A 57,297-nucleotide genomic window follows, 5' to 3' on the forward strand; every position below is an offset into this window, starting at 1 on the left:
GGCCAGAGATTAAAGATGGAGACAGGTTCAAACACACACCTGTATCTCGTTAGTGGTGCTGAAAGTCAGGAGAAATTTTGGCGCGGCTTTGACGGGGTGATTGCCCGACTGACTAATAATCCCAATCCCGGCGTGTCGTGGAAAAGGGCGCATGCACCGCTGCCTCACCCTCTAAGTATGATACCGGGACAAATTATGGCCCTCCGATACCTTGCTGCTGAGTCTTCCGACTAACCCGCAGCCTTCCTCTTCTGCATGAATTCCTTGAAGGGCAGGTCCTTGACCAACAGGTCGCGGATCAGGGCCTTCTGGCATTCGTGTGCCAGCTCCGTTGGTGACAGGTTCTTGTCCTTCAGGGCCACAAGCTGTTTGAAGACATAGCGGTGATGGTCCCGGTGTTCACCCGCGGCTCTGTAGCCATGCATCTCCATGATCCGCTCTTCTTTTTCAAAGTGATTCATCAGTTCGGCGAGGAACCAGTCAAGGATATGGCTGTCGTCCATCAGGGATTTGCCATCGGTTGCGATGAATTCATTGAGTGTTTTGAACAGATGTCGGTGGTCATCATCGATTTCGGCAATACCCGTTTCCCATGCATGGGGGAAGCTGCCTTCGTAGGACATACGTGTGTCTCCCGGCTAAAAAACCATTATATGGTGTATTTAATTCCCTTAAAAGGGAAATAAAATTAACTTTTGGTTAATAGTTTCAGTTGACACCTTCCCCGGCTCACCAATAAGTTGATCATCTTTTTAGGGGAGGAAACTAAAAAATGCCAAACACTCAAACCACAATCGAGACTGATGAACTGCCCGGCGGCGAGGCTGTCACACTATGGGATGACGCCAGCACCTGGAACGATGGCAATCTCTGGCGCGACGGCTTCACAGGGGTAACGCCTGAAAGCTTCAATCTGGATGACTATGCCGGGTTTACCTTCAGGGACAAGCCGATCCTGGACCTGGACGGTGTCATCAACCAGATCGATTCGGGCAACAGCCAGCAGGTCAATGGTGGCACCATCACCTACACGTTCCTGGACGGCAATAACCTGACGGGCCTCTATAACAACCCACAGTATGGCTTCACGGCAGGCGAGGGGCTGACGCCCTTCACGGACGACCAGCGCGATGCCGCCCGCGACAGCATTCAGCTTTGGGATGACTTGATCGACGCCACTTTCGTTGAAATGAACGGCCGCGGGGCAGACATCCAGTTTGCAAGCTCGGCTGACCCGGGGCAGGCCTATGCCTACTATCCTGAATATGATTTCACCAATGCCCAGGGCTGGAAGTTCTTCGGGGATGTCTTCGTTGCTGACCCCGAAATCAACTGGACCAACAACTGGCTCGGCTTCAATGGTTATGGGGCCACCACGCTGATCCATGAAATTGGCCATGCGGTTGGCCTCAGCCACCCAGGTGCATACAATGGCGCTGGCGCGACCACTTATGTGGACCAGGCTGAATATGCCCAGGACAGCGAGCAATATAGCATCATGTCATACTGGAGCCCGTCCGAGACCGGCGCTTCTGTGATCGACTGGGGCACGTTCCTGTTCGGTAACGCCCAGACGCCGATGTTGCATGACATCCTGACCATCCAGGCCAAATATGGCGCGGATGAAGACACCCGGGCGGACGACACCACATATGGCTTCAATTCAACCGCTGGCCGTGACGTGTTTGACTTTTCGCTCAACGAATACCCGAACCTGTCGATCTATGACGCAGGCGGGATTGACACGCTTGATATGTCCGGCTTTGGCGCCAGCGTGTTCATCGACCTGCATGACGGTGCTTTCAGCTCAGCCGCACAGGCCGTGCCGGATGCGGATGTGATCAACGCCAACCGCGCTGACCTGTCCGACATTGCAGGCTTCCCGCTGGGCGATATCGGCCAGGCTACTGTTGATGCTGTGGCCGCAGGTCGGATGAACCTGGCAAGCAACCAGATTGCGTCTGAAACCGGCGTGTCCGGCATTGAGGCCACGGCGCTCTTTAACATCAGCATTGCCTACGGCACGGTGATCGAGAATGCCGTTGGCGGGTCTGAGCGTGACCTGCTGTGGGGTAACGAGGTTGACAATATGCTGGATGGCGGCGCGGGCGATGATGTGCTGCGCGGCTTTGAAGGCGATGACCTGCTGTTTGGCGGCTCGGGCGCTGACACCTTCACCTTTGTGGACGGTGACGGTGACGACATCATCGCCGATTTTGAAGACGGTGTTGACCTGATCGAGCTTTATACCGCAGGGCCGGTTTCGGTCGTGCAGGACGGTGACGATACAGTTATCACCTATGCCGACGGGTCGATCACGCTGCTGGACACGGATTACACCACAATCACGGCAGACGACTTCGCTTAAGCCAGTCGACTGGTGATCAAACAAAAAGGCCGTCCCGTTTGGGGCGGCCTTTGCTTTTTCGAATAATACCGGCGGTTAGACGGTCTTGGCGTAGTCCACCTTGAAGTCTGCTTCCTCCAGCGCGCGTACGAGCCTGAGCGCATGTTCCTGGTCCTTGGCTTCGACCACCAGTTCCATCTCGGTCTGCTTCAGCGACAGGGCGCCGAACTCGCGCTGGTGGCGCATCTCGATGATATTGGTGCCTACGCGGGCCACGATGTCGGTGACTTTCGCCAGCGCACCGGGCTGGTCCATCATGGTGATCCGCAAGCGCGCTAAACGGCCGTCGCGGGCCATGCCGCGCATGATGGCATTGGCCAGCATGCGGCTGTCGATGTTGCCGCCCGACAGCACGATGCCGACCTTATGGCCCTTGAACAGTTCAGGGTGGGTCATGACGGCTGCAAGGCCAATGCCGCCTGCGCCTTCCACGACCACCTTTTCAATTTCCATGATGGTGATGATGGCGGCTTCGATGGCGCGTTCAGGCACGGTGACGATTTCATCCACCAGCTTGCGCACCACATTCTGGGTGCGTTCGCCTGGCTGGTTCACAGCAATGCCTTCAGCGATGGAGATATTGTCGCCGGCCAGCTGCGTGCCGTCCATCTTCTCTTTCATCGCCGGGAAAGCTTCGGTCTGCACACCGACAATGCGGATGTTGGGCCGGAGATGCTTGGCAATGGTTGCCACGCCGGAGATCAGGCCGCCGCCGCCGATGGGCACCACAAGGGTGTCCAGGTCCGGCACATCCTGCAGCATCTCAAGCCCCACAGTACCTTGGCCCGCCATGACATGCGGATCATCGAATGGGTGGATGAAGGTGAGGTTTTCCTTGTCGGCGAGCTCGTAGGCCGCTTTGGTGGCTTCCTCGAAATCCTGGCCAGTCAGCACCACGCGTGCGCCCAGTTCTTCGGTGCGCTTCACCTTGTTGAACGGGGTGCCTTCCGGCATCACGATGGTGGCTGGAATGCCCAACCGCCCGGCATGGTAGCTGATGCCCTGGGCATGGTTGCCGGCGGAGGCCGCAACAACGCCTTTGGTGCCTTCGGGCAGCGACAAGAGGCGGTTGAGCGCGCCGCGCTCCTTATAGGCAGCGGTGAACTGGAAAATCTCGAACTTCAGCCAGCATTCTGCGCCGGTAATTTCAGACAGCGTAACGGATTTTTCCATGGGCGTGCGTTTCACGGCACCCCGGATTGCTTCTTCTGCATCGTAAACATCTTGCGCGCTTATCGGCAATAATTGTTCACTCATGCGTCACTCCCTGAAATAAAAATACAAAAAGACACGGCCCGCAGCTTTGCCACAGACCGTTTCTGGTGTCCATAAAAAGGTCAAAAAAATTACAGGAAGCGCCCGACAAGCTCGTCGATGGCCTGTTTGCACTCTGGCTCCCGCATCAGCGGCACGTGGCCGATGCCCGGTACGGTAACAGGCACCAGGTCCGGGTGCTCGCGCGCCATGCGCTCCAGTGTCTCAGCCGACAGGATATCAGAGATGCCACCACGCAGGACCACCATAGGGATGGAATGTAGCGTCTTGAAGTAGGGCCACAGGTCAGGTGAGGACTGGCTTTCTTCCGAATTGAAGTTCTGGCTGATCGCCGGGTCGTACATCACGGCAGGTTTGCCGTCCACGTCCTCATAGAGGTTTTCGGTGTACCAGCGCCAGTCTTCTTCCGTGAAGTTCGGATAGACGCCCGCGTTTGCGGTTTTCACGGCCTCCACGGCGGCTTCCCACGTTTCAGGCGGCGTCCCTTTGCCGACATAGCTCTTGATGCGTTCGATGCCCTTTGGGTCGATCTCCGGCCCGATATCATTGATCACGGCCGCCTGCAGCTTGCCTGGGTGCATGGCCTGGATCATGATGGTCATCAGGCCGCCCAGGGATGTGCCGATGGCGATCACCTTATCGACGCCCAGGTGCGCCAGCAGCGCCATCATGTCAGCCACATAGGTTACAGGCAGGTAGCGGCTGGGGTTCGGGTCCCAGTCAGACTGGCCGCGCCCGCGTTGTTCCACACAGATCACCCGGCATCGGTCGGACAGATGCTCGGCGATGGCTTCGAAGTCACGGGCGTTCCGCGTCAGGCCCGGCATGCACAGCACAACTGGGGCGTTGTCGCCGGCTTGGTTATAGTCGCGGTAATGCTGCTTCAGGCCGTCCGGGTTGGTGAAATATTCATCTGTATAGTCAGCCATAATTCTTGTCCCCATAGATGTCACGCAGGTCCCGCTTCAATATCTTGCCGTTGGCGTTGCGGGGCAGGGCGTCCCTGAACACCGCGCCGACAATCCGCTGCTGTTTGCCCAACCTTTCGTTGGCCCAGGCTGTGACCACGGCGGCATCAAGCGTGATGCCCGCTTCCAGCACGACGACCGCGAGCGGTGTCTCGCCCCAGGTTTCACTGGGTACGCCGATGACGGCAACATCGTTGATATCCGGGTGTGTGATCAATACGGCCTCTATATCCTGCGGGTAGATGTTTTGCCCGCCCGAGAGGATCATGTCCTTCTTGCGGTCCACGATATAGAGATAGCCTTCTTCGTCCAGCTGTCCAACATCGCCGGTGCGGAACCAGCCTCGGCCGGTCTCGTCGGTCCAGGTGGCCTCTGCAGTGGCGTCGGGGCGCTTCAGGTACATGGGCATCATGGTGCGGCCCACGCCGACAATTTCGCCTGACTGGCCCGGGGGCACTTCGCGGTCGTCATCCCCGATAATCTTGATGTCCGTCCCCAGAAGCGGTTTGCCCACCGATGACATGCGGCCATCGGCCTCTTCGGGGTCCAACGTGGTGATCAGGCCTTCCGTCAGGCCAAACAGTTCAATCACCGCCTTGGGACCAAGGCGCTTGAACAGCGCTGCTTTCAGGTCCGCGTGCAGCGGCGAACCACAGCTCATCACCGCCTCGATGGAGGAGAGGTCGTATTTTTCCTGGCCTTTGACTTCCAACAGGCGCTGATACTGGATCGGTACCATGGCAAAGTTGGTGATTTTCTCGGCCTCAATGGTCTTCAGAGCCGCTTCAGCGTCGAATTTCTCATGAATAAACATGGTGCCGCCAGAAAGGAGCGTACACAGCATGCCCACCCAACTGATGTTGGAATAAAGCCCGATGGTGAAAAGCGTTCGCGCGCCGCCGTGGTAGCGAAGCGCCACCGTCAGGTCATAGGCCCAGTCGCGGCGGCCCTGGTGGTCATGCAGGATGCCCTTGGGCATGCCGGTGGTGCCAGAGCTGTAGATCACATTTAAGGGGTCATCGCCGGAAATTTCGACGGACGGGGTTGCTGTATCGCCGCCATCGCGGAAACTTTCATAATTTTCGCCAACCACTAGCACCAGCGTGCCGGGATGGGCTTCAAGATAGGGCTGCAGCCGATCTTTCTGGTCCTTTGTCGCCACAAGGGCCGCTGCGCCCGCGTCCTCCAGCATGGCCATCAGGGCTTCGTCGCTGACGGACAGGTTGATGGGGACCGAGCAGGCACCGGATTTCATCACGCCCACGATGGTTTCAACCATGGCTGTGCCGTTCGACATCACGATACCCACCATGGCGCCGCGGCTGATATCAGCTTTGATCAGCACATTGGCCAGTTGGTTGGTACGCCGATCAAACGCGGCCCAGGAGATCTTTTCCGTGCCGCACACGAGGGCGGGCTTGTTCCGTTTCCATTTGCCGTGCAGCGACAGGATTTCGGGCAATAGCGGGGCATGTGTATCAAATGCAGCCATTTGACAATCCTATGGTCTTAGCGGGGTTGCCTGGGGGTTAGGGGTGCCGGGGGACGGAAGGGACCCCCGGCATCTGGATACTGGCGATCTAGAAACGCACCTCGAACGTCGCGGTGACGGTCAGAGGAGGGCCGTAGAACGTCGTGATGTTGTTCTCGAGCCCCAGCGTCGGGAAGTTGTAGCCAGCAGTTTTATACTGAGTGTCGAACAGGTTCTTGCCGTGCACACCGAAGCGATATTTTTCGCTTTCCGATGTCCAGACCACGCTTGCGTTCGCAATGTCGTAGGCATCCTGGTCAATTTCGGGCACCGGCGTTTCGAACTGCACGATCGAGCTTTTGTGCGACCAGTTGGCGTTGATGCTCAGGGTGCCGCTTGAAAGCTCTGTCGTGTAGGTCAGGCCTACGAAGGACATGAACTCAGGCGTGTTCTGGACTTCACGCTGGTCGGCGACATTCTCACCGTTCAGAATCCATTCCTTGATCTCGGCGTCCAGGAGGTTCAGGGACGCCTGTAGCGTCAGGTTTTCCGTCAACAGGAAGTTGCCTTCAACCTCGATGCCTTTGATCTCCGCTTTACCGGCGTTTGTCACCGTGCCGACGAAGCCGTCATTGGTGCCGTCACCGTCTGTGTCGATTGGCAGAGAGCCAGGGATTTGCATGTCTTTATAGTCGGAATAGAAGACCGCGATATTGGTCCGCGCACGCCCGTCCAGCCAGGTGGATTTCAGGCCGACTTCAAAGCTGTCCAGCGTTTCCGGGGCAAAGCCGTCTTCAACTTCAGGCGACGTGATGTTGGCGCCGCGCGGGTCGAAGCTGCCGGCCTTGAAGCCCCGGCTGAAACCCGCATAGACAAGGGCGTCTTCGCTGAGCTTATAGTCCAGCGCAATGCGCGGTGAGAAGTCCTTGAAGGTGCGTTCCGCTTCAAAGTCGCTCGATACCGCGATCTGGATGGCGTCTTCATTGCCAAAGAAAGGCGAGTTGCCGTTCAGGTAAGTGGCGCGGAAAACATCAGCAGAGCGCTTGTCGTTAGTATAGCGGCCACCAAGCGATAGCGACAGGGCCTCTGTGAAATCGTAGGTGACATCTGCGAACAGGGACCAGGCTTTGGTGTCAACCGTACCGCCCGTGTAGGCTGTCAGCTCTGACCCGAAGGCGACCCGGCCCAATTGGCCCAGAACGACGTCAAAGTCGTTCGCGGCAGACGCGTCCAGATAATAGAAACCGAATACGCCAGAAAGCTTGTCGCTGGTGTACAGCAGTTGGAATTCCTGGCTGAACTGCTCATTGTCATAAATGACCGGCGCATCGAAATCGTCAACGGCGAGGCTGTCGAAGTCGATCACGGATTCGGTATAGTCTTCACGGTAAGCGGTGACGGACTTGAATGTCAGGCTGTCGCTTGCGGTCCACTCGATTGAGCCCTGGATGCCTTTCGACGTCACTTCATTGTTGCCGCCGATGGCAGCTGTTGAAGCGTTTTGGGTGGCACCAGCATAGGTGTCATAGACACTGTCGGTTACCGGGGTGCCGCTGACAGCGCCAGGGTAGGGGCGGTAGCCCGCAACGGCGTTTGAATCGTCATTGGTATAGTCTGCCGCCACACGGATAAAGAGTGCGTCATTTGGCAGGAATTCAACGCTGGCGCGGGCGGCCAGGATTTGCTTGTTGTAGTTGTCTTCACCTGTTGTCAGGTTTTCACCGAAACCGTCACGGTTGAGGGACGCCACGGTGGCACCCACGCGGACGGTATCGCTGACTGGCACCGACCCTTTAGCCACCACATCCATCTGGTCATAGGTGCCATAAGAGAATTTCAGGCCAAACTCAGGCTCGTCGCTCAGTCTCTTGGTGACATATTTGATGGCGCCGCCCACGGCATTCCGGCCATAGAGCGTGCCCTGTGGGCCGCGTAGGATCTCAATGCGCTCGATATCATAGATGTCCAGTAGCGCGCCTTGGGGCCGGGCGATATAGACGTCATCCAGGTAAAGCGCAACGCCTTGCTCGAAGCCCGCGAGCGGATCCTGTTGGCCGACGCCGCGAATAAAGGCGGTAAGCGTGGTGTTTGTGGCGCGCGATGGCTCTAGCGTCACGCTTGGCGCGACTTGTGCGATATCGGTGATATCCGCTGCACCGCGAAGCGCCAATTCATCGGCGGAAAAAGCCGTTACCGCAATTGGCACATCCTGCAGGCTTTCCGTGCGGCGACGTGCTGTAACCTGAATTTCCTCAAGCGCAAAGCCGCTAACGGCATGGTCCTGGGCTACAGTCGGCACTGTGGCGGCCAGGCTGCCCAAACAGACGCTGGTCAACAAAGATACTCGTGTGGCGTTAAATCGTCTCATGGTTTCCCCTCCCAAGGAATGTAGATGAATTTTTCGACCTTCGACCTCATAAAAACTCAACATTTGTTGAATTGTCAATCAAAATTTCAACAGTCATTGAAAAATGAAAAAATAGAGATTTACGAATGACTGCAGCCTGGGCTACAAAAGAAGGGGTAATGAGGAGGGGGATGCATTGGCCAAAACCAAAGAGAACCGGCGGGTTAAGCGTAAAGACCGAATTCTTGATGCAGCTGAGGCGCTCTTTGCCAAGCATGGCTTCGACGGTGTGTCCATGCGCATGGTCGCTGTGAAGGCGGAGGTAGACTTGGCGCTCGCCAGTTACCATTTCGGCAACAAACGCGGACTTTTTGATGCGATTCTGCTCAGGCGGGCCGGGGTTTTGAACCAGACCCGACTGGAAGCCTTGGAGAAATGCCAGCAGGAAGCAGGAGAAGCTGGCCCGACGGTTGAGGCCATCATTGATGCCTACCTGAAACCGCTTCTGGCGTTCGGATATGAAGAAGACGAAGGCTGGCGGCATTATTTTGAATTGGTGGCCCAGGTGAACAACTCGCCGGAATGGGGTGGCCAGCTGATGACCAAATATTTTGACCCACTGGCCCGCAGGTTCATGGATGCACTAAAGAAAGCACTGCCGGATTCTGAGCCGCAAAATCTATACTGGGCCTATCATTTCCTTTCAGGCGCCTTGACGCTTACCTTCGCCAACACAGGCCGGATCGATAAACTCTCGGACGGCATCGCGCGGTCCAAGGACATGGTGGGGGCCTATGAACGCATGGTGCCCTTTATCACCGCCGGCTTCATGCAGATCTGCACCAAGAAATAAACAGACATGTGATTTGAGCCTGACCCTTTATCTTGCTAGGCGCGAGAGAGGACAGGTTCGACAGGGAGAAAACGATGAAACAGGGCTTAGTGGGCGCAGCCCTCTTGTGCACCGGCATGCTATGCGCGATGCCGGTGATTGCGGACGATGCCGAATTCACCAAGGGGCCTCTCATCACGGAATATGGCCCAGTGGTGGCTGTGCCGGGCGCCACGATGCTTTCCGCCGACAGCCACTTCAAGGTGGCTTTCGATGTGGTCGACAAGGGCGAAGAGGGCAAGGTCAGCCGCCGCTTGGAGAGCGCTGCACGTTTCCTGAATATGCATGTGGCGGCGGGCGCAGACCCCAAGAATATCAAGTTGGCTGTGGTGATTCACGGCAAGGCCGTTTTTGATGTCACGAACGACGCCAAACATGGCGGCCCAAACGCCAATGCCGACTTGATCCAAACCCTGATGGCACATGGCGTGACATTCCACGTTTGTGGCCAGTCCGCAGCCTATCAGGGCGTGAAGAAAGAAGACCTTCTGCCGGGTGTCGAGATGGCACTGTCGGCCATGACGGCTCATGCGCTGTTGCAGCAGCAGGGCTATACACTTAATCCATAACGAGCAATTTACTGTGCCGACTGCAACGACACTTGGGAGGTGTCGGCGACCAACGGGGACAACATAATGAAGAAAATGATACAGACCAGCGCTTCTTTTCTGGCGCTTAGTGCTCTCACGGCTGGGACGGCCGGGGCTGAAGACCTGACGATTGAACGGCTGGTTGGCAGCCCGAGCATCAGCGGACCAAGCGTACAGGGGCTTGAGATGTCGCCCGACGGGCGCCGCATCACCTTCCTACAGGGCAAAGCCGAGAACAAGGCCCAGCTTGATCTGTGGCAGTATGACATCGAGACCGGGGAGGCGTCCCTGCTGGTGGATTCCGCTGTCCTCCTGGGCGGCAAGGAAGAAGAGCTGAGCGAAGAAGAAAAGGCGCGGCGCGAGCGCGACCGGTCGCTCACCGGCAAGCGCGGGATCGTGAGCTATGAATGGAATGCGGACGGAACGTCCTTGCTTTTTCCCGTTGGTGGCGATGTTTATGTGCTGCCCATTGGTGGCGACGTCAAACGGCTGACGGACACGCCAGAGTTTGAAACAGACATCCAGTTCAGCCCGAAGGGACGGTATGTTTCCTTCATTCGCGACCGGGAATTATATGCAATCGACATTGAAAGCGGCCTTGAAATTCAACTGAGTTCTGGCGCAAGCGAGACCGTGTCGAACGGTATGGCCGAGTTTGCCGCGCAGGAAGAATTGGGGCGCTACACGGGCTATTGGTGGTCACCTGATGAGGCCGCTATCGCCTACCAGCAGGTGGACGAATCCCCGGTTGAAATCAAGGATCGCTACGAAATCCAGGGTGATGGCAGCGTCATCACGCACAAGCAGCGCTATCCTTCAGCTGGCACGCCGAATGTTAAATGGAACCTGAAGATTGTGCGGTTGAATAAGCCGGATGAGCCGAAGGATCTCGCGATGGCGGCGGATGTCGTCGTGACAGGCGGCGCAGAATATCTGGCGCGCGTGGACTGGCTGGCGTCATCCAACCTGTTGGTGGCCCAGACACTGAACCGCACGCAGACAGAGCTGACCTACAATCTGATTGCCGGGAATGGCAATAACCGGGTCTTTCCAAAGTGTGGGCCGGATGCAGACAAAAACTGGGTGGTCAAGCGTGACGGCAACATGTGTATGCGGTTCGCCAGGAAGCTGACCAGCGATGTCTGGATCAACCTGAACGACGATTTCGAAACCATTGGCTATGAAGAAGTGCTTGTCAGCCGTGACTGGCCGCAAGGCGACGCTGGCAGCTTCAACCATATCCTGCGGTATAAACTTGATACCGGCGAGTTTACCCCGATCACCTCGGGCAACTGGAGCGTGAACGAGATCGAGCATGTCGACAGGAAAGCCGGGTTGGTCTATTTCACGGGCTACAAAGACAGTCCGCTCGAGCAGCATCTTTATAGCGTGCCGCTCAAGGGCGGAGAGATCAAACGCATCACCCGCGAGGCCGGTTGGCACAAGGTGACGGTGGGCGAGGGCGTGTTTGTCGACAAGTTCGAAAGCCCTGACCAGCCGCCACAGGTAATGGTGCGCAACCTGGCGGATGGCAGCACGCGGTTTGCCATCCTTGAGAACAAGCTGGATGCCAGCCATCCGTTCGGGCCGTATCTGGATAGCCGGGTGAAAACCACTTTCGGCACAATCAAGGCGGATGACGGTACAGACCTTTATTACCGCATGTATCAGCCCGCCACTATGGACGTGGGGCGCAAGTATCCGGCTGTATTGGCGCCGTATGGCGGCCCGCACGGACAGAAAGTGCGGCATGACTGGCATCTGGGTTTCAACCATATTCTGGCGCGGAACGGTTTCGTTGTGCTTGTGCTGGACAACCGCGGCATGGCCAATCGGGGCCTGAAGTTTGAAAGCCATATCAAGCATGCCATGGGTACGGTTGAGGTGGCAGACCAGGTGGCCGGTGCCAATTTCCTGATGGGGCTCAACTATATCGACCGTGACAATATCGGCTTCTGGGGCTGGTCCTATGGTGGCTACATGACGCTGATGGCCCTCTTCCAGGCGCCGGATGTCTTCAAAGCCGGGGTGTCTGTGGCGCCTGTGACCGACTGGCGGCTCTATGATACGGCCTATACCGAACGCTATCTAGGTCTTCCCGACGCGCCGGGGAACGTTTATGAAAACTCTAGCGTTTTCAAATATATCGACGGCTTCAAGGGCAAGCTTTTGCTGATCCACGGCATGGCCGACGACAACGTCTTCTTCGATAATTCTGTGAAGCTGATGTCGACGCTGCAGAATGCCGGCAAGCCATTTGAGCTGATGACCTATCCGGGCAAGAAGCACGGCATTCGGGGAGAGGCCGCGCAGGCCCACCTGTATAATCAGGCGCTGGCCTTTTTCAAGCGAACGCTGCAAGCAGATTAAGGATGTGGAGAGGCCGGGGTACCCCGGCCTTTTCTTTAACCGAAGCGCACCTTGGCGATCACGATTGATGTCGCCAGCAGCAGCGTAACAGCATTGGCGGCGATGATCGGGATATCACCGAGCATCAAGCCGTAGACAAGCCACATGAAGACACCCAAAGACATCAGGCCGAACATGCCCAGGGAAATGTCGGTGGTGGACCGGGTGCGCCAGACACGGACAACCTGAGGCACAAAGGCGATGGTTGTGAGGCAGCCGGCCAGAAGGCCTATCAGGGTCAGGTATGGCACGGTTCAGTTCCAATCCTTGGGAAAACATTCTCTGGCCACATACTCTATCGTGATAGCGCTGTCATATAAAAAATTGTGTCAGGAGGCCTGATTAACCCAGCCGGAGGGCAGGGCGCGTTGGTCTGGTGGGCGATCAATGCATTTTTTGATAAAAAGTAGACTCATTAGTCTTGTATTAATTTTTTTCTGGACTATATAGTCCATTAAAGGCCTGACGCCGATGCCGGTCCCGTGAGACAGCACCGCAAAAGCCAAGGCACATGGGAACGCCCGCCGGTTGCTGGAGATTGGACTTCTTCCTTCCCCCTCCCCATCCGTGATCCACCCGAGCGGGCGTGAAATCTGAAAGGCCGGAGCAGCAAGCGCTGTTTCCGGCCTTCTTTTGTTTTCAGGGGCAAGATGGCCGGCTTACGCAGCCCGGTCCATTGTGAAGGTGCCTTCGACTGTCTCTTCGCTATCCATCAGTGTGTCGTGGATGATCTCGATCATGCGCTTGAATTTTTCCACATGGATCATGTGGTCGGCCCCAGGTACGGCAATGAAACGACCGTTCTTGAAGGAATTGGCCACTTTCAGGTTGGCCTCTACCGGCACGAAATGGTCATGCTCGCCAGTGAAGATGGTGGCCTCGACGTCCGGCATGAGGCTCAGGTCAGTCTTGCCGTCCAGAAGGATACGCAGCGTATTGTGCTTGAACTGTTCCTTGATGCCGGTGTTGGCGTTCAACAATGCATGTTTCAGCTTGTCGGCCGTCAGGCGCGCAATCCGGTTGGTCTGACGCAGTTCCGGGTTGGTCATCAGGTTTGTGAAGCCATCGGCAAACTCTTCAATGCGGTTCCATTCCAATTGGAACAGCAAGAGGTTGAAGTCATATTCAAGCTCGCGCGGCAGTTCCGCCATGGCAGACGCCAGGATCAATTTGTCGATGCCCAGGTATTTCTGGGCATAACGCATGGCAATAATGCTGCCGTAGCTGCAGCCCATGAGGTTGATCCGGTCTACGCCAAGCGACTTGAGCGCGCTGTGGATCGCGCGGCAGATGAAGTCGAAGCCATAGGTGTGGGGCAGGATACCGGTATCGCCGTTGCCGGGTGTATCAATGGTGATCACCCAGGATTTTTCAGCGATTGCATTGCTCAGCTTTTCGACCTGGGTGATATTCTGGAAAGCGCCGCCGATAAAGACCAGAGGGACTTCGGTCAGTCCTTTTGAATATTCTTTCAGGTGAATTGGAAAGCCTTCAAAGGAAAGGCGATGATATTGGTGATCGAAAGACAAACTATGTAATTTAGACACTATTCAGTTCCTCTGATAGAGTTCGAACGAAAATTTGCGCCTGATGAATCTTTATTTACTTTTTGTTTGCCTGATATTTTGGTTAATGCCTAATTAACCATGAGGGCGGGGCATACATTGAATCATCTTAGGTTGCAAGGCCTGTTGCACGCGTATGGCGGTCACTTTGCAAAAATGTTGCAATTTTGCAGCAGATTCAGCCTCAGTAGCCGGATTTCCTCTTTCAATCCCCGTAGAAATCGCTAGGGTGCCGACGAATTTCGGCGAGATAAGCGGCCTTTGGCGCGGTTGCCGGAAAGAAACATGAAAATCCAGGCGAATCGCCTGAAAACAGTTGGGTAGACTTGATGTCTCTGGCACAGCAAATCGAAAGAAGGCGGACGTTTGCGATCATCTCGCACCCTGACGCCGGTAAGACCACCCTGACAGAAAAACTGCTGTTGTTCGGCGGTGCCATTCAGGCTGCGGGGGAAGTGAAGGCGCGCGGTGAACGCCGCCGCGCCCGGTCTGACTGGATGAAGGTGGAGCAGGAACGTGGTATTTCTGTGGCGTCGTCTGTCATGACATTCGACTATCTCGAGCGCACCTTCAACCTGCTGGACACCCCAGGGCACGAAGACTTTTCGGAAGACACATACCGGACGCTGTCTGCTGTCGACAGCGCGGTGATGGTGCTGGATGCCGCCAAGGGTATCGAGACCCAGACCCGCAAGCTGTTTGAAGTCTGCCGCCTGCGCGATATGCCGATTGCGACCTTCATCAACAAGATGGACCGGGAAACCAAGGACCCGTTCGAGCTGCTGGATGAAGTTGAGCAGACGCTGGCCCTTGATGTGGCACCGGCCAGTTGGCCGATCGGCATGGGCCGCGATTTCAAGGGCTGTTACGACCTGATCCACGATCAGCTGATCCTGTTTGATCGCGGCAAGGGCGACAGCATTTCGGAAAGCATCAAATGCCAGGGGCTCGATGACCCCAAGCTGGATGAGCTACTGCCCGACTATGCGGTTGAAAAGCTGCGGACCGACGTTGAAATGGTGCGGGAACTGTGCCCCCAGTTCAACCTGAAGGACTATCTTGAAGGCACGTTGACGCCGGTTTTCTTCGGGTCAGCTGTCAACAACTTCGGTGTTCAGGAGCTTCTCGCAGGACTGGCGGACTTTGCGCCCCGGCCGCGCGCTGGCAAGGCGCTTGAGCGCCAGGTCGCACCGGACGAAGGCAAGGTAACAGCGTTCGTGTTCAAGATTCAGGCGAACATGGACCCCAAGCACCGCGACCGCATCGCGTTTGTGCGTGTTGTTTCCGGCCGCTTCAAGAAGGGCATCAAGATGAAGCATGTCCGCAGCGGCAAAACGTTGGCGATCCATAACGCGCAGCTGTTCCTGGCGCAGGACCGGGCCGTGGCTGAAGAGGCCTATCCGGGCGACATCATTGGCCTGCCGAACCACGGCAACTTGCGCATTGGTGACACCCTGACGGAAGGTGAAATGATCCGCTTCACAGGGGTGCCCTCCTTCGCGCCGGAAATCCTGCAGAAGGTCCGTCCTGAAGATCCGATGAAAGCCAAGCATCTGGGTCGGGCGCTCGAGCAGCTGGCGGAAGAAGGCGCTGCGCGTGTGTTCAAACCCGCGCTGGGCAGTGACTGGGTTGTGGGCGTTGTGGGGCCACTGCAGTTTGACGTGCTGGCGGACCGTATTCGGACAGAATATGAAGTGCCTTGCCGCTTTGAAGCCACCAGCCTGATGACGGCTGAGTGGGTGGAAGGCGACCCGCGCGAGATCAAGAAGTTTTCTGACCAGAACCGGGCATCGATGGCGGTTGACCATGCTGGCGCGCCGGTCTATCTGGCCCGAAACAATTGGCATCTTGATAAGGCGAAGGATGATTTTCCATCGCTCAAGTTCCTGAAAACAAAAGAGGAAGTCTACTAAGGCTTCCGAAAGCCGATCCGGCGAATTCCAAGAGGCTCACTTTGACATCGGTCAAGGTGGGCCTTTGTCTTGATCTGCATTATACTGCCCATCAGACGTCCGCTTTCAGGGAGGCTATATGGGGCAGGAACTGGATACCAGCGAGTTTCGTGACGAGGATTATGAAGCGTTCGGCCAGCGCCTGAGGGCGGAAACCGACTTGGTTGAGACCTGGGAGCAGCAAGGGGCCTTGTCTAATGGCCCGGCTACCGCGGGATTTGAGCTGGAGGCCTGGCTTGTAGGCCCCAATATGCACCCGGTCCCCCAAAATGACGCTTTCATAAAGGCGCTGGATAGCCCCTTGGTGGTGCCGGAACTTTCCTGTTTCAACGTAGAGTTCAATGGCGACCCTGCGGAGCTGACTGGGGGTGCGCTATCAGACCTGCATGCCGACTTGGCTGGCCTGTGGGACAGGGCCGTTGATGCCGCTGCCAAGATGGACCTGAAGCTTGCCATGATCGGCATCCTGCCTACGGTCAAAGGCACAGACCTCTGTACCGAAAACATGTCTGCCGGCCAGCGCTATAAGGCCTTGAACGAGCAGGTTTTTCGCCTGCGAAAAGGGAAGCCGATCAAACTGGACATCGAAGGACGCGAGCACTTGGTAAGCGACCATATGGATGTCATGCTGGAAGCGGCTGCAACTTCATTCCAGATTCACCTCAAGGTCCCGAACGGTCGGGGCGTGGACTATTACAATGCGTCGAAGCTGGCGTCAGCGCCCTTGGTCGCGGTATCGGCAAACAGCCCCTATCTTTTTGGCAGGGACCTTTGGGCAGAAAGCCGCATTCCGCTTTTTGAGCAGGCGGTGTCGGTTGGGGACTGGGACTATGAGGAGCGCGTCACCTTTGGCGTTCGTTTCATTGAAAGAAGCCTTTCCGAAGTGTTCCTGGCCAACCGCCAACGCTATCCGATCCTGCTGCCGCATGTGACCGACCGGGAGGCCGAAAAGCTGGATCATTTCCGGCTGCAGAATGGTACGATCTGGCGCTGGAACAGACCGCTGGTTGGCTGGGACGAGGACGGCACACCCCACTTCAGGTTGGAGCAGCGCGTTGTACCCGCAGGCCCGACCATTGCGGATTCAATGGCAAATTCGGCCTTCTATTATGGGCTTGTCACCTATCTTGCAAATGCAGACACGCGGCCGCATAAGCGCGCACAGTTCTTCACCACGCGGGATAATTTCTACTTGGCGGCAAGGGACGGCTTGGGCGCTGTCATTCGCTGGGACCATCAGGACGGAAAGCCAATGAGGCAACTCCTTCAGGAAGTCTTTCTGCCTATGGCAGAGGAGGGGCTTCAGTCGCTGAATGTAGACCCTGCTGATATACATCGTTATCTGGGCATTATTCGGGGGCGGGCGGAAACCGGCCAGAACGGCGCAACCTGGCAGCGTGCGTTCGTGAGGACACACGGTGCCAGCATGGAGGAAATGCTCGAGGCCTATATGGCCAGGCAGCAAACAGACACGCCGGTCCACGAGTGGCCACTGTAGCCATGCTTCAATGTTTCGACGAGGTACCAGACACGTTTTTATCCTGCGGGGCGCACCAGTTGGCGGACATTCTTGGGGGCCCTTCGTTATTCTATCTGGAAGGCCTGCGAAAACCGCCCCTGTTTGTAACCGTATTGCAGCACGGCAATGAACCTACAGGGTTCGAGGCCGTTCAGGCCATATTGCGCAAGTATCAAGGCAGCCAACTGCCGCGTGCCATGTGGCTGTTTGTTGGAAATGTTGCGGCGGCAAAAACTGGCCGGCGCGTGCTCAAGGGGCAGCTTGACTATAACCGTTCCTGGCCAGGCACGGATATGGCGCCGGGGCCGGAGACGGCGCTGATGGCCGACGTTGCGGCAAAAGTGACAGCGGAACCTTTGTTTGCCAGTATCGATCTTCACAACAACACTGGCTGCAACCCGCATTATGGCTGCGTCAATTTCCTCGATACCGCTTTTCTTCAGCTTGCGTCGTTGTTTGCGCGCACGGTGGTCTATTTTACCCGGCCGCTTGGTGTCCAGTCCGCGGCAATGGCAATGCATGCGCCAGCTGTGACGCTTGAGTGCGGCCAGGCCGGTGAAAGCGCGGCGCTTGCGCACGCCACAGAATATCTGGATGCCTGCCTGCATATGCACCACATCCCGGACCATCCAGTGGCGCCGCGCGATATCCATCTTCTCAGAACCAAGGCAACGGTGAAGGTGAAACCGGGGCTGGATTTCACATTTTCGGGGCAGGGCAGTGATGTCTGTTTCCGGCCGGACCTGGACCATTTCAATTTCGGGGCCCTTAAGGCAGGAGCGGCGATTGCCCGTACCTCCGAAAGCCTGCCAATGCCACTGATTGCACTGGATGATCAGGGCCGGGATATCACCGAAGACCTATTTGCCCAGTCTGGCGGCACATTGGCGGTGCGAAAGGCACTTATTCCCTCAATGGCGACAACAAATGTTGATGTGGTTCGGCAAGACTGCCTGTTCTATGTTATGGAAGAAGTGTCACTGGCCGTATAGCCTGGTGCCACTGGTCCGAACTGAACAGGGGAGAGTATATGTCTGATGCCGAAGGGGTAATAACCGGTGTGGGCGGAATATTTTTCAAATGCCGCGACCGGGAAAAGCTTGTGTCCTGGTATCAGGACAAGCTTGGATTTCCCTTTGACGGGGCAGGTGCATCCTTTGTGTTCAGGGAAGATGATGACCCGGAAAAGCTGGGGTATTTTGTCTGGGGGCCTTTCAAGCGCGAAAGCGAATATTTCCGGCCGTCCGGCAAGGAGTTCATGATCAACTTGCGGGTCCGCGGCATTGAGAAGCTCGTCGAGCGGCTCAAGAAGATGGGCGTCGAGCAGATTGGCGAGATCGAAGAGTTCGAATATGGCAAATTTGCCTGGATCATGGACCCTGAGGGCACCAAGATCGAGCTGTGGGAGCAGCTGGGCGAGCCACCGATAATGGACGAGTGATTTTTTGGGGGCGCCTCGCTATCAAGGGCATGGGTGATCAAAAGGGGGACTTGATGAAAAAGATAATCGTTCGAGGCGCAGCTGCGGTTGTGGCCTTGCTGCTGCTGTTTATTCTGTGGCCGGCCAAGATTGATCCTGTTGCCTATACGCCGCCTGAAGGGCCCGGCTTCACCGGTGTCTATGCCACGAACGAAGCGCTTCTGGAGGCCGAGACCATCCCGCTGCAGTTCAGCCAGGGACCAGAGGATGTTGCCGTGGATGCAAGTGGCCGCATCTATGGCGGGCTGCATGATGGGCGCATCGTGCGTATCCTCATGGACAGTACGCAGGAAGTATTTGCCACCATTGAGGGCGGTAGGCCGCTTGGGCTGCATTTTGACGCAGCGGGCAACCTGATTGTGGCAGACGCCTGGAAAGGGCTTTTGTCCTTCGATACTGAAGGCGCCATGACGGTGTTGAGCACGGAAGAGGGCGGTGTGCCCTTTGCCTTCGCTGACGACCTGGATATTGCGAGCGATGGCAAAATCTATTTCTCGGACGCCAGCTTCACCTACAATCAGCCCGACTACCGCCTGGACCTATTGGAGGCGCGCGGTAACGGCCGGCTTCTGGTGTTTGACCCCGCCACTGGTGAGACCACCAAACTGCTGGGGAACCTCTATTTCGCCAACGGTATCGCACTGTCGCAGAATGAAGATTTTGTGTTGGTCAATGAAACGGGTCGCTACAGGGTGACGCGTTATTGGCTGAAAGGCGAAAAGGCCGGGACCTCAGACATCTTCATCGATAATCTGCCGGGGTTCCCGGACGGGATTTCTGCGAACCGCAAGGGGACATTCTGGCTGGCGATTCCATCACCCCGGAACCCGAAGATGGATGGCCTTCACCCGAAGCCCTGGGCCAAGGCGCTGGTATCGAAATTGCCTACGTTCTTGCAGCCGTCAGCCATTCATATGGGGCTGGTGATCGCGCTTGACGAAGAAGGGCAGGTAATCCGCACGCTGCAGGACCCGCGCGGCGATAATGTTTATATGATCACTTCTGCTGAGCAGGTGGGGGATATGCTCTATCTGGGCAGCCTGGAGGCCCCGCAGGTGGCGCGAGTCATGGTAGGGGATTAGTCCCCTACCTCTATGTCCCGACCCCGGGCGGCGGGGCTGTGCCAAAGCTTTGAACCAGCGAACCGGCCACCAGGTTCCAGCCGTCCACCATGACGAAGAAAATCAGCTTGAACGGCATGGCAATCATGACCGGCGGCAGCATCATCATACCCATGGACATGAGGATCGAGGCCACCACCATATCGATCACCACAAAAGGCACATACAAGAGGAAGCCGATCTCGAAGGCGCGGCGCAGTTCAGAAATCATGAAGGCTGGCACCAGAACGGTCAGTGTGATTTCGTCCCGCGTCTCCACCGGGCCGTCTGGCGACAGGTTCATGAACAGCTCAAGATCTTTTTCCCGCACCTGTGACATCATGAAATTGCGCATGGGTACAGACGCGCGGTCGAAGGCTTCCTGTTCGTCAATTTCCTCATTTATCAGCGGCTGGATGCCTTGATCCCAGGCAGCGGTTAGCGTCGGTGCCATAACATAGCCGGTGAGGAAAAGGGCCAGTGAAATCAATACGATATTGGGCGGTGTTTGCTGTGTACCCATCGCGCTCCTGAGCAGCGAGAAGACAATGATCATACGGGTAAAGCTGGTCATCATAATCAGGATGCTGGGTGCAAGGCTAAGGACAGACAAAAGCAAGATCATCTGTACGACGCGACCGCTCAGCGAGCCGGATTCCCCGAGATCGAGATTAAGCGATTGAGCGGAGGCAGGTGACGCCGTCATCAGCACGGCGGCAAGCGCCAGCGGCAGCAGAAACAGAAAACTATGGATGATCAGCTTGCGATGAAACTTAAGGCTTTTCACGTTGTGTTTCCTCTGCTAGCGCCTGTTCGAAGCCTGATGGGGCTTTATTTCCAGTCGGGCCGTCAATCAAGGTGACGCCGTGCTGCCCGGTGCCGAGAAAATAGTCTCGTCCGCGCCAATGCACAACCACCAAGCGGTTGCGGGCGTCCAGCATCTGGCTGTCGAGAATGGTAATCTCGCGTTTCTTGCCCGTCATGCGTGGCTGTCCGGGGATCAGCCCGAAACGTTTCACGGCCCAGGCCGCCAGGGCCAGGAAGCCCAACATGACAAAAAGGATGGAAAAGGCGCTAATGGCTTCGCTGGTCATTGGTTGCTTTCTTTCCCGTCGTCGTCATTGGTCTGGGCTGGCTCGTCAGCCGGCATTGGCTCCAAGAGCTCTGTGGTTTCGACTGTATCTGTGTCATGCTCGCGGGCTTCTGTCATGGCTTTATTTTCGGCATAGACACGCTCAAGAATGAGTGACACGGCATGCAGGGCCTCAAGCGGGACAGGGCTCTCGACTTCAAAAGCATCAAGAAGCTCGGTGAGGTCTTTGTCCTGGCGGACCTTGACGCCTTCGGCAAAGGCAATGTCCAGTATCTTTTCCGCATTAAAGCCGTGCCCTTTTGCAGTAATTCGGGGCGTAGCCTGTTCGCTATCCCTTTTTACTGCAACGGCTTTTGTGTCCGGCACCGGCTTGGGTGCATCTGTCGGTTTCTGGTCTGACATGGCGATATTGAGCGACAAATCGGGTCAAAATGCAAGCGCTTGCGGAAGGGGCAGTGGAAAAATATCGCGTGTTTGCAACTTGTTAACCGGTTCCGGTGCATGTTATGGTACGTTTAAATGAAAGACGCGCGCAAACAGAGACTGTTGGAAGCATGGATTTAACCAATATTCCCCTGATGGCTGCCCTTAAAAGCCGCATGAAATGGCTGAACACCAACCAGACGGTGATCAGTGAAAACATCGGTCATGCGGATACGCCGGGCTATAAGGCCAAGGAGCTGGACAAACAGAATTTTTCTGGTCTTGTCGACAACCTTGTCTCGGACCGGCCGCAGGGCACGCAAATGCGCACCAAGAATTCTCGCCACATGGATACGAGTGGTTCTTCTTCTGTGACAATGCGCACACGTGAGGTCAAGGACAGCGAGGAAACGCCATCCGGTAACTCTGTGGTGCTTGAAGAAGAAATGATGAAATTGGCTGACAACCAGATGAAATACGGCATGGTTGTCAACCTCTACAAAAAGAATATCGGGCTGTTGAATATTGCCCTAGGCAAGGGTGGCGGGCGCTAGAACAGCGTCATGACCCGCTTGAACCAGTGTAAAGGAACAAGCGATGGATCTCGAAAAGGCTATGATGGCTTCGGCGGCTGGGCTTCGTGCGCAGTCCGTGCGCATGCGCGTAATCTCCGAAAACATCGCCAACCAGAATTCGGTCGCAAGCGAACCGGGCGCAGACCCATATCGCCGCAAGATCATCACTTTCCAGACGGAGCTTGATCGCGCGTCTGGCGTTGAACTTGTGAAGCCGGGCAAGGTGGAATTCGATCAGAAGGAATTCGGCAAGAAATATGATCCGGGCAATCCGGCTGCGGACGAGGCAGGTTATATCAAGACGGCCAATGTCAATGGCATGATCGAGATGATGGATATGCGCCAGGCTCAGCGGACTTACCAGTCAAACATCAATGCGCTTGAGGCCAGCCGTCGAATGGCCACAATGACGCTTGATCTCTTGCGGTAGGGAGTAGGCCATGAATATCAAGCAACTTGATGCGGTCAATGCCTATTCACAGGCGACCAAGAAGATGCAGGAAACCGGCCTGGGTTCCCGCGACGGTTTGGACGGCGCGAAATCCAACAGCGCTTTCTCCGCCCTTGTAAACGACGCCGTTGGTGACGTGCAGCAGGCAACAAGCCATATGGAACTTACGGCGGCCAAGTCGCTGGTGAATGAAGCTGATATGGTTGACGTGGTGACAGCTGTTTCCAACGCGGAGATGGTTGTGAACACTGTTGTTACTGTGCGTGACAAGGTGATCGCCGCCTATAATGATATCCTCAAGATGCCAATCTAATCCAGCCGGGCGGGGGCGAGTATTCTATGGAAAGTGGTGACGTCATTGAAGTGGCGCGTGACGCCCTGATGACCCTTTTGCTGACAGCAGGGCCGATCCTGGCTGTTGGCCTGGGCGTTGGCTTGACGATTGCCTTCATCCAGGCGCTGACCCAGCTTCAGGAAATGACCCTGACTTTTGTTCCCAAAATCATTGCGGTGTTTGCCGTTTTGCTCCTCGCCATGCCTTACATGGGCCAAAATATGTCTGCACTGATGTTGCGCATTTCTGAACGCATCATCTCCGGCGGCTAAGCCATGCTGGGGGAAGTCCTTCCGGCAGAAGCATTCGGTTTCGTGCTCGTTGCAACACGCCTGATTGCCCTTGTTATGTTGATGCCGGTGTTAGGGGACCAGTCGGTTCCCGGTCGTATTCGGGCGACAATGGGGTTTGTGTTGGCGTTGGTGATCTATCTGGCCGTTCGCGAGAATCTGCCGCCAATGCCCGACAATGCCTTCGTTCTGGGTGCTCTTCTTGTCAGAGAAGCGATGATTGGAGCCGTCCTCGCGCTGGTTACCCGTATCATGCTTGCAGCAACTCACATCGCCGGTACGGTGATTGCGTTCCTGACAGGCTTAGCCGCAGCCCAGTCCTTCGACCCAAGCCAGGGTAGTCAGGGCGTTTTGGTCGGCGCGTTCATGACACTGGTTGCGGTCACGCTGATCGTTGTTTCGGATTTGCATCACCTCATGATCCTTGGAATGGCCCATAGCTACCTGAAGTTCCCGGTGGCGCTGGGCCTGCCTTATACGGATCTCGCCATGGTGATCGTTGAATATACCTCCAGCGCGTTCCTGCTGGGGTTTCATATGGCGGCACCGTTCATTGCGTATAGTATCATCTATAATGCAGGCTTGGGCTTGATTTCCCGTATGATCCCGGCCTTCCAGGTATTTTTCATCGGTATGCCTATCAACCTGTTTATGGGCTTTGCCTTGATGATGATTTTGATAGGCTCGATGATGGCACTCTTTATAGAGCGTTTTGAAGAACTGCTCGTGAGCTTTCTGGGGTAAAGAATGGCAGACGAAGACGAAAGCCAGAAAACTGAGGAACCGACGCCGAAACGCTTGCGCGAGGCCGAGGAAAAAGGTGACGTGGCCCAAAGCCAGGAAGTCAAAACCTTTTTCATGCTGGCCATTGCTGCCATTGTGATCGGAGCAGGGGGGGGCTTTATCGGTACGACAGTTGCGGATACGCTATATGTACATATGTCCACGCTGCATCTGATGGACACCGATCAGATTGGCCCGCTCGAAAGCCTGATGCCTACAATGTGGCGTGTGTTCCTGGTTCTGCTGGTGCCCTTTGGGGCGCTGGTGGTTGCCGCGCTCGCAAGCAATATGATGCAACATAAGACCACCATTACGTTTGAAAAGATCAAGCCCAGCTTCAAGAAGCTCAGTCCGATCTCCAACGCCAAGAAATGGGCGCCGGACAAACTGGGCGTGGAAGCCTTTAAACTGATCGCTAAGCTGACGGCCGTGTCTGCCGTGATTGTGATCATCGTCTATCCTGAGCGCGGCCGCATGGACACGTTGATGCTGTTGCCGGTTGTGGATGTTGTGGTGTTGATCCACTCCATGATCATCAAGCTGCTGATCGGTGTTCTGATTGTCATGGCTGTGGTTGCGGCCATCGACTTTTCCTACCAAAGCTATCAGCACATCAAGAAACTGCGCATGACCAAGCAGCAGGTCAAGGACGAGCACAAACAAACCGACGGTGACCCGAAGGTTAAGGGGCGCCTGAGATCCATCCGTATGGAACGGGCGCGCCAACGCATGATGTCAGCTGTCCCTGACGCCGATGTTGTGATCACCAACCCGACCCACTTCGCAGTGGCGTTGGAATATAAGCACGGCACCATGGATGTGCCGATGGTGGTGGCCAAAGGGGTCGAGGGGGTTGCCCTCAAGATCCGGGAAGTGGCGACCGAGCACGGCGTGCCGATCGTTGAAAACCCGCCGTTGGCCCGGGCGCTGTACGCGACCGTGGAAATTGATGAGGAAGTGCCGCCGGATCACTATAAGGCCGTGGCGGAAGTCATTAGCTATATCATGAAGCTCAGGCGGGCGGGGTTCAAACCATCGCGTTAACGGGCTTGCGTTCCCGCTCGGAGGGTGGCTACTCTCTGGGCCAGGTGGGCTGAACAGGGATCAAAGGGGTAGGCATATATGGAAAGCCGGTTGCCAAGACCGTTTCAGGAAGCGCTGCATCAAAGCGAGGCCAAGTCCGGTGTGAAACTGCTGACTGTCGCGCTGGCTGGCCTTATTGGCACCATCGGGATTGCGGCCCTGGTGGCCGTGACATGGGGCGCAGCGATTGCTGCTATCCTTGGCGGACTTCTCCTGATCGCGACGGCGCTTACGCTTCTGCGGGCGCTGGGCGGATTGCAGCAACCGATAGATCAAGTCGAGTTTGCCGACCGCGAGCTGGTTCAGACCCTTGTTTCGCTCGACCGGCGCGCGGTCGCACTAAGCGATTTCCGCGGCGAAATCACGGCCTCAAACGCGGCGTTCGACCGCCTCGCTATGGGGCGTGTGCGCATGATGGGCGACCTGTTTCGCAGCGACACAGTCAAGGAAGCGTTCGATAAAACGCTGGCGCTGGCGGCACAAACGGGCCAGTCGCGCGGCGTATTCGCCTGTGACCGCGCCGACACGGAAAAGCTGAAGCTCATTGGGCGACGGACCGGCTACCATATTCTGTGGCGCGCGTCCCGCGTGGGCGACCGCGAGCGGCTGGACCATGAACGCAAAATGATCGGCGACTGGGGCGCGCCACTGTTTGAACGCCTGGGCTGTGGCGTGCTGCTTGAGGATGCCTCAGGCAAAATTCATTATATCAACGATACGCTCCGGGAATGGATGGGGCTCAGCCCTGGTGAGATGCCGCTCAAGATTCAGCTGAAAGCGGGGGAAACCCAATTGCTGATCGGCAAGAAGCAACGGATGGACGTGGACGTGGTGGATATGCCGCTGCCGTCAAGAGAGGAAGACCGCAACCTGGGTCGCTACCGGTTTCTGCGCAAGCTGGATCAGATGCGGGGCCGTCTGGTGCCGGAAGACCGCGAGTTTCTGATCGATCCGATTTTTGATGCCGCCCCGATTGCCGTGGCCGTGGTCGCGCGCGACGGTGGGATCAAGGAATATAACCAGCCGCTGAAGCGCCACCCGGCCGGACAAGGCATTTCTGTGGGCTCCAGTGTACTGGATTTGGTGAAAGAAGACGACCGGGCCGAACTCAAGGAATTGATCGGCTTTGCCCATGACGGCAAGCCTGCCTCAACGCCGCTTGATGTGGTCTATGACGGTCAGCCTGAGCGGGTGGGGCAGATCTATTCGTCTGCCATTTCCAGGGGCGAGGAAACCTTCGCTATCCTCTATCTTATTGATACTACGCAGGAAAAAAGTCTCGAGCGACAGTTTGTTCAAGCCCAGAAGATGCAGGCGGTTGGCCAGTTGGCGGGCGGCGTGGCCCATGACTTCAACAACCTGCTGACAGCCATTATCGGTTTCTGTGACCTCCTTCTCGTGCGCCACGATGCGGGTGATCAGTCCTTCTCGGATATCATCCAGATCAAGCAGAACGCCAACCGCGCGGCCAATCTGGTGCGCCAGCTGCTGGCCTTCTCGCGCCAGCAGACGCTCAGGCCCAAGGTCCTGATGATGACGGACGTACTCGCGGAACTGTCCAACCTGATCCGCCGCCTGATCGGCGAAAACATCGAGCTCAAGGTCGTGCACGGCCGGGACCTGCAGCCGGTGAAGGTGGACCAGGGCCAGCTTGAACAGGTGATCATCAACCTGGCGGTCAATGCGCGCGACGCCATGCCGGGCGGCGGCAAGCTGGAAATCAAAACCAGCATGATCGGGCCCGATGACCCGCTGATCGAACGCTATGACGTGGTGGTGCCGGACGATTATGTGCTGGTGGAAGTCATCGACAGCGGCAGCGGCATCGCGCCGGAAAATATGTCGAAAATCTTCGAGCCCTTCTTCACCACCAAGGAAGTCGGGCAGGGCACGGGCCTTGGCCTCGCCACCGTGTACGGCATCGTCAAGCAGACAGGCGGCTTTGTGTTTGTCGAATCCGAGCTTGGCCACGGCACGCGGTTCCTCCTGTTCTTCAAGGCGCACGCCGCGGAGGCTGAGGTGGAAAGCGCCGCCCAGAAGCCGGAAGCCCCCGCGCGGGACCTCACAGGCAAGGGCACCATCCTGATCGTCGAGGACGAAGACCCGGTGCGCATGTTCGCCTGCCGGGCGCTCGCCAACAAGGGCTACAAGGTGCTTGAAGCCGCCTCGGGCGAAGCCGGGCTGGATATCCTCAACACCCACCCGGAACCGATCGATCTCCTGATCTCGGATGTGATCATGCCAACCATGGACGGCCCGACACTGGTCAAGGAAGCCAGGAAAAACCTGCCGAACCTGCCGGTTATCTTTGTTTCGGGCTATGCGGAGGATGTCTTCCGTCAGAACCTGGAAGCCGAAGAATTCCTGTTCCTGCCGAAACCCTTCTCGCTCAAGGACCTGGCAGGGCAGGTCAAGTCGATCCTCGGATAAAGGGAGCCCACAAGGGCACACAACAGGCAAAAGGGCACACGGAGGGCACACCCGTTGTGCCCTTTTTTGTTCCGCTGTTCCGGCCCTTGAGGGGCTATGAGAACAAAACAAGAATATTAGAGCTTGCCTAATGAGAACAAAATGGGTACAAGAGGGCAAGCGCAAAGGATTTAAATCATCCGTTGCAAGGGATATCAGCCTGTGGAATAAGGGAGCCCGATCATGGCAACAGCGGAACTACAGTTGGTAAAGGGAAACTCCATGGATAAGACAAAAGCGCTCGAAGCAGCGCTTGGCCAAATCGACCGGGCCTTTGGTAAAGGCTCTGTCATGAAACTGGGGCAGCGGGAATCGGGGATTGAGATCGACACCATCTCGACCGGCTCGCTCAATCTCGACATCGCGCTCGGGATCGGTGGCTTCCCCAAGGGCCGGATCATCGAAATCTATGGGCCTGAAAGCTCCGGTAAAACCACGCTGGCACTGCACGCGGTTGCAGAAGCCCAGAAGAAGGGCGGCATCGCCGCTTTCGTGGATGCCGAGCACGCGCTGGACCCTGTCTATGCCCGCAAGCTGGGCGTGGACGTCAATGAACTTCTGGTCTCACAGCCCGATACCGGCGAACAGGCGCTTGAAATTGCCGACACGCTGGTGCGTTCCGGCGCCGTAGACATCCTTGTGGTGGATTCGGTGGCGGCGCTGACACCGCGTGCGGAACTCGAGGGCGAAATGGGCGACAGCCATGTGGGCCTGCAGGCCCGGTTGATGAGCCAGGCGCTCCGCAAGCTGACGGCCTCCATTTCCAAATCCAACACCATCGTGGTCTTCATCAACCAGATCCGGATGAAGATTGGTGTGATGTACGGCAGCCCGGAAACCACGACGGGGGGTAACGCGCTGAAGTTCTATGCCTCTGTCCGCCTGGACATCCGTCGCATCGGCGCGATCAAGGAAAAAGACGAAATCGTTGGTAACGCGACCCGCGTCAAGGTGGTCAAGAATAAGCTGGCGCCACCCTTCAAGCAGGTTGAGTTCGACATCATGTATGGCGAAGGCGTCTCCAAGATGGGCGAGATTATCGACCTGGGCGTCAAGGCCGGCGTGGTTGAGAAATCGGGCAGCTGGTACAGCTACTCCAGCCAGCGTATCGGCCAGGGCCGCGAAAACGCCAAGCGCTTCCTGCTGGAGAACACAGACATCTCGAACGAGATCGAACAGCTGATCCGCAAGAACGCAGGCCTCGTCAATGAAGCCATGCTGGTAGATCCTGCGGTCGTAAGCGACGACGACAAATAAGTCCATGCGCGCAAGCGACATTGTGAAGAAGTAGAGAAAGCGGCTCTTCCGAGGGCCGCTTTTTGTTTTGAATGCGCAGACGGAGCTGTGTTGAAGGCGGCGTGTGCCAGGCGGATTTAAGGAAAAGTTAGCCATTCTGAGTTAGCGTAGCGTTTGCGTAACAGATGGGGTTCTGGGCTGTGGGGCAGTATGGCGATACGTTTTTTGTTTGTTCTTGTGCTTCTGCTCGGTGGCTCCGCGTCCCTTTTGGCGGCTGACAAGCCTGTCATTCATTGGCTCAGCCCGAATTTCCCCCCGGTCTTTATCGCTGACGGCCCACTGAAAAGGCAGGGCTATGGGGATCAGATCGTCCGCTATATATCAGAAAAGCTGCCCGACTACCGCCATGTGCCTGCAACCGCGAACCTGAACCGCACCTACAATCAAATGAAAATACATGACGGCGTCTGCAGCGTGGCTCTGTTTGAGACGCCCGAGCGGGCTGCCTTTGCCACCTTCAGCGATGTTGCCTATCATGTCATGACCAACCGTGTGGTGGTCATGAACCGAAACCTCCATCGCTTCAAGCCCTACCTGAATGCGGCCGGGGAGGTTGATATTGCACGGCTTTTGATGGCCAACGATCTTGCAGTCGGCGTTGTGCCGGACCGTTTCTACAGCAAAATGATCAATGATACACTCAAGACGATCGGCAGGCCGGACCATATGGTGGTGATCCCGTTTAACCGCTATGGTGCGCTCCTCGATCATGGCCGTATTGACTATACCTTTGGCTTTCCGGCGGAAGGCTATCACCAGTTCAGCAAGTTGGGGAAGGCGGAGGCCTTTGTGGCACTCCCGATTGCGGGGGCGGCCAGCTTCCAGTCCGGCGGCTTCAGCTGTAGCGACAAACCTTTGGGCCGCAAAGTGATTGCGGAGATCAACAGGTTGATCGCAACAGAAGACCTCACGGCCGTTTACGACGCCTTCTATGAACAATGGTTGGATGCCCGCTCCCTCAAAGACTATCGCAAACTCCGCGCCCAGATGGAGCGCTGATTTACAAGCAGTTCTGAAAGAATTGTTGTAGGGTTAAGGTCGTTTGATTGGTCTCGTGGAGGGGGAAGGGAATGAATAAAGGCGCAGAATTAGCATCATTGAGCGGGTCAATTTCTCTTGCTGAGGCAGTCCTACGAGGATTGTTTCTACTGAATGGTGGAGCTGCAATTGCCGTCTTGACCTTCTTGAGTAGTGCGGAGCTTCTATCGGATATGGCACTTGGTCTAGTTTTTAGTCTCCGCTTATTCATTGTAGGGCTAGTTCTGAGTTTGTTAACGGCAATAACTGCTTACTTTACACAGTTGACCATCACACATCGCATCGGATGGGAAAATTCGGAGCATATTCATGCAGGAAATCGGGATTATCACCTGCAGAAAAACGAAGTGAGTGAAGCTAAGAATGAGGAAAGGTTAAGACTGAAGGCCAACGATACAGCGGCCAAGTTATATCGGAAGGAAAATGTTGGCATATGCGCTTCCTTGTTTCTGGCGATTGCGTCTTTGGCAGGGTTCTCGTGGGGGGCCATAACTGGAGCTGAGGCTTTGATTTCTTAGTTTTGGCGTTTTGAAGTTCAAAACTTAACCATGTCCGATTTCATATGCATGCGTGATGCTCCCAAAGCTTGCCTTGCCCCCATACTCCCGCTAAAACGGCGGTAAGCACCGGTGCCGCCAGAATGGGCTAACCCCATGGTGGCGCCTGAATTTTGTTTTCGAGGACTTGAGGCCAATTCCATGACCGCACCAATCACTGGCGCCAACGACATCCGCAAGGCGTTTCTGGACTATTTCAAGGGGCAGGGCCACCAGGTGGTGCAATCCGCGCCGCTGGTGCCGCACAACGACCCGACGCTGATGTTTGTCAACGCGGGCATGGTGCCGTTCAAGAATGTGTTCACGGGCGCGGAAACCCGCGACTATAACCGCGCGGCCTCGAGCCAGAAATGCGTGCGCGCCGGCGGCAAGCACAACGACCTCGACAATGTGGGCTACACCGCCCGCCACCACACGTTTTTTGAGATGCTGGGCAACTTCTCCTTCGGCGACTATTTCAAGGAAGAGGCCATCAGCCACGCCTGGAACCTGATCACACGCGAATATGGTCTCAACAAGGACAAGCTGACCGTCACCGTGTTCCATGAGGACGATGAAGCCTTTGACCTGTGGAAAAAGATCGCGATGCTGCCGGAGGAGCGCATCATCCGCATCGCCACATCAGACAACTTCTGGTCCATGGGCGACACTGGCCCGTGCGGTCCGTGTTCCGAGATTTTCTATGACCATGGTGACCACATCTGGGGTGGCCCTCCGGGCACACCGGAAGAGGACGGCGACCGGTTCGTGGAAATCTGGAACCTCGTGTTCATGCAGTATGAGCAGCTGGCCTCCGGCGAGCGCATCAACCTGCCGAAACCGTCGATCGACACGGGCATGGGGCTGGAGCGTATTTCTGCCGTGATGCAGGGCACGCACGACAACTATGAAATCGATACCTTCAAGGCCATCATCGCTGCGTCCGTGAACGCCACGGGTGCCGGTGAGAACGACAAGACGCGCGCATCCCACCGGGTGATCGCCGATCACCTGCGGGCCTGCAGCTTCCTGATCGCCGACGGCGTGCTGCCGTCCAATGAAGGCCGGGGTTATGTGCTCAGGCGCATCATGCGCCGCGCCATGCGCCACGCCCATATGCTGGGCGCGAAGGACCTGGTGATGTACCAGCTGGCACCAACGCTGATCCGCGAAATGGGCCAGGCATTCCCGGAGCTCGGGCGCGCCGAACGCCTGATCGAGGAAACGCTGAAGCTTGAAGAAGGCCGCTTCCGCCAGATGCTGGACAAAGGCCTGAAGCTGCTGGACGACGAACTGACAAAAATTGGTGACGGCGCCGAACTACCAGGCGATGTGGCCTTCAAACTGTATGACACCTACGGCTTCCCGCTTGACCTGACGCAGGATGCGCTGCGGTCCCAGGACCGCACAGTGGACGTGGAAGGCTTCAACGCGGCCATGGAAGAACAGCGTGCCAAGGCACGCGCTGCCTGGTCCGGCTCCGGCGACGCTGCGACTGAGAAAGTCTGGTTCGATATCAACGACGAATTCGGCGCGACTGAATTTGTTGGCTATTCGACTGAACAGGCCGAAGGCAAGGTGGTTGCGCTGGTGAAGGACGGCGCACGCGTGGACGCCGCGGGCGAGGGCGACGAGGTGATGGTTGTCACCAACCAGACGCCTTTCTACGGCGAAAGCGGCGGCCAGATGGGTGACACCGGCACCTTCAAGGGTGAAGCGGTTGACGTAACGGTTACCGACACGCTGAAGATGGTTGGCGCCCTGCATGTTCACAAGGCCACCGTTACCAAAGGTGACCTGAAGGTGGGCGACACGGTTGAAATGCATGTGGACGGCGAGCGCCGGGCCAAACTGCGGGCCAACCACTCCGCGACCCACGTGCTGCATGAAGTGCTGCGCCGCGAACTGGGCGAGCATGTCACGCAGAAGGGGTCGCTTGTGGCACCGGATCGCTTGCGGTTCGATATTTCGCACCCCAAGGCCATGACGGAAGACGAGCTTGCCGCCGTTGAGCGCGAAGTGAACCGCATAATCCGCGAAAACGCGGCCGTTGAAACGCGGCTGCTGAGCTACGATGACGCGATTGAAGCGGGCGCCATGGCCCTGTTCGGCGAAAAATATGGCGACGAAGTGCGCGTGGTATCCATGGGCGACGAAGCAACCAGCAGCAAGCCGCACTATTCGGTTGAGCTATGTGGTGGCACCCACGTCAAGCGCCTGGGCGATATTGCGCTGTTCACCATCCTTTCGGAAGGTGGCGTGTCCGCAGGTGTGCGCCGGATTGAGGCTCTGACGGGCGAAGCGGCGCTTGAGCATCTTCTGGGCCAGCAGAAGCTTCTGAAGGAAGCCGCGGCTCAGGTGAAATCCAGCCCGGCTGAGCTGCCGGAGCGGATCGCTGGCCTGCAGGCCGACCGCAAGGCACTGGAGCGCGAGCTTTCGGAAGCCAAGAAGAAAGCGGCCCTCGGGGGCGGCGGTGCATCCGGCCCGACCGCGAAGGATGTCGGCGGCATCAAATTCCTTGGCCAGGTGCTGGACGGTGTCAGCCCGAAAGACCTGCGCGGCCTGGCGGACGACGCCAAGAAATCCCTGGGCAGCGGCGCCGTGGCGTTCGTGGCTGTCAATGACGGCAAGGCGGCGCTTCTGGTGGGCGTCACCGACGACCTGACGTCAAGCTTGAGCGCGGTCGACCTTGTGCGGGCCGGTGTTGTTGCGCTGGGCGGCAAGGGCGGAGGCGGACGGCCAGACATGGCGCAAGCCGGTGGCCCTGACGGCGCGAATGCCGCCAAGGCCCTTGATGCCATCGAAGCGGCGATCGCCGGCTAGGGCGCAGGGAAGGCAAAATCATGACAACGCAGACGGCTCGCCAACGCACTTACAACTTCCTCGAGATGGGAAGCTTTGCGGGGCGGAAAGCCGCTGTGTTCGAAGGTTTCATGATTGCCTTGATCCTTCTGAATGTATTGGCTGTTGTACTGGAAACCGTCGACAGCTTATGGCAGGCCTACAGCCCCTGGTTCCGGGCGTTTGATGCAATTTCCATTGGCATTTTCACGGTCGAGTATCTGGCCCGTGTCTGGGCCAGTGCCGAGCGCGAGGCCGTCCCCGGCGACACGGTCCTGGGTCGGCGCATCCGCTATATCTTTTCGCCGCTGGCGCTCATCGATCTGATCGCCATTATCCCGTTCTATCTGGGGCAGATGACAGGGCTTGACCTGCGGGCGCTCCGGATTTTCCGGCTTCTCAGGCTCCTCAAGCTGGTGCGGTATTCACCTGCGCTGTCGTCGCTGGCGCGCGTGATCTATGCCGAACGGCAGGCGCTTCTGGCGGCCATGGTGATCATGGTGGGGCTGGAGGTGTTTGCGTCCACGCTGATGTATCTGGTGGAACGCGAGGCGCAGCCTGAAGTGTTTGGCAGCATTCCGGCAGCGCTCTGGTGGGCCCTGGCCACCTTCACCACAGTGGGCTACGGTGATGCCGTGCCTGTGACAGATCTCGGCAAGGTCATTGGCGGGGTGGTGATGATCATGGGGTTCATCTTCTATGCTGTGCCTATCGGGATTATCGCCTCAGGCTTCACGGACGAAGTACACCGGCGTGAATTCGTGGTGCCTGTTGGCGTGGTGGATGACCTGCCAGCGCTGAGGAAGCTGCCGAAGGATATCGCCAAGGAGCTGGCGTCGCGCGTTCGGTCTGTCACGATGGTGCCCGGCACAGTGCTGACCCGCCGAAGTGACCGGGACAATGGCATCTATTTCATCCTGTCGGGCGAGATTACGGTCTTTTATCACCACAGGGCCATCCCCTTGAATGCAGGGGATTTTCTGGGGGAATGTTCGCTCATCAGTGACCGCGGCGCACAGCCGGCGTCTGTCGCGCGCAGCCGCTGCCGGGTCATGTGGCTCGACAGCACCGAGTTGCAGATTCTGATGTCCATCTATCCGCCGCTTCTGGACGAGTTGCGGGAGTTTGCCACTCGCCGGTTGATCGATCTTGTGGAAGATGGTCTGCTGAGCAGCGAAGAGCGCGCCACCATGATTGCCCACTATGATCATTGGGTGGGGCTCGCCCGGTCACCGCAAGTGTGATAAGCTGCGTTTAACTATCCGTTCGTTCTAGAGAATCCAGGAGCATGCGTCGGTGAAATCCTCCCTGATGCGCACAGTAATTTTTCCTTTCGCCTATCTGGCCGTGGCCATGGCGCCACCCTCGGAAGCAAGCGACACGATCGCTTTTCTTTATGAGGATTACCCGCCTTATACCTTCCAGCAAGAGGGCAAGGTTGTGGGGACCGTCGTGGCGAAAGTCGAAGCCATTGCGGCGGCTGCCGGCCTGACGGTTAAGTGGCGGCAGGCGACCTTCAGCCGCATGCTCCGCAGCATTGCAAACGGCAAGGGTACTCCTCCAGTGTGCATCGCGGGGTACGGAACAACGCCGGAACGGGCCGCGACATCCTGGATCAGCAAACCGTTTGCCATGTCGTCCGGTTCCGGGATTGCCGTGCTGAAGGATAATCTGGAAAAATTCAAGGACCACGAATCCATTGTCGACATCCTGACGGATAAGGCGATCAGTGGTGCCTTCCTGCAGGGGGCCACATACAGCGACGTGCAGACGCCCCTCATTGAAGCGGGCAGGGAGCGCCACCTGTTCATCGGTGGCGACGACAATGACCTGGCGGTTATGGTGGTGCGTGGGCGCGTGGATTTCGCCATGGTCAACCCGGACCAGGTGGAATACCTGCAAAGGGCTCTGCCGGGCGGGCAGCAGCTTGTCGCGCTGAAACCCAAGGGGATGCGACCGCCGGGGTCCGAACACATCCTGTGCAGCCGAAACCTGCCGGAGGGGATGAGGGACCGTATCAATGAAGCCATCGAGGCGCTGAAGCTGCTCCCCGGCATGGACGCGCCTGAGCGGGATACAGACCAGTAACCGATTGCGGACTTCACGGCACCGCAGGCCGCCTGCCACAGCCATTCTGCCACTTCGCAACTGAACATCTTTCATGTATGATCCATACATCCTGTGCAAATTGGGGGCGAAAGGAGCTAGCTGTGCGTCAGATTTCGGCGTTCCTGTACCTGTTTGCGCTGTCGGTATTCCTCATGGGCCAGGAAGCATCCAAGGCCGAAGAAGGCGGGAACACTCTCGTTTTCCAGTTTGAAGATCATCCGCCATTCCTGGAGAAAACACCCGAAGGTATTGGCGGATCGTTCGGCAAATTCGTGAATGCGGCTGCGGCGCAGGCTGGCATCGGCCTCATCTGGCAGGAGCGGGCTTTCCGGCGCACGCGCCGCGACCTGGAGGAAGGCAAGCAGCCGTTTTGCGTTGCTGGCCACAGCTATGACGCGGACCGGGCGCCCAAATTCCACTATACGCCGGCGATCGGGACGTTTGGCCGGTCCGGTCTGCTGGTCCGCACCGCGGATATCCAAAAATTTGAAGCGCTTTCATCCGTTCAGGCCCTGTTCGAGACAACCGATCTGGCGGGCGGCTTTATCGCAGAGGCGAAATATGCAGTGCCGTTTCGCCCCTATCTGGCAAACAGCCGGGGCAAGCATCTGTTTGTTTCCACCAGCCATGAAAACCTGGTCCAGTTGCTGGTAAGGGGACGGATCGACTTCCTGTTTGAAAATGAAATGATGGCGCCGCTGCACCGCGCAGCAACTGCTGGCGGGGAGGCCCTTGGGTTTGTCTCGCTGCCCGACATGCCAAAGGCACGCAAAGCGTATGTGATGTGCACCCAGGCTGTTGACCCCGGGCTTCTGGCGCGCCTGGACGCTGCCATTGAAGCCGCGGCAGATGTGAGGCATTAAAAAAAGCCGCCCCGGAATAGGGCGGCTTTTCTGATTGCTAACCGGTGAGGGGCTTAGCCCAGCTCGGCTTTCAGGTTCTCGTCGATCTTGTCGAAGAACTGGCCTGTGGTCATCCAGCTTTGGTTCGGGCCGATCAGGAGCGCCAGGTCTTTGGTCATGGAGCCGGTCTCAACGGTATTGATACATACCTTCTCAACCGCTTCCGCGAACTGGGTTACCTCAGGCGTACCGTCCATCTTGCCGCGATACTTCAGGCCGCGTGTCCATGCGAAGATGGAAGCGATCGGGTTCGTGGACGTTTCCTTGCCTTCCTGGTGCTGACGGTAGTGACGGGTAACCGTGCCGTGTGCGGCCTCGGATTCAACCGTTTTCCCGTCAGGCGTCATCAGAACGGAGGTCATCAGGCCGAGCGAGCCGAAGCCCTGGGCCACGGTGTCAGACTGCACGTCGCCGTCATAGTTCTTACAAGCCCATACAAAGCCACCAGCCCATTTCATGGCACATGCGACCATGTCATCAATCAGGCGGTGTTCGTATGTGATGCCGGCATCCTTGAACTTGTCCTGGAATTCGTTTTCGAACACTTCCATGAACAGGTCCTTGAAGCGGCCGTCATAGGCCTTCAGGATCGTGTTCTTGGTGCTGAGGTAAACCGGCCACTGGCGGTTCAGGCCGTAGTTCATGCAGGCACGGGCGAAATCGCGGATGCTGTCATCCACGTTATACATGCCCATGGCAACGCCCGATTCCTGGAATTCATAGACTTCGCGCTCGATGGCTTCGCCGCCGTCGGCTGGCTCGAACTTCATGGTCAGCTTGCCTTTGCCGGGCACCAGGAAGTCAGTCGCGCGGTATTGGTCACCAAAAGCGTGACGGCCGATAACGATCGGCTTGGTCCAGCCTGGAACCAGACGCGGTACGTTTTTCATGATGATCGGCTCACGGAATACGGTACCGCCCAGGATGTTCCGGATGGTGCCGTTCGGGCTGCGCCACATCTTCTTGAGGTCAAATTCCTCAACGCGCTGCTCGTCCGGGGTGATGGTTGCGCATTTCACGCCCACACCATGTTCCTTGATCGCGTTTGCAGCGTCGATCGTGATCTGGTCGTCTGTCTCGTCACGCTTTGTAACCGACAGATCATAATAGAGAAGCTCTACATCAAGGTATGGCTGGATCAGACGTTCGCGGATCCACTGCCAGATGATGCGGGTCATCTCATCGCCGTCAATTTCCACGATCGGGTTTTTTACGGTAATCTTGCTCATAGTTCCCTCAAATTTATTTTTTTCCCAAGGGGTAGTATCGCGCCGGGGAGAGGACCGGTGCGGAATTTGGGCGCACCCTATCACCAGAACCTGCAGAGTTGAAGGCCCAACCGCACTAAAAAAACGACTTTTTGCTGTTTTTATCGCAATCAGCCGGGTTTTCTGCTGTCAGCGTTGTCAATGCAGGCTTAAAAGAGTTCGCTTCTGGCGTCAGATGGGGCGGTCTCCATCTGTTTCAACAGCTCGATTGCGTCTTCTGCCGTTTCGACCACGCTGAGAAGTGTCGCATTCTCAGGCGCCGCGAAACCGGCCTCAACCACGTTCGAGACCAGATCAACGAGCGGCGTCCAATAGTCTTCATGGTTGATCAGGATGATCGGCTTTCTGTGCAGGCTCAGTTGCGCCCAGGTCATGATCTCGAACGTCTCGTCAAGCGTCCCAAGGCCGCCGGGCAGGATGACAAAGGCGTCAGACCGGTCAAACATCATCTTCTTGCGTTCATGCATATTCTGGGTGACGTGCAGTTCCGTCAGCCCGTCCTGGGTGATTTCAACCGCGTCCAGATGCTCAGGGATAATACCAATCACAGGCGCGCCACCGTCGCGGGCGGCGCGGGCCACCACGCCCATCAATCCTATGCTGCCGGCACCATACACAAGGCCCAGGCCAGCGCCTGCGATCCGGCCACCCAGGTCTTTCGCAAGTTGCTCATAGGACGGTTTATTGCCCATTCGTGACCCACAATAGACACAAACATTACGGATTGTGGTTGTAGGTTGGGGTGTCGACTTCATACAATACCTCACAAGAGATGGTGACCTGGTGGCCAAATTGGGAAAAACCCGCTAATTCAGGGTCATAAAGTTTAGTTGTCAAAGTTTTGACATGTTTTTAATAAATTCATCTTTCATTATATAGGCCCGATTGTTAAGGCTTTGTTGAACAGGATGTATGGTGAGTTATGGGCCCACTGGAAAGCAAGAGCGATGATATGCGCCGAATTGCCATCGGTGCCGTAAGTGCGGCCATTGGTGTCGGCGCTATCCTCTACGTGCTTTTCTCAGACGAGCCCGCGCCGCAAACGCCTGCATCCCCCACAGAAGTTTCCGAGAACCAGCCGACAGCGGAACAGGCCCAGAAGCCTGTGCCTGAGTTTGATCTTGTGCGAATCTCGCGTGGCGGTACCGGTGTGATTGCCGGGCGCATGGCGCCGGGCGCCCGCATTGAGCTGTTCGCGAACGGTAAGATGGTCTCGCAGGTCACTGCCGATGAAAACGGCGAATGGGTGATGATTCTTGAAGAACCGCTGGACGCTGGGTCTGTGGAACTGAACCTGAAGGGCCGCGAACGCGACGGGGCCGAGGTTTCTGAGGCCGACAACGTGGTGGTGGTTTCCGTACCCGAGCGCGACAATCAGCGTTTTCTTGAGCGTGAACAGAACGGCGTTGTGGCCGTGCTGACGCCGAAAAGCGGTGAGGGGGCTTCAACCGTCCTTCAGAAGCCGGGCGTGGCTGCCTTTGGCGAAGTGGGTGAAAGTCTGAGCGTGGACACCATCGATTATGGTGACGGCGGCGACCCCATTGTTGCAGGCCGGTCGCTTCCGCGGGTGGATGTGCGGCTGTATCTGGACGATGTATTCGTTGGCAACATGCGCGCGGGCGACGAAGGCCGCTGGCAGATTGCGCTGACGGGCCGGCCGCTGTCGCCGGGGCGCCATGTGATCCGCGTCGACCAGACGATTGGTGACGGTCAGGTGCAGCTCAGGATCGAACAGCCGTTTGAAGCCGGTCAGGCCATTGACCCAGAGGTCGCGGAAGGTGGCGTGATTGTGCGCCCGGGCAATACCCTGTGGCAGATTGCGCGCCAGCTTTACGGCTCCGGTGTGCGCTATACCGTGATTTTCCGCGAAAACAGCGAACAGATCCGCGACCCGGACCTGATTTACCCCGGCCAGATGTTCCGCCTGCCGCTCAACGACGAAAAGCCCACGGGCTAAGGCTAGAGTGCCCTATCTTGGCTTACCGGAATCCAAAGAGTCCCAGATCGCGAAAGCCAATCAATTTTATCAGAAGTAAAATGGTAGGATAGTTCTATTTGCTGAGGTAACAGGGTAGTTTCCCCACCTAAAAGGCGGCCCATAGTTTCTGTATTTTCGTCACCAAACAGGTCATTTGAATATAACGCTAATGACTCGCAGTCGGAAAATATCCGGGCTGTAATGGGTTGTCCTTGTGATAGGAAGAGGTAGCCAGAGAAGCTGTTTTTCAAGATCCTAATTTCGGCGGCCGCGCTGAGGAACTCGCGATCTTGAAAATCAATGTGTCTGTCCGTTGCATATAGCGGATGGGAGTTCGTTTGTTCCATCTTGGAGAAAAGGTTTTCTCTTAACCATACTGGGGTTAACTGTGGAAAGTCATCAAGCTCTTTTGGCTCGTAATATTCGCACCACACCAGGAAACGTTTAAGGTGAGCCTCAGAGAGCTCGCCAAAAAACATATGGAAGTCGCCGCGGCTCACCAGTTGCATGTGATGTATCGTCCTAAACCTAAACCGCCTTCAGGTGAGACCTGAGCGCCCGCAGGTGGCTTTCTGATTCCAGCAATATCAGCGTCAGCGCGCCCACCAGGTCATTGCCCTGAAGCTTCTGGTTGGTGGCTGTCACGCTGTGGTAGGTGACATCGCCTGTCTTGCTGATCTTGTAGGCGCCATCAATGCCGCGGTTGGTGGAATAGACCCGCTCGATCGCCATGGTGCGTTCCGCGGCATTCTCAACGGTGAAATACAGGCGGCCCAGCTTGGCATCCAGCTTGATGATCCCGGCGCCGTCCTGGCCGGTGTCTGCTGTTGCATGAAATTTGATGCCTTCCCAATCGAACTCAAGCTGGTCGAAGGCAGGATCGTCGAGGCTGTCGAGGTGCCCTTTGACCTTCTGCAGCGATTCGTGAAGTTTCATGTTGCCCCGTTTCCAAATACGCCAGTTTACTTAGCTGCCCCGCGGCCTGATCGTTTCGGGTGAATGCTTCCCCTTGCCGCATCAACAGGATCGCTGTGCGGGCTTAAACAACCGTTAAAGGCCTCCTATTTCTTTTGCTGTATCCGCTTCATCTGGACAAGATTTTTTTTCAGGCTCATGCGGAAAGCGGGTCACGCAGGTCGTCAGACTTGACGTGGAGGCTTCAAATCGCCAGTGTGTGCCAAATTTACCTACAAAAGAAGAAGGTTGCCGCCGATGAAGGCTATGGATGTAGTAATGACGCCTATCCACAAGGAAGGGCACATGTTTGTGGCAATTTTCTTTGCCGTGTCTGTTGGCCTGTTTTTCCTGTCGGAACCTCTTGGTTGGGCCGGTCTGATCCTGACCGGCTGGTGTCTTTATTTCTTCCGCGACCCTGAACGGGTGGTGCCGGATGAAAAGGGCGTACTTGTAAGCCCCGCCGACGGCACTGTGTGCCTGGTGATGGAAGCGACGCCGCCTGCAGAGCTGGGCATGGGCGATGAGCCGCGCACCCGCATTTCCATCTTCTTGTCGGTCTTTAACGTGCATGTAAACCGCGCGCCTGCGGCGGGGGAGATCACGAATGTGGCCTATGTTCCGGGCAAGTTCCTGAACGCTGCCGCGGAAGAGGCCAGTGAAGAGAATGAACGCCAGTTGATTCGCATGACCACGGAAGACGGCCATGACATTGCCTTTGCCCAGGTTGCGGGCCTTGTGGCACGGCGTATCCTGTGTGATCTGGAAGTGGACCAGACGGTAGAGCGCGGCGAGCGCTTCGGCCTGATCCGTTTTGGCAGCCGTACGGATATCTATCTCGACAAGGGCCAGAAGGCGACTGTTGCCGTGGGCCAGACCATGATTGGCGGCGAAACCATCATCGCCCGCAAGGCGCCAGCGCGCCGCAAAGCTGCCAGCGCTGACAAGTAAGATCAGGTAGCGGGGAGCAAACCACATGGGCGGTGAAAAACGGGCACTATTGTTCAAGAAGATCTCGATCCGGACGATCCTGCCGAATGTGGTGACGCTCCTGGCCTTCATGTCAGGGCTGACGTCGATCAAGTTCGCCCTGGCCGACAAGTGGGAGCTGGCGGTCTTTGCCATCCTGCTGGCGGGTATCTTTGACGGTCTTGACGGAACTGTTGCCCGGCTTCTGAAAAGCACCAGTCGCTTTGGTGCCGAGCTGGATTCGCTTTCGGATGTGGTGTCCTTTGGGGTGGCGCCGGCCGTGATCCTGTATCTGTGGGTGCTTGAGGGGCTTGACCGGCTCGGCTGGGCTGTGGCGCTGATTTACGCCATCTCGATGGCGCTCAGGCTTGCGCGCTTCAATGCCAAGCTGGATGACGAGGAAGAGCCCCGCAAGCGCCTGGGTTTCCTGACCGGTGTGCCGGCACCCGCGGGCGCAACGCTCCTTCTGATGCCGCTCATCGTCGATTTTGCACTTGAGGCCGTAACGGTTCAAAATTACGGCCTGGTTGTTTCCGCCTATGCGGTTGTGGTGGCTGTTCTGATGGTGTCGACCATCCCGACCATCTCGCTTAAGGCCTTCCGCGTGCCCAAGGCCTGGTTTGTGCCAGTGATGCTGGTCATCGGCATTGTCATCGCGGGCCTGTTCGTTCGTACCTGGGCGGTGCTGATTATCATTGCCATCGCGTATCTTTCCAGCATGCCGTTTTCTTATGTGGCCTACGAGCGCCGGCGCAAGCACAAGCAACTGGGTTGATGTGACCAGCCGGTAGGGGCTGCGCCTTTTTGCCATTCGTGGTATCATTGTCTTTATCGCCTTTATTGGCACTCCCTTTGCATATTCCACTGCTGAAAGAGACTGCCAAGTGAGGCATGGATGCAGCTTAGCCTTTGAAAATAAAGGTGAAAAGCAATGTGTAGAAAGGCGTGATCATGACACAGGGACTTAGCGCACCCACAGTATTTCCCAGAAAAGGGGCAATTGTTGCCTGCATGGCGCTGTTGACCAGCGCGTGTGGCGGCACCGGCAATCTTTGGCAGGGCGAGGAAGTTCTCGTTGAAGCCCGGCAGGTAACGCTGGAACGCAGCGTTGAAGGTGTTTCGGAAGATAACCGTGACCTCAAGGACCGCTTCAACGCGCTCGAGCGTCTCTATGTGGACCTGGTGAAGCATGTTAGAAGCCAGGATCAGGCGCTCTCAAACATGGAACAGAAGCTGGCGTCCCTGCAGAAAGATCCGGAAACCGAAGCAGCCCTTCGCCGTGTCAGGAATGACCTCTCCGGCGTTCGCACCGAAATCAAGTCGCTTGAAAACCGTTTGTTCTCCGTTGAGATGATTGACCGCAACGCGGCTTACCAGACCAAAGCGCCCGGCAAGACACAGCAACAACAGCAGTCGTCCCAGCCCCAGGCCGCGTCGCAGCCGGCTGTAGATAACACCCAGACAGCGCCAACAGGCACGTCGCAGACGGGTGCCGACGTCCAGACGGGTACGATTGACAACGGTACGCCGGCAACCAATGACGCACAGGACGACAGCCGTACCTATTATGGTGCGCATCTGGCGTCCTACCGGTCGAAGGACCAGGTGGACAGCGGTTGGTCAGCCCTTTACCGGGCGTTCGCAAGCCAGCTTGAAGGCCTTAGCCCGCGCATCTATACCCAGAACCAGGAAGGTATTGGCACATTCCTGCGCCTGATTGTGGGGCCGCTGGAGCGCGAAGAAGATGCCGAACTGCTGTGCGACAACATCCGCGCCGTGGGGGGCGAGCAATATTGCCGTGTGTCCGAATATCAAGGCGAACCGCTTCAGTAAGCCTTCAGAAAATCAACTGATGTTGAAATGAGCCGCCGTTTTCACGCCAAACGGCGGCTTTTTTATATCTTTGGTAAAAAAAGACGCAAAATTATGAGAAGCGACCTTGACAGAACCGACCAAATCCTATGGGATGCTGCAACCTTCACCGAATTCAGACTGGGATTGATCCATCTGGGGAGGTACGATCAATCTTCTGGCGCCCACGGATTAGGCAGCCACTGACGGAGAAGGCCGGGCACACCTGGGGGTTCGCTCGGATTAGGCGCGGTGCTTCAACCACCTTGTGGTTTGTTCGCCGCGCCTCTTACTTATGTCGGATAGAGTGTCGCCATCAGGATAGCCGCCGCGTGAACACGCAGGCGGTTTTTTCATGCCCGGACAGCACAGGGCTGGCGGGCAGGTGAGACGGCCCGGATAAGCCGCCCAAACCCAGAGTGCCTAGCGCTGGAAGAAAAGCGGGTCCGGAATTCGGGACTGGGGCTGTACGCGTGAACGAGGGGCCTTGGGCAGTTGCTTGCGCAGATGCTTCCACATCACGGACGCCCCATCCTGCATTGCGGCCATCCCCAGGCCCCCCAGCAAGATAAACAGCAAAAGAATGAGCAAATGTTCAAATCCAGGCATAGTGTCCTCCGTTCATCTTTTGTTCTTCTATCTCGGGAAATGTGGCCCGTCAAGAACAAAAGTGGAACACGGTGATATTCTGCAATTCGTTACATCTGAAATTTATTGCGCTCTGTGGCGCGCTGGTGCTAAAGATAGGGCAAGTGAGCAGAGCAGCCGAAGCCCCATCAGCCAGGCGCCTGCGACAAAAAAAGATAACAAGAGAAAAAGTATGTCGTTAGACCCACAGGCCCCATCGGCCGGGGCCGCGCCGGGCACCTCTCCTTCGGGAGGCCAGGCGGAGCACCAACAGAAGAATTCCGGCAAAAAACGCCGACCCCGCCGCCGCAGACGCGGTACCAAAGGGCAGGATGCGGCGCAAGCCAAAGGGCCGGGCCAACCTCAAGCAGCGCCAGCAAAAGGTCAGGGCGGCTCACGGCAGCCGGACCGGCCAGCGCGACCCGCGCAGCCTTCCGCCGCCCCCGCAAAGAAACAGACAGGCAGGCAGCCACAGCCGCCCCTGCGCGGTGTCTATAGCGCCATTGACCTGGGCACCAACAATTGCCGCCTGCTGATCGCCCGCCCCACGCGCGGCGGTTTCCGCGTCATCGACGCCTTCTCGCGCATCGTGCGTCTGGGGGAGGGGGTCTCTTCGAACAACCGCCTCTCTGATGAAGCGATGGACCGCACCATTGAGGCCTTGAAAGTCTGCGCTGAGAAAATCGCGCGCCGGGGCGTTACCTGCATGCGCCATGTGGCAACAGAAGCTTGCCGTGTGGCTGACAATTCTGACGAATTCATCGCGCGCGTGAAGCGCGAAACCGGCATCAACCTGGATGTTATCTCGGCGGGCGAGGAAGCCCGGCTTGCGGTGATGGGCTGCCAGTCGCTGATCGCGCCCGGTAACCGGAACGCGCTGGTGTTTGATATTGGTGGCGGATCAACTGAGCTGATCTGGGTGCGGGTGCACCCGGGGCAGCGCACGGAAATTTCCGGCTGGATGTCCATTCCCTGGGGCGTGGTGAACCTGTCTGAAAGCTTCGGCCGGCCCGGCGAGACTCTGCCGATCGAGCATTACAACAAGATGGTCAAGCTGGTGGTGGACCACCTGCAGGCCTTTGAAGATGCGCATCAGGTCTCTGATGTGGTCAGGAAACGCAAGACCCAGTTCCTGGGAACCTCAGGCACTGTGACGACGCTGGCGAGCCTGCATCTCAACCTGCCGCGCTATATCCGCGAGAAAGTGGACGGCGCCTGGATGAAATCGCAGGATATTCACGCCCTGTCACGCCGGGTGGCCACCATGACGCATGATGAACGTGCCGCCCAGGTTTGTATTGGCCCGGAAAGGGCTGACCTTGTTGTGGCGGGCTGTGCTATTCTTGAAGCCATCCTGGGGATGTGGAAGGTGCCAAGCCTACGCGTGGCGGACCGCGGCATCCGGGAAGGCATTCTGCGCGGCCTGATGCAGATGGAACAACCGCCCCGGCGGGCGCGCCCGCTTTACCGCGGCGACAAGACTCAGCAGGGCGACAGGGCACAAAAAAGGGTAGAGAAGAATGGCTAGTGGCTGGAACAAGCAATCGAACACCCGGAGCCGGGCGCGCGGTGCCAAGGTCCGCGTCAAGACGGCGCGTGGCCGCAAGAACAGCTCGACCCGCTGGCTGCAGCGTCAGCTGAACGACCCCTATGTCGCCGAGGCCCAGCGCCTTGGATACCGCTCCCGCGCGGCCTTCAAGATCAAGGAGCTGGCGGAACGCTATAATCTCTTCAAGGGTGTCAAACGTGTGGTGGACCTGGGCTGTGCCCCCGGCGGCTGGACGCAGGTGCTGACAGAAGAACTGAAAGACGGCGCTCAGATCATCGGCATCGACATTCAGGAAGTCGAGCCGATCCAGGGTGCCGACATCTGGGTGATGGATTTCCTGGCTGAAGACGCCGAGAAGCGCCTGATGGATGCCCTTGATGGGCCGGCTGATCTTGTCTTGTCTGACATGGCCAACTCGGCCACCGGACACCGCCAGACAGACCAGATCCGTACCATGGCGCTCTGCGAAGCAGCGCTTGATTTTGCCGTCAAGGTGCTGGCACCCGGCGGTACGTTCGTGGCCAAGGTACTGCAGGGCGGGGCCGACAATGACCTGATACTGGCGCTCAACAGGCACTTCACCAGCGTCAAGCACGCGAAGCCGCCGTCAAGCCGGCAGGATTCCAAGGAATGGTTCGTGGTGGCGACCGGCTTCAAGGGTCGAAAAGAGGCCGTTTCCGAATAGTTTTCATCTGATTTTCCTCTGGGTGAAGTTTAACGTTGATTTTTGGGCGGCCTTCGGGGTATTGAACGGCGAATATCTTAATCCGGCGGGGCAATTTTGGGCCCCCAAAGCGCGCACAATGCGCCCACAGTGAAAGCAGGATCGCCCTAATGGATATTCGCCTCGGCCTTACTTTTGATGATGTTCTTCTTGTACCGGCAGCCAGTGATGTCATGCCTGCGCAGGTGGACGTTCGTACCAAAATCACAAAATCAATCGAACTGAACCTGCCGCTTCTTTCCGCGGCGATGGATACCGTAACCGAATCCCCTATGGCGATTGCCATGGCGCAGGCGGGCGGTGTTGGTGTGCTGCACCGGAACATGACCGAAGAAGAGCAGGCCGAAATGGTCCGCCAGGTGAAGAAGTTCGAAAGCGGCATGGTGGTGAACCCGGTGACAATGCACCCGGATGAGACCCTGGCCGCAGCCATGCGCCTGATGACGCAGCATAAGATTTCCGGGATTCCGGTGGTTGAGCGCAACGGCGCTGTTGGCCCCAAGAAGCTGGTCGGCATCCTGACCAACCGCGATGTACGTTTCGCCACCAATATGGAGCAGCCGGTTTCCGAGCTGATGACCCGTGATGTGGTGACCGTAAACGAAGGCGTTTCCTTTGAAGAAGCCAAGGGCCTCTTTCACCAGCACCGGATCGAGAAACTGATCGTTGTTGACGAAGGCTACCGCTGTGTGGGCCTGATCACGGTGAAAGACCTTGAAAAGGCTGTCGCCAACCCGAACGCCGCCAAGGACAGCAAAGGCCGCCTGCGTGTGGCAGCTGCGACAACCGTTGGCGACAAGGGCTTTGAGCGCGCCGGCATGCTGGCAGACGCCGAATGTGACCTGATCGTGCTGGATACGGCCCACGGCCATTCTTCCCGCGTGATCGAGCAGGTTGCCAAGATCAAGAAAGCCTTCGGTAACGTCCAGCTTGTTGCAGGTAATGTCGCAACCGCTGACGCCGCCAAGGCACTGATTGATGCGGGCGCCGACTGTATCAAGGTTGGTATCGGACCAGGCTCCATCTGTACCACGCGGATCGTGGCCGGTGTGGGTGTGCCGCAGCTGACAGCAGTTTCCGACGTTGCCAAAGTGGCGTCCGCCCAGGGCATTCCAATCATCGCAGACGGTGGCCTGCGCACGTCTGGTGACGTGGCCAAGGCCATTGCCGCTGGTGCGAACGCCTGTATGGTGGGTTCACTGCTTGCAGGCACCGAAGAAGCGCCGGGCGAAGTGTTCCTCTATCAGGGCCGGTCCTACAAGGCATACCGCGGCATGGGCAGCGTAGGCGCCATGGCGCGCGGCTCTGCAGACCGTTACTTCCAGGATGATGTCAAGGACACGCTGAAGCTTGTTCCGGAAGGCGTTGAAGGCCAGGTGCCATACAAAGGCCCATCGGCTGCTGTGCTGCACCAGCTGATTGGCGGCCTGCGGGCTTCCATGGGCTATACGGGCGCGAAATCCATCCCGGAAATGCACGAAAAAGCGCAATTTGTTCGCATCACCAATTCGGGGCTGAAGGAAAGCCACGTGCATGATGTGACGATCACGCGTGAATCCCCGAATTACCCTGCGAAATAAGCTGGCGACCTGATGCAGCCCGCCGCGCGCCTTTCCGCCGCCATTGAACTCCTCTTTGACATCGAGGAGAAGATGGCGGCAAAAGCCGCGCCTGCGGACGTGCTTGTCACCAAATTCTTCCGGGCCCGCCGCTATGCGGGCTCGAAGGACAAGCGCGCGATTTCCGGCTACGTGTACGGCATCCTGCGGGCGAGGGGCCTTTACCATTGGGCGCTGAAGGAACTTGGCGCCAAGCCCACTGTCCGCAACATGATGATCGTGCATCTGGCGCGCCATGAAAGCGACAGCCTGAAGCATTTCGGCGAGGAAAACCCCTTCGCGCCCACCCGTCTGCACGAGGAGGAAGAAGATTTCCTTCGGAAGCTGAGGCGGATCGATTGGCACGCGGCCCCCGTTGAAGCAGCCTATAATCTGCCGGACTGGGCGTTGCCGGGATTGAAGCGGCGGTTTGGTAAAAGCCTGGCCACGGCGGCGGCAAGCCTGAATGAAACCGCCCCGCTGGATATCCGGGTCAATAGCCTGAAAGCCAGCGGAAAAAGCTTCGATGAAATTCTGAAGAATGATGCAGAACTATTTGAAAAAAATGAATTTTCCTGCCTCGGATTTCGCGCGAAAGGGCCGATCAACCTGGGCGCCCATCCGGCCTTCAGCGACGGCCTGATCGAGGTACAGGATGAAGCAGCACAGGTGGCGTCTAGCCTTGCGGATGCCTCCCCGGGCGCTCAAATCGTGGACCTGTGCGCGGGCGCAGGCGGCAAGACGCTGGCGATGGCGGCATCAATGGAAAACCGTGGCCAGATCCACGCGTTCGATATTTCGCCCAAACGGCTGTCCAGCCTGAAGAAGCGGATGCAGCGCGCGGGCGCACGCACCATCCAGGTGCATCAGATTGCGGCGGAAGGCGCGGGGCGCGAGATCGCGTTCGGCCCCATGGAAGGCAAGATGGACCGGGTGGTGGTGGACGCGCCCTGCACGGGCACGGGCACCTGGCGCAGAAGCCCGGACCAGCGCTGGCGCTTTGACGAGGCTAGCCTGAAGGCGCAAACCGCGCTTCAGGGCAGGTTGCTGGCGGAAGGCGCAAAGATTGTCAAACAGGGCGGCAGGCTTGTCTATATGACCTGTTCTGTCTTGCCGGAAGAAAACGAAGACGTGGTTACGGCCTTCCTCGCAAGTGAGCCAAAGGGCGCATGGCAGCTGATGGACTATAAGGCCATCTGGGCAGACGCACTGCCCGGCAAACCCGCTGAAACGCTGGCGCTGACCCCTGAATGCCTGCAATTGGCGCCCCACGCGCACGACACAGACGGCTTCTTCCTGGCGGTTCTTGAACGCGTCGCCTGACAGCTTTTACCAATTGTTTGGGTTTTGAAGCCTACACTGGCGTTATGGCGGGCTGGTGCGGCACAGTTTGGCGCACGGCGAACACAGCTCATCTCTTGTTGCAATCGCTGCGTAAAAATGCGGTTATGGTGGCAAGAAGAACAAGAAGAGGCATGGTATGCGTAATTCCAACCTGATTCTGGCCCTGGGCCTGAGCGCCATGATGGCGCTGCCAGCTGCGGCCCAAACCAGCAATAAATTCCAGTCCCTGTCGCGGGAGCTGGTGGCTCAGGCCACCGTGGCCCTGCACGCGGAAAAGCCCGGTGATGCCCGGCTTCTGTTTGAACGCGCGCTTGTGGCTGATCCCGCCAATGTGGCGGCGCTTGTTGGCCTTGGCCAGACGGCGGAAGCCCAAGGCCTGACTGGCCGGGGGCTGAAATATTATCGTCGTGCGCTTGAGATTGAGCCCAACCACAAGGTGGCGCTTGAAGCCCAGGCGCTGGCGTTCCTCAAAAGGGACATGGCAGACCGGGCTGAAGGCAACCGCGACAAGCTGGCGCGTCTGTGCATGAACGGCTGCGAGGCGCTTACGAGCGTGACAAGCGCGCTTGAAGAATATCACGCCGCAAACAACCAGACAGCGATTGCACAAAAGGAAGGCTAGGCTTTCCACAGTAGCCTAAAGTGAAACGGGCGCCTGACGGCGCCCTTTTTGTTGGGGGCAGTCCTGTGCCTCCAGCGTGTGGTATCACCGGTCGGGTGGAGACCAGTTGCTTTCGACCGCCTTCCGGCGGCTTAACCGCAGCGCATAGCCAACCGATACCCCCACACCGATGGCAACTGTCAGGTCGACCAGAACGGTCAAAATGAAGGTCAGAAGTAAAAGCATAATGTCGCTTTTCCGGCCCCTGCCATATTGACCCCATTTATGGGGTTCAGACATATTCCAGGCCGTTACAACCAGGAGGGCGGCCAGCGCGGGCATTGCCAGGTAGCTTGCCAGCGGCGCAGCAAATAGCATGATCAGTAGTAACACAGCTGCGTGAACGAGCCCCGCTACGGGTGTTTTGCCACCCGCTTTGATGTTTGTTGCTGTACGGGCAATCGCGCCTGTTGCCGGGAGGCCGGTGAAAAGGGCGGACCCAATATTGGCCAGGCCTTGGGCTGTCAGCTCAGCATTTGGTCTATGGTGCCCTTCGATCATCTTGTCTGCGACCAAGGCTGACAGCAGGGATTCCACCCCAGCCAGAAAGGCGATGATGAAGGCGGAGGGGACAAGTTCGATGACTTTCGACAGTGAAAAGTCCGGCATTTGCGGCCAAGGCATCTGGCTGGGAAGCGCGCCAAATTGGGAGCCTATGGTTTCAACAGGCAGCGCCATCACGAATACCAGCAAGGAACTGGCGCCGATGGCAAGGATAAGCCCGGGAAAACGGGGCGCCATTTTTCGCAAACCCACGATCAAGACCAGTGTGCCAACGGCAATGGCAAAGGTAGCCGGGCTGAAGGTCGCGCGCGCCTGCCAGAGGGTAGGTATCTTATCAAGAAGGTCAGCTGGCATGTTCTCGACGCTCAGCCCCATGAAATTCGACAGCTGACTGGTGGCGATAAGGACGCCGATACCAATGGTGAAGCCATTGACAACGGCCTCGGGCACGAAGGAAATCAGGTTTCCAGCGCGGTAATATCCGCCAATGAGCAAAATTATGCCCGCCATAAAGGTTGCCAGAACAAGCCCGTCATAGCCGTGTTCTGCGATCACGCCGAACACAACGACAATGAATGCCCCTGTTGGGCCGCCGATCTGCACGCGGCTGCCGCCAAAAAGAGAAATCAGAAATCCGCCTACAATAGCGGTAATAACGCCCTTCGCCGGGTCAGCACCGGAGGCGATGGCGATAGCCAGGCTCAAGGGCAGGGCAACCATGGCAACGGTAACACCTGCCCAAAGGTCACTGACAAAAACCCGCCAACTATATGACTGAAATGTCGTGATGATCTTTGGTTGACGCATGGTGATTGGCCACTTTTAGGTTTGCGCGGTTTTTCAGGGTCTATAGTTGGGCGGCTTCTTTGATTTTAGTCCTTCACCACAAGCGTGTCGTGGTTATCGACCACGTGAGACCAGTAATAATCCGCCATCGGGAAGATGATCAGGTCTTCGGTTTCGATCACCGGTTTGCCGTCTGTCATGCTGCAGGTACCGGACCAGTTGGTGATGCCGCCAAACTCGCCGAAGCTGACGGTCACGCTGACGGGTACTGCATAATGGGCTTTGCTGTCATCCTTGCCGTTCGGATTGACAAAACCCGTGAGCGGGAAGGACATATCCGGGTCAGATGCCGGGATATACTGGCCCGAAACCATACCGGTTTGGCCGTCAACCTTCTCGAACCGCATGGTGGCGCCAATGTTAGTGGTCCAGTCTCCGATGATGCCGTCGCCGCAATCGCGGGCGAAACTGGGTGCTGTGATGAACAATACTGCGCCTGCGGCCAGTACCGTGAGTGATTTTACTGTCATGTGTTTGTCCCCCAATGTGCAATGCACGGTTTAATTTCAACGTTTTTCTAACGTGAAAGTAAAGTCGGGCACGCCAAAGCCGATGTCAAGAAATTCGGCGCCGCCAAAATGCTTGTAATCAATGCTGACAGCACGCTGGCTGGGGGCGAGGGCGAAGCTTTGGCGCCCGGCGTCACACAGGGCGGCGCATTGAAATCGATTCCATGACAATGAGGGATGTCGTAAGACGCCCTAGCTTGGGGAGGCTCATATCGCGCCTGAAGGGGATTTCCGCGCCGCGCAGGTCCTGCCAGACATCGTATAGAAAAAGGAGCGCCCCGGGGGACGCTCCTTCTTATCATTTAGAGCCCTAGCGGAAGTCGCCCGGCCATTCGGCGGCGATATAGGCGAACACCACCCAGGCCGCCACATTCTGCTTTAAGGCCTCGGGGTCAACCTTATCCAGCGTATCGTCGGCGGTGTGGTGCAGGTCGAAATAATCGGTGCCGTCCTGCATCAGGTCGATGCCGGGCATGCCGATCTTGACCATCTGGCCGACGTCAGGCCCGCCGCCAGCCTCACGGCCATGGCGCACGACACCAAGCGGCTGCATCAGCTGCGCCATGGTATCAACCACATGAACCGAACCGGTGCTGACCTTGGATGCCAGCGCCCACACAGGGCCTGCGCCAAAATCTGATTCTGCGCCAATCACATGGTTGGCCACGTCATCCTTGTGGGCTTCGGCATATTGTTTGGCACCAATCAGCCCCAGTTCCTCTGACGCGAACAACACCACACGGAGCGTGCGGCGCGGGCGTTCCTTTGTCAGGTCCTGGATCATATCGGCAGCGGCCACCGTGATGGCAACGCCTGCACCGTCATCAATGGCGCCTGTACCCAGGTCCCAGCTGTCCAGGTGACTGCCCATGAGGATGACTTCCTCAGGCTTCTCCCGGCCCGTAATCTCGCCGATCACATTATGCATGGTCACGTCACCATGGAACTTGGTCTGGACATCCACGTGGATGCTGATGGGCTTGCCGCGATCGAGCATGCGCTCCAGGAGGTCCGCGTCCGGGTTCGACAGCGCGGCGGCCGCGATCGGCGGTGTGCCTTCCTCATAGTTCACGCCGCCGGTGTGGGGCAGACGGTGGCTGTCGGTGCCGATGGACCGGATGATGATGGCCTTGGCACCCTTGCGGGCGGCTTCAGCGGCCCCTTTACCGCGCGCCTGCACAGCGGGGCCATAGCCGGCGCCGGTCTTGAAGCGTTCCATGCGGTTGGAGATAAAGACAATCTTGCCTTCAATGTCTGCCCGGTCGGCTTCCAGAAGCGCTTCATAGGTCGGGATATGGACAATCTCAGCCGTGATGCCGCCCTCTGGCGTCGCCGCCGATTTCCCGAGCGCCGTGATGCTCAGCGGCTGGGTGTAGGGCGCTACAACAGATGCGCTTTCGCTAATTCGCTCCCATTTGGAAACGGTCACTGGTTCGGTATAGACCTTATCGAACCCCAGCGCCTTCAGCTTGGCTACAGCCCAGCGCGCGGCTTCGGCTTCTTTTTCGCTGCCACCCAGGCGGGGCCCGACCTCTGTGGTCAGGCTTTCAAGAATTTCATAGGCCGCGTCGCTCTTCAGCGCCTTGTCGCGCAGCATGGCGGCGGTTTCCCGCGTGTCGTCGGAGACGGGAACCACCTCGGCCTTCAGTGCCGTGGATGCGGATAAAAGAAAGGCCACCCCTGTGGCGGCCTTCAGAAACATATGCTTGGTCATCGCTGCCCCTTGTTAACTAGGTTATCTTGTGGGCGCAGAGTGGGGCGAAACCGCCCCACGGTCAAGCTAGCTGAGTTCACATATCCATGAGCTCAGCTCATCTAGTGCGCGGCGGCTCATGGCCGGCTTGCGCTCTTTCTTGTGGACTTTGCCTTCAAGCGGCGGAAACAGACCAAAATTCACGTTCATCGGCTGGAAGGTTTTTGCGTCTGCGCCGCCGGTAATGTGGCTGATCAGCGCGCCGAAAGCCGTGGTGGCGGGCGGCGGCGTGGGTGTCTGGCCCTTGCGCTCTGCCGCGGCCATACGGCCGGCCATCAGGCCCATCGCGGACGATTCCACATAGCCTTCAACGCCAGTGATCTGGCCGGCGAACCGAAGCCGCGGGTCTGCCTTCATGCGCATCAGGCCATCGAGCACCTTTGGGCTGTTGAGGAACGTGTTCCTATGCAGGCCGCCCAGGCGCGCGAACTCAGCATTCTCAAGCCCCGGGATCTTCTTGAAGATGCGGGTCTGTTCGCCGTACTTCAGCTTGGTCTGGAAGCCTACCATATTGTAGAGCGTCCCGAGCTTGTTATCCTGCCGAAGCTGCACGACGGCATAGGGTTTTTCGTCCCAGTGCGGGCAGGTCAGGCCCACCGGCTTCATCGGGCCGAAACGAAGGGTTTCAGGGCCGCGTTCCGCCATCACTTCAATCGGCATGCAGCCTTCGAAGTAAGGCGTATCCTTTTCCCATTCCTTGAAGTCGGTTTTTTCGCCGGTGTTCAGGTCGTGGACGAATTCTTCATACTGCGCCTTGGTCATGGGCAGGTTGATATAGTCGGCGCCGTCGCCCTTGTCGTAGCGGCTCTGGTACCAGGCCGTGCCGAAATCGATGCTTTCCTTATAGAGGATCGGCGCGATGGCGTCGAAAAAGGCGAGGGCGTCTTCACCGCACAGCTCGAGCACGGCTTTGGACAGCGCCGGGCTGGTCAGCGGGCCGGTTGCGACAATCACATTATCCCACTCCTTGGGGGGCAGGCCTTCAATCTCGCTGCGTTCGATGGTAATCAGCGGGTGCTTTTCCAGCGTTTCGGTGACTTCGGCGGAGAAACCGTCGCGGTCAACCGCAAGCGCGGAGCCCGCAGGTACCTTGTGTTTTTCAGCTGCTGCCATGATCAGGCTGTTCATGCGGCGCATTTCTTCGTGCAACAAGCCAACGGCGTTATTCTCATAATCGTCGGACCGGAAGCTGTTGGAACACACCAGTTCCGCCAGATGGTCGGTGTGGTGGGCGTCAGTCTTCCGAACGGGGCGCATTTCATGCAGCACCACAGGCACGCCTTGCTCTGCCGCCTGCCACGCCGCTTCAGAGCCCGCGAGCCCGCCGCCGATGATATGGATTTCCTTAAACTCGTTTGCCATCACACTGTACCTTTACTGTACCTTTTCGGGGCCTGCCCATGGGGCGGCCTCATATACGTCTTCACTTGCGGCTTATTTACTGGACTTGGCACCATTTTGTAAGGGAAAAAGGTGATCAACCGAACGCAAAGACCAATCCCGGGGGAACAGGGGTGCTGACAGCACGCGAGATTTTTGAAAAACTCAGTGAATGGCCGCATCGCGGCTGCGGCAGCGAGAATGAGATGGAAGCACGTGAGGCCCTGATGGCGGCGCTCACCGGTGAATACGGTGTGGATGTGACCGACCAGGGCTTCAAATGCCCGCGCACCTATCTGCCGTTTTTCTGGATGATCGCCATCGGGCAGGCCATTGTGGTGCTGCTGTCGCCCAGGGCGCCGGCTTTCATGCTGGGGGCCGGGGTCCTGCTGTTCTTCAGCCATCTTCTGTATTTCGACTGGCGCACCAGCCCGATCATCTGGTGGGGCGCCCGCAGCGTGACTGCCAATGTGTCCGCTACCAAAGGCAGCGGGAAACGCCTGGTGATCCTGATGGCGCATCTGGATAGCGCACCGTCTTCCTATGCCTACCGCCCCGATCAGGTGCGGCATTTCAAGCTTTCCATCTATCTGGGCACCTTCATCATCGGGCTTGGGGTTCTGATCCCGGCCATGGGTACACAGGATGTTGTTTTGCCCCACTGGGCAGGCTGGATTGTGGCGCTGCTATTGCTGGGGCAGGCCGTGGTGGCCAGTGTTGACTTCTGGCGCTTTGGCTACACCCCGGGCGCGAATGACAACCTGACGGGCGTTGCTGCAGCCACGGAGGTGGCGTCCCGGCTGTGGAAGGTCATGCCGACTGACACGGAAGTGCGGCTGGTGATAACAAGTGGTGAGGAAGCCGGCATGCTGGGCGCCCAGCATTATTGGCGCCAGCATCGGGATGAGCTCAAGATGCGCGACACCCACGTTTTGAATTTCGACACCGTGGGGTTTGGGAACCTCTCATTTGTCACCGAAAGTGGCGGTTTCACGCCGGTTTACTATGACGGGCCGCTGGCGCGTACGGCGGCGGCAGTGACAAAGATCGACAAACGCTACAGCCATGTGAAGGCAGCCAAGCACCATGTGGGTGATTTTGACAGCGTCTGGTTCGCCCGTGATGGGTTTTCGGCGCTGACCATCGCCGCCTATGACGACGAGGGCCTGATGCCGCACATTCACACGCCGGACGACACGGCAGACCATATTGACCTGGAGATTGTTGAGGACGCAGTACGCTTCGGCGAAGCGGTCATCCGCACGCTTCCAAAAACATGACGATAAGGAGTTTAGACATGCGCCCAGAGGATATCCTGTATTTCTGGTTTACCGAAGCAGGGGAAGGCGCCTGGTGGCAGAAGTCCAAAACGTTTGACGATCTGGTCCGCCGCCGGTTCCTGCCTGTTTATGAAGTGGCCGTCGCGGGGGAGCTGGACGGCTGGCGGGCAAGCCCGCGCGGCAGGCTGGCCGAGATCATCGTGTTGGACCAGTTCCCGCGCAACATGTTCAGGGACACGCCGCAAAGCTTTGCCGCTGACCCGCTGGCCCTTGTGCTATCGCAGGAGGCGGTACGCGCGGGCGCTGACGCGTCTCTGGCACCGGATGAGTGCGCCTTCCTGTTGATGCCCTATATGCATAGCGAAAGCAGGGCGGTGCACGAAGAGGCCGTCCGGCTGTTCAGCCGTCCGGGGCTGGAGAATAACCTGGATTTCGAGATGCGCCACAAGGCGATCATCGACCGGTTTGGTCGCTACCCGCACCGGAATGCCATTCTGGGCCGCCAGAGTACGCCGGAAGAGCTGGAATTCCTCAAACAACCGGGAAGCGGCTTCTAGGTTCCTGCACATACGGTGGACGGGAAGGCGCTTCATTTCCCCGCGATTCCGGCGGACCAGTATTTTTCTTCGACGGGAAACAATACAGCGTATGCAGGTATGTCATTTAGTGATAAGCAAGCGTCATAAAAATGGCAGCAGGAGGCTTTGACGATGGATCTGGTAACAATCATAACTTTCATGTCGGTCTCGGCGCTGCTGGTTATTTCCCCCGGACCAAATGGTGTCCTGATCGCAAAGACGGTTCCAACCTCGGGCCGCAAGGCAGGCTTCGCCAACATCTTAGGCTTTATTGCAGCGTTCTATCTGCACGGCACACTGTCGATATTTGGCATATCCATTTTGCTGGTGCGGTCTGCGGAAGCCTTCTTCATATTCAAAATGGCGGGTGCGGCTTATCTTTGCTGGGTTGGTGTGAAGGCCCTTTGGTCTACCTGGAAAACCAGTCAGGATACTAATACTGCCGTCACCAAGGCTGCCAAGCGGACAGCCTCCTTAAGGGGAGCTTGTCTCGAAGGGTTTCTGACCAACGCCTTAAACCCTAAGGTTTCGATGTTTTACCTCGCAGCTTTCCCCCAGTTTCTAACTGTTGGCGACAGCCCTTTTCAGGCTTACGCGCTCGTTTCTGCGCATGTGGCGCTTAATTCCTTGTGGTTTTCCGCAATGATTTTGGTATTGGCGCGTTTCAAGACCATGGCAACAAGCGCCAGGTTCAGCAAGTGGCTGAAATCCCTTACCGGCGTTGTT

General features: G+C 57.4%; 54 protein-coding genes (2 of these 54 only partly in view). 36 read left to right on the forward strand and 18 right to left on the reverse strand.

The annotated features are described in order from the left end of the window. Positions 1–234, forward strand: partial view of an alpha/beta hydrolase gene (locus tag B3Z17_RS17750; RefSeq protein WP_286831554.1) — the 3' portion only. 546 nt of this gene lie to the left of the window's left edge; 234 of the gene's 780 nt are visible here — the last part of the coding sequence; the start codon falls outside the window, past its left edge; the stop codon is at positions 232–234. On the opposite strand, the gene B3Z17_RS17755 is transcribed toward B3Z17_RS17750, so the two are convergent. Further along, positions 231–623 carry a bacteriohemerythrin gene (locus tag B3Z17_RS17755; RefSeq protein WP_286831072.1) on the reverse strand — a complete coding sequence of 131 codons (393 nt, stop codon included), beginning with the start codon at positions 621–623 and terminating at the stop codon, positions 231–233. The genes B3Z17_RS17750 and B3Z17_RS17755 overlap by 4 nt on opposite strands. 149 nt (positions 624–772) lie before the next feature. Here B3Z17_RS17755 and B3Z17_RS17760 point away from each other — a divergent pair, with 149 nt between their 5' ends. Further along, positions 773–2,368, forward strand: a complete 1,596-nt coding sequence (locus B3Z17_RS17760; RefSeq protein WP_286831074.1) for a M10 family metallopeptidase C-terminal domain-containing protein — start codon at positions 773–775, stop codon at positions 2,366–2,368. 75 nt (positions 2,369–2,443) lie between these two features. Here B3Z17_RS17760 and B3Z17_RS17765 read toward each other — a convergent pair whose 3' ends face one another. The 4 genes from B3Z17_RS17765 to B3Z17_RS17780 all read right to left on the reverse strand — a co-directional run bounded on the left by B3Z17_RS17765 (position 2,444) and on the right by B3Z17_RS17780 (position 8,489). Beyond that, positions 2,444–3,664 carry a threonine ammonia-lyase gene (locus tag B3Z17_RS17765; protein WP_286831075.1) on the reverse strand — a complete coding sequence of 407 codons (1,221 nt, stop codon included), beginning with the start codon at positions 3,662–3,664 and terminating at the stop codon, positions 2,444–2,446. A gap of 89 nt (positions 3,665–3,753) precedes the next feature. Then, entirely contained in the window at positions 3,754–4,611 is an 858-nt protein-coding gene (locus B3Z17_RS17770; protein ID WP_286831077.1) for an alpha/beta fold hydrolase, read from the reverse strand. Beyond that, on the reverse strand, positions 4,604–6,142 hold the full coding sequence (locus B3Z17_RS17775; RefSeq protein ID WP_286831078.1) for a class I adenylate-forming enzyme family protein: 1,539 nt from the start codon (positions 6,140–6,142) through the stop codon (positions 4,604–4,606). The genes B3Z17_RS17770 and B3Z17_RS17775 overlap by 8 nt, the downstream gene beginning before the upstream one ends. Positions 6,143–6,230: 88 nt before the next feature. After that, positions 6,231–8,489: a TonB-dependent receptor gene (locus B3Z17_RS17780; protein ID WP_286831079.1), complete on the reverse strand. Its 2,259-nt coding sequence runs from the start codon at positions 8,487–8,489 to the stop codon at positions 6,231–6,233. Positions 8,490–8,664: 175 nt separating this feature from the next. Between B3Z17_RS17780 and B3Z17_RS17785 the strand changes: the two genes are divergently transcribed. The 3 genes from B3Z17_RS17785 to B3Z17_RS17795 all read left to right on the forward strand — a co-directional run bounded on the left by B3Z17_RS17785 (position 8,665) and on the right by B3Z17_RS17795 (position 12,320). Continuing rightward, on the forward strand, positions 8,665–9,321 hold the full coding sequence (locus B3Z17_RS17785; protein WP_068306686.1) for a TetR/AcrR family transcriptional regulator: 657 nt from the start codon (positions 8,665–8,667) through the stop codon (positions 9,319–9,321). Between the two features lie 74 nt (positions 9,322–9,395). Next, a complete protein-coding gene (locus tag B3Z17_RS17790; RefSeq protein WP_286831080.1) occupies positions 9,396–9,929 on the forward strand; it encodes a DsrE family protein in 534 nt (177 codons plus the stop codon). Between the two features lie 66 nt (positions 9,930–9,995). Further along, on the forward strand, positions 9,996–12,320 hold the full coding sequence (locus tag B3Z17_RS17795) for a S9 family peptidase (protein WP_286831081.1): 2,325 nt from the start codon (positions 9,996–9,998) through the stop codon (positions 12,318–12,320). Positions 12,321–12,355: 35 nt separating this feature from the next. Here the strand turns inward: B3Z17_RS17795 and B3Z17_RS17800 are convergent, their stop codons facing one another. Both B3Z17_RS17800 and B3Z17_RS17805 read right to left on the reverse strand, forming a co-directional pair. Beyond that, entirely contained in the window at positions 12,356–12,610 is a 255-nt protein-coding gene (locus B3Z17_RS17800; protein ID WP_068306684.1) for a SemiSWEET transporter, read from the reverse strand. 408 nt (positions 12,611–13,018) lie between these two features. Then, positions 13,019–13,906: an alpha/beta fold hydrolase gene (locus B3Z17_RS17805; protein ID WP_286831083.1), complete on the reverse strand. Its 888-nt coding sequence runs from the start codon at positions 13,904–13,906 to the stop codon at positions 13,019–13,021. A gap of 347 nt (positions 13,907–14,253) precedes the next feature. Between B3Z17_RS17805 and B3Z17_RS17810 the strand changes: the two genes are divergently transcribed. From B3Z17_RS17810 to B3Z17_RS17830, 5 genes are all read left to right on the forward strand, one after another. Further along, positions 14,254–15,837, forward strand: a complete 1,584-nt coding sequence (locus tag B3Z17_RS17810; protein WP_139167640.1) for a peptide chain release factor 3 — start codon at positions 14,254–14,256, stop codon at positions 15,835–15,837. A gap of 118 nt (positions 15,838–15,955) precedes the next feature. Continuing rightward, the gene (locus B3Z17_RS17815) at positions 15,956–17,374 is read left to right on the forward strand and encodes a hypothetical protein (protein ID WP_286831085.1); all 1,419 of its coding nucleotides are present in this window, start codon (positions 15,956–15,958) and stop codon (positions 17,372–17,374) included. A gap of 59 nt (positions 17,375–17,433) precedes the next feature. Continuing rightward, the gene (locus B3Z17_RS17820) at positions 17,434–18,387 is read left to right on the forward strand and encodes a M14 family metallopeptidase (RefSeq protein WP_286831086.1); all 954 of its coding nucleotides are present in this window, start codon (positions 17,434–17,436) and stop codon (positions 18,385–18,387) included. 38 nt (positions 18,388–18,425) lie between these two features. Beyond that, entirely contained in the window at positions 18,426–18,836 is a 411-nt protein-coding gene (locus tag B3Z17_RS17825; RefSeq protein WP_068306671.1) for a VOC family protein, read from the forward strand. Between the two features lie 53 nt (positions 18,837–18,889). Continuing rightward, positions 18,890–19,957 (forward strand): SMP-30/gluconolactonase/LRE family protein, encoded by a 1,068-nt coding sequence (locus B3Z17_RS17830; RefSeq protein WP_286831088.1) that lies wholly within the window; start codon positions 18,890–18,892, stop codon positions 19,955–19,957. A gap of 10 nt (positions 19,958–19,967) precedes the next feature. Here B3Z17_RS17830 and fliP read toward each other — a convergent pair whose 3' ends face one another. The 3 genes from fliP to B3Z17_RS17845 are packed head-to-tail and all read right to left on the reverse strand — an operon-like array spanning position 19,968 to position 21,470. Beyond that, entirely contained in the window at positions 19,968–20,762 is a 795-nt protein-coding gene (fliP, locus tag B3Z17_RS17835; protein ID WP_286831089.1) for a flagellar type III secretion system pore protein FliP, read from the reverse strand. Next, positions 20,749–21,069: a FliO/MopB family protein gene (locus B3Z17_RS17840; RefSeq protein WP_286831091.1), complete on the reverse strand. Its 321-nt coding sequence runs from the start codon at positions 21,067–21,069 to the stop codon at positions 20,749–20,751. The genes fliP and B3Z17_RS17840 overlap by 14 nt, the downstream gene beginning before the upstream one ends. Further along, positions 21,066–21,470: an EscU/YscU/HrcU family type III secretion system export apparatus switch protein gene (locus B3Z17_RS17845; protein WP_082714673.1), complete on the reverse strand. Its 405-nt coding sequence runs from the start codon at positions 21,468–21,470 to the stop codon at positions 21,066–21,068. Before B3Z17_RS17845 ends, B3Z17_RS17840 begins: the two co-directional genes overlap by 4 nt. A gap of 152 nt (positions 21,471–21,622) precedes the next feature. Between B3Z17_RS17845 and flgB the strand changes: the two genes are divergently transcribed. From flgB to B3Z17_RS17915, 14 genes are all read left to right on the forward strand, one after another. Next, on the forward strand, positions 21,623–22,045 hold the full coding sequence (flgB, locus tag B3Z17_RS17850) for a flagellar basal body rod protein FlgB (protein WP_068306663.1): 423 nt from the start codon (positions 21,623–21,625) through the stop codon (positions 22,043–22,045). Between the two features lie 43 nt (positions 22,046–22,088). Further along, positions 22,089–22,496 carry a flagellar basal body rod protein FlgC gene (flgC, locus tag B3Z17_RS17855; RefSeq protein ID WP_068306662.1) on the forward strand — a complete coding sequence of 136 codons (408 nt, stop codon included), beginning with the start codon at positions 22,089–22,091 and terminating at the stop codon, positions 22,494–22,496. 10 nt (positions 22,497–22,506) lie between these two features. After that, positions 22,507–22,830, forward strand: a complete 324-nt coding sequence (locus B3Z17_RS17860; protein WP_068306658.1) for a flagellar hook-basal body complex protein FliE — start codon at positions 22,507–22,509, stop codon at positions 22,828–22,830. 26 nt (positions 22,831–22,856) lie between these two features. Beyond that, positions 22,857–23,123, forward strand: coding sequence for a flagellar biosynthesis protein FliQ (gene fliQ, locus B3Z17_RS17865; RefSeq protein ID WP_286831094.1), 267 nt, complete (start codon positions 22,857–22,859; stop codon positions 23,121–23,123). A 3-nt stretch (positions 23,124–23,126) separates the two neighbouring features. Then, positions 23,127–23,885, forward strand: a complete 759-nt coding sequence (gene fliR / locus B3Z17_RS17870) for a flagellar biosynthetic protein FliR (RefSeq protein ID WP_068306653.1) — start codon at positions 23,127–23,129, stop codon at positions 23,883–23,885. 3 nt (positions 23,886–23,888) lie between these two features. Beyond that, positions 23,889–24,968: a flagellar biosynthesis protein FlhB gene (gene flhB, locus B3Z17_RS17875; protein WP_286831097.1), complete on the forward strand. Its 1,080-nt coding sequence runs from the start codon at positions 23,889–23,891 to the stop codon at positions 24,966–24,968. Positions 24,969–25,046: 78 nt separating this feature from the next. Further along, the gene (locus B3Z17_RS17880) at positions 25,047–27,437 is read left to right on the forward strand and encodes a hybrid sensor histidine kinase/response regulator (RefSeq protein ID WP_286831098.1); all 2,391 of its coding nucleotides are present in this window, start codon (positions 25,047–25,049) and stop codon (positions 27,435–27,437) included. 222 nt (positions 27,438–27,659) lie between these two features. Further along, entirely contained in the window at positions 27,660–28,733 is a 1,074-nt protein-coding gene (gene recA / locus B3Z17_RS17885; RefSeq protein ID WP_349680337.1) for a recombinase RecA, read from the forward strand. Between the two features lie 189 nt (positions 28,734–28,922). After that, positions 28,923–29,771: a TIGR02285 family protein gene (locus B3Z17_RS17890; RefSeq protein ID WP_286831100.1), complete on the forward strand. Its 849-nt coding sequence runs from the start codon at positions 28,923–28,925 to the stop codon at positions 29,769–29,771. A gap of 71 nt (positions 29,772–29,842) precedes the next feature. Next, positions 29,843–30,328 (forward strand): hypothetical protein, encoded by a 486-nt coding sequence (locus B3Z17_RS17895; protein WP_286831101.1) that lies wholly within the window; start codon positions 29,843–29,845, stop codon positions 30,326–30,328. Positions 30,329–30,520: 192 nt separating this feature from the next. Next, the gene (alaS, locus tag B3Z17_RS17900; RefSeq protein ID WP_349680341.1) at positions 30,521–33,169 is read left to right on the forward strand and encodes an alanine--tRNA ligase; all 2,649 of its coding nucleotides are present in this window, start codon (positions 30,521–30,523) and stop codon (positions 33,167–33,169) included. Positions 33,170–33,189: 20 nt separating this feature from the next. Then, on the forward strand, positions 33,190–34,431 hold the full coding sequence (locus B3Z17_RS17905; protein WP_286831104.1) for an ion transporter: 1,242 nt from the start codon (positions 33,190–33,192) through the stop codon (positions 34,429–34,431). Positions 34,432–34,498: 67 nt separating this feature from the next. Further along, positions 34,499–35,275, forward strand: a complete 777-nt coding sequence (locus B3Z17_RS17910; RefSeq protein ID WP_286831105.1) for a substrate-binding periplasmic protein — start codon at positions 34,499–34,501, stop codon at positions 35,273–35,275. 122 nt (positions 35,276–35,397) lie between these two features. Then, positions 35,398–36,159 (forward strand): transporter substrate-binding domain-containing protein, encoded by a 762-nt coding sequence (locus B3Z17_RS17915; protein WP_286831106.1) that lies wholly within the window; start codon positions 35,398–35,400, stop codon positions 36,157–36,159. A 53-nt stretch (positions 36,160–36,212) separates the two neighbouring features. Here B3Z17_RS17915 and B3Z17_RS17920 read toward each other — a convergent pair whose 3' ends face one another. After that, positions 36,213–37,427 (reverse strand): NADP-dependent isocitrate dehydrogenase, encoded by a 1,215-nt coding sequence (locus tag B3Z17_RS17920; RefSeq protein ID WP_068306633.1) that lies wholly within the window; start codon positions 37,425–37,427, stop codon positions 36,213–36,215. Between the two features lie 188 nt (positions 37,428–37,615). Further along, positions 37,616–38,221: a TIGR00730 family Rossman fold protein gene (locus B3Z17_RS17925; protein WP_068306631.1), complete on the reverse strand. Its 606-nt coding sequence runs from the start codon at positions 38,219–38,221 to the stop codon at positions 37,616–37,618. Between the two features lie 197 nt (positions 38,222–38,418). On the opposite strand from B3Z17_RS17925, the gene B3Z17_RS17930 reads away from it, so the two are divergent. Further along, the gene (locus B3Z17_RS17930) at positions 38,419–39,423 is read left to right on the forward strand and encodes a LysM peptidoglycan-binding domain-containing protein (protein WP_074519486.1); all 1,005 of its coding nucleotides are present in this window, start codon (positions 38,419–38,421) and stop codon (positions 39,421–39,423) included. A 2-nt stretch (positions 39,424–39,425) separates the two neighbouring features. Here B3Z17_RS17930 and B3Z17_RS17935 read toward each other — a convergent pair whose 3' ends face one another. Both B3Z17_RS17935 and B3Z17_RS17940 read right to left on the reverse strand, forming a co-directional pair. Further along, entirely contained in the window at positions 39,426–39,953 is a 528-nt protein-coding gene (locus tag B3Z17_RS17935; RefSeq protein ID WP_286831110.1) for a hypothetical protein, read from the reverse strand. A 19-nt stretch (positions 39,954–39,972) separates the two neighbouring features. Further along, complete coding sequence (locus B3Z17_RS17940; protein WP_286831112.1) at positions 39,973–40,380, reverse strand: hypothetical protein; 408 nt, start codon at positions 40,378–40,380, stop codon at positions 39,973–39,975. Positions 40,381–40,656: 276 nt separating this feature from the next. On the opposite strand from B3Z17_RS17940, the gene B3Z17_RS17945 reads away from it, so the two are divergent. The 8 genes from B3Z17_RS17945 to B3Z17_RS17980 all read left to right on the forward strand — a co-directional run bounded on the left by B3Z17_RS17945 (position 40,657) and on the right by B3Z17_RS17980 (position 49,682). Further along, on the forward strand, positions 40,657–41,349 hold the full coding sequence (locus B3Z17_RS17945; RefSeq protein WP_068306624.1) for a phosphatidylserine decarboxylase: 693 nt from the start codon (positions 40,657–40,659) through the stop codon (positions 41,347–41,349). Between the two features lie 25 nt (positions 41,350–41,374). Beyond that, the gene (gene pssA / locus B3Z17_RS17950) at positions 41,375–42,142 is read left to right on the forward strand and encodes a CDP-diacylglycerol--serine O-phosphatidyltransferase (protein ID WP_286831114.1); all 768 of its coding nucleotides are present in this window, start codon (positions 41,375–41,377) and stop codon (positions 42,140–42,142) included. 176 nt (positions 42,143–42,318) lie between these two features. Then, complete coding sequence (locus B3Z17_RS17955; protein WP_286831116.1) at positions 42,319–43,200, forward strand: SPOR domain-containing protein; 882 nt, start codon at positions 42,319–42,321, stop codon at positions 43,198–43,200. An 838-nt stretch (positions 43,201–44,038) separates the two neighbouring features. Continuing rightward, positions 44,039–45,373: a Ppx/GppA phosphatase family protein gene (locus B3Z17_RS17960; protein ID WP_286831118.1), complete on the forward strand. Its 1,335-nt coding sequence runs from the start codon at positions 44,039–44,041 to the stop codon at positions 45,371–45,373. Then, positions 45,366–46,079 (forward strand): RlmE family RNA methyltransferase, encoded by a 714-nt coding sequence (locus B3Z17_RS17965; RefSeq protein ID WP_286831120.1) that lies wholly within the window; start codon positions 45,366–45,368, stop codon positions 46,077–46,079. Before B3Z17_RS17960 ends, B3Z17_RS17965 begins: the two co-directional genes overlap by 8 nt. Positions 46,080–46,228: 149 nt before the next feature. Next, a complete protein-coding gene (guaB, locus tag B3Z17_RS17970) occupies positions 46,229–47,698 on the forward strand; it encodes an IMP dehydrogenase (RefSeq protein ID WP_068306613.1) in 1,470 nt (489 codons plus the stop codon). Between the two features lie 12 nt (positions 47,699–47,710). Continuing rightward, positions 47,711–49,039: an RsmB/NOP family class I SAM-dependent RNA methyltransferase gene (locus tag B3Z17_RS17975; protein WP_286831121.1), complete on the forward strand. Its 1,329-nt coding sequence runs from the start codon at positions 47,711–47,713 to the stop codon at positions 49,037–49,039. Positions 49,040–49,196: 157 nt separating this feature from the next. Further along, positions 49,197–49,682, forward strand: coding sequence for a tetratricopeptide repeat protein (locus B3Z17_RS17980; protein WP_286831123.1), 486 nt, complete (start codon positions 49,197–49,199; stop codon positions 49,680–49,682). An 84-nt stretch (positions 49,683–49,766) separates the two neighbouring features. Here B3Z17_RS17980 and B3Z17_RS17985 read toward each other — a convergent pair whose 3' ends face one another. The 4 genes from B3Z17_RS17985 to trmFO form a co-directional block, all read right to left on the reverse strand. Continuing rightward, positions 49,767–51,032, reverse strand: coding sequence for a SulP family inorganic anion transporter (locus tag B3Z17_RS17985; protein ID WP_286831125.1), 1,266 nt, complete (start codon positions 51,030–51,032; stop codon positions 49,767–49,769). Positions 51,033–51,097: 65 nt separating this feature from the next. After that, entirely contained in the window at positions 51,098–51,541 is a 444-nt protein-coding gene (locus tag B3Z17_RS17990) for an avidin/streptavidin family protein (protein ID WP_286831127.1), read from the reverse strand. Between the two features lie 349 nt (positions 51,542–51,890). After that, positions 51,891–53,294, reverse strand: a complete 1,404-nt coding sequence (locus B3Z17_RS17995; RefSeq protein ID WP_286831128.1) for a M20/M25/M40 family metallo-hydrolase — start codon at positions 53,292–53,294, stop codon at positions 51,891–51,893. A gap of 66 nt (positions 53,295–53,360) precedes the next feature. After that, the gene (trmFO, locus tag B3Z17_RS18000; protein ID WP_286831130.1) at positions 53,361–54,695 is read right to left on the reverse strand and encodes a methylenetetrahydrofolate--tRNA-(uracil(54)-C(5))-methyltransferase (FADH(2)-oxidizing) TrmFO; all 1,335 of its coding nucleotides are present in this window, start codon (positions 54,693–54,695) and stop codon (positions 53,361–53,363) included. A gap of 152 nt (positions 54,696–54,847) precedes the next feature. On the opposite strand from trmFO, the gene B3Z17_RS18005 reads away from it, so the two are divergent. The 3 genes from B3Z17_RS18005 to B3Z17_RS18015 all read left to right on the forward strand — a co-directional run. Then, positions 54,848–55,993 carry a M28 family metallopeptidase gene (locus tag B3Z17_RS18005; RefSeq protein WP_286831131.1) on the forward strand — a complete coding sequence of 382 codons (1,146 nt, stop codon included), beginning with the start codon at positions 54,848–54,850 and terminating at the stop codon, positions 55,991–55,993. A 17-nt stretch (positions 55,994–56,010) separates the two neighbouring features. Next, a complete protein-coding gene (locus B3Z17_RS18010; RefSeq protein WP_286831133.1) occupies positions 56,011–56,550 on the forward strand; it encodes a DUF924 family protein in 540 nt (179 codons plus the stop codon). 153 nt (positions 56,551–56,703) lie between these two features. Next, positions 56,704–57,297, forward strand: partial view of a LysE family translocator gene (locus tag B3Z17_RS18015; protein WP_286831135.1) — the 5' portion only. The gene runs 42 nt beyond the window's last position; only the first 594 of its 636 coding nucleotides appear in the window; its start codon is at positions 56,704–56,706; the stop codon falls past the right edge of the window.

It is taken from the genome of Kordiimonas sp. UBA4487, assembly GCF_002389025.1.
In the GTDB taxonomy this organism is placed as follows: domain Bacteria; phylum Pseudomonadota; class Alphaproteobacteria; order Sphingomonadales; family Kordiimonadaceae; genus Kordiimonas; species Kordiimonas lacus.

Bases quoted from the DNA above. Each gene is read 5' to 3' on its own strand.
- B3Z17_RS17755 (WP_286831072.1), bottom strand. From the start codon at position 623: ATGTCCTACGAAGGCAGCTTCCCCCATGCATGGGAAACGGGTATTGCC.
- B3Z17_RS17760 (WP_286831074.1), top strand. From the start codon at position 773: ATGCCAAACACTCAAACCACAATCGAGACTGATGAACTGCCCGGCGGC.
- B3Z17_RS17765 (WP_286831075.1), bottom strand. From the start codon at position 3,664: ATGAGTGAACAATTATTGCCGATAAGCGCGCAAGATGTTTACGATGCA.
- B3Z17_RS17770 (WP_286831077.1), bottom strand. From the start codon at position 4,611: ATGGCTGACTATACAGATGAATATTTCACCAACCCGGACGGCCTGAAG.
- B3Z17_RS17775 (WP_286831078.1), bottom strand. From the start codon at position 6,142: ATGGCTGCATTTGATACACATGCCCCGCTATTGCCCGAAATCCTGTCG.
- B3Z17_RS17780 (WP_286831079.1), bottom strand. From the start codon at position 8,489: ATGAGACGATTTAACGCCACACGAGTATCTTTGTTGACCAGCGTCTGT.
- B3Z17_RS17790 (WP_286831080.1), top strand. From the start codon at position 9,396: ATGAAACAGGGCTTAGTGGGCGCAGCCCTCTTGTGCACCGGCATGCTA.
- B3Z17_RS17795 (WP_286831081.1), top strand. From the start codon at position 9,996: ATGAAGAAAATGATACAGACCAGCGCTTCTTTTCTGGCGCTTAGTGCT.
- B3Z17_RS17810 (WP_139167640.1), top strand. From the start codon at position 14,254: ATGTCTCTGGCACAGCAAATCGAAAGAAGGCGGACGTTTGCGATCATC.
- B3Z17_RS17815 (WP_286831085.1), top strand. From the start codon at position 15,956: ATGGGGCAGGAACTGGATACCAGCGAGTTTCGTGACGAGGATTATGAA.
- B3Z17_RS17825 (WP_068306671.1), top strand. From the start codon at position 18,426: ATGTCTGATGCCGAAGGGGTAATAACCGGTGTGGGCGGAATATTTTTC.
- B3Z17_RS17830 (WP_286831088.1), top strand. From the start codon at position 18,890: ATGAAAAAGATAATCGTTCGAGGCGCAGCTGCGGTTGTGGCCTTGCTG.
- B3Z17_RS17840 (WP_286831091.1), bottom strand. From the start codon at position 21,069: ATGACCAGCGAAGCCATTAGCGCCTTTTCCATCCTTTTTGTCATGTTG.
- B3Z17_RS17845 (WP_082714673.1), bottom strand. From the start codon at position 21,470: ATGTCAGACCAGAAACCGACAGATGCACCCAAGCCGGTGCCGGACACA.
- flgB (WP_068306663.1), top strand. From the start codon at position 21,623: ATGGATTTAACCAATATTCCCCTGATGGCTGCCCTTAAAAGCCGCATG.
- flgC (WP_068306662.1), top strand. From the start codon at position 22,089: ATGGATCTCGAAAAGGCTATGATGGCTTCGGCGGCTGGGCTTCGTGCG.
- B3Z17_RS17860 (WP_068306658.1), top strand. From the start codon at position 22,507: ATGAATATCAAGCAACTTGATGCGGTCAATGCCTATTCACAGGCGACC.
- fliQ (WP_286831094.1), top strand. From the start codon at position 22,857: ATGGAAAGTGGTGACGTCATTGAAGTGGCGCGTGACGCCCTGATGACC.
- fliR (WP_068306653.1), top strand. From the start codon at position 23,127: ATGCTGGGGGAAGTCCTTCCGGCAGAAGCATTCGGTTTCGTGCTCGTT.
- flhB (WP_286831097.1), top strand. From the start codon at position 23,889: ATGGCAGACGAAGACGAAAGCCAGAAAACTGAGGAACCGACGCCGAAA.
- B3Z17_RS17880 (WP_286831098.1), top strand. From the start codon at position 25,047: ATGGAAAGCCGGTTGCCAAGACCGTTTCAGGAAGCGCTGCATCAAAGC.
- recA (WP_349680337.1), top strand. From the start codon at position 27,660: ATGGCAACAGCGGAACTACAGTTGGTAAAGGGAAACTCCATGGATAAG.
- B3Z17_RS17890 (WP_286831100.1), top strand. From the start codon at position 28,923: ATGGCGATACGTTTTTTGTTTGTTCTTGTGCTTCTGCTCGGTGGCTCC.
- B3Z17_RS17895 (WP_286831101.1), top strand. From the start codon at position 29,843: ATGAATAAAGGCGCAGAATTAGCATCATTGAGCGGGTCAATTTCTCTT.
- B3Z17_RS17905 (WP_286831104.1), top strand. From the start codon at position 33,190: ATGACAACGCAGACGGCTCGCCAACGCACTTACAACTTCCTCGAGATG.
- B3Z17_RS17910 (WP_286831105.1), top strand. From the start codon at position 34,499: ATGCGCACAGTAATTTTTCCTTTCGCCTATCTGGCCGTGGCCATGGCG.
- B3Z17_RS17920 (WP_068306633.1), bottom strand. From the start codon at position 37,427: ATGAGCAAGATTACCGTAAAAAACCCGATCGTGGAAATTGACGGCGAT.
- B3Z17_RS17925 (WP_068306631.1), bottom strand. From the start codon at position 38,221: ATGAAGTCGACACCCCAACCTACAACCACAATCCGTAATGTTTGTGTC.
- B3Z17_RS17930 (WP_074519486.1), top strand. From the start codon at position 38,419: ATGCGCCGAATTGCCATCGGTGCCGTAAGTGCGGCCATTGGTGTCGGC.
- B3Z17_RS17935 (WP_286831110.1), bottom strand. From the start codon at position 39,953: ATGCAACTGGTGAGCCGCGGCGACTTCCATATGTTTTTTGGCGAGCTC.
- B3Z17_RS17940 (WP_286831112.1), bottom strand. From the start codon at position 40,380: ATGAAACTTCACGAATCGCTGCAGAAGGTCAAAGGGCACCTCGACAGC.
- B3Z17_RS17945 (WP_068306624.1), top strand. From the start codon at position 40,657: ATGAAGGCTATGGATGTAGTAATGACGCCTATCCACAAGGAAGGGCAC.
- pssA (WP_286831114.1), top strand. From the start codon at position 41,375: ATGGGCGGTGAAAAACGGGCACTATTGTTCAAGAAGATCTCGATCCGG.
- B3Z17_RS17955 (WP_286831116.1), top strand. From the start codon at position 42,319: ATGACACAGGGACTTAGCGCACCCACAGTATTTCCCAGAAAAGGGGCA.
- B3Z17_RS17960 (WP_286831118.1), top strand. From the start codon at position 44,039: ATGTCGTTAGACCCACAGGCCCCATCGGCCGGGGCCGCGCCGGGCACC.
- B3Z17_RS17965 (WP_286831120.1), top strand. From the start codon at position 45,366: ATGGCTAGTGGCTGGAACAAGCAATCGAACACCCGGAGCCGGGCGCGC.
- guaB (WP_068306613.1), top strand. From the start codon at position 46,229: ATGGATATTCGCCTCGGCCTTACTTTTGATGATGTTCTTCTTGTACCG.
- B3Z17_RS17975 (WP_286831121.1), top strand. From the start codon at position 47,711: ATGCAGCCCGCCGCGCGCCTTTCCGCCGCCATTGAACTCCTCTTTGAC.
- B3Z17_RS17980 (WP_286831123.1), top strand. From the start codon at position 49,197: ATGCGTAATTCCAACCTGATTCTGGCCCTGGGCCTGAGCGCCATGATG.
- B3Z17_RS17985 (WP_286831125.1), bottom strand. From the start codon at position 51,032: ATGCGTCAACCAAAGATCATCACGACATTTCAGTCATATAGTTGGCGG.
- B3Z17_RS17990 (WP_286831127.1), bottom strand. From the start codon at position 51,541: ATGACAGTAAAATCACTCACGGTACTGGCCGCAGGCGCAGTATTGTTC.
- B3Z17_RS17995 (WP_286831128.1), bottom strand. From the start codon at position 53,294: ATGACCAAGCATATGTTTCTGAAGGCCGCCACAGGGGTGGCCTTTCTT.
- trmFO (WP_286831130.1), bottom strand. From the start codon at position 54,695: ATGGCAAACGAGTTTAAGGAAATCCATATCATCGGCGGCGGGCTCGCG.
- B3Z17_RS18010 (WP_286831133.1), top strand. From the start codon at position 56,011: ATGCGCCCAGAGGATATCCTGTATTTCTGGTTTACCGAAGCAGGGGAA.